Here is a 48,580-nt window from a genome sequence, read left to right on the forward strand (position 1 = left end):
GTCGGCCACCTATCAGGCGGGGCTGGCCGACACGCCGCAGGATTGCCCGATGGATCTGCAAATGGCCGCATGGCAATGGATCGCCGACGTGCTCAACCGCCCGGGCGGAGCCGAAAGCGCGGAACGGCTGGGCGATTATTCGGTCAGCTACTTCCGCGACAGCGGCAATATACCAGCCGCCGCCAGAAGCATTTTCGACCGTTACAGAAATTTCGCCGTATAACCGGAGGCCGCATGAACACGCCGCTTTTATCAGACACCTGCTCCATTGAAACACTGCTGCCGAGCTATTCCGCGGAAACGGGCGAAAGCGCGGGCCAGTGGTCAACGCTGGCTGAAAACGTGCCGTGCCGGCTGCGCCAGCTGTCGGCGGACGAAACGCTGCGCGGCCGCGCGGTTTTCAAACGCGCGTCATATGCGCTTTACATACCTTCCACCGAGCTTGATCCCGCGCTAACCCGCGTAAAATACTCCGGCCGGGTGTTCCGGGTTGACGGCGCGCGCGATATGGGAGGCCGAAAACGCCTCACCGCGCTTTACCTGGAAGAATACCGATGAAATTCACGTTCTCATTTTCCGGCGGCACGGAAAAACTTGAAGAACTGCGGCGCGCGCTCGCCGACGGGCTGGAAAACGCCGTAACGCTTGCCGGCGAGGAAATGAGCGATGAGGTGCGGAAATCGCTTGCGGTGTCAGCGCGGTCCGCCGACGGCAGGCCGCTGGCTTCCGCGCCCGGCGAGCCGCCGCACCGCCGAACCGGAAGGCTGCAGGACAGCGTCGCCTGCGAGATATCCGCCGACGGAGAAAACGGGTTCGTGGCAGCCGTTGGCGACCTTTACGGCGACGCGCCTTACGCAAAAGCGCTGGAATACGGCACGGAAACCGTGCGTCCGAGGCCGTTCCTGCTGCCAGCGCTTTTAACCGGAGCGCGCAAACTGGCGCAGCGCGTAAAAGAACTCGCCCAGGGAGGAAACACATGATTCTTAAAGAACTGTTCGGGAAACTGGCGGCAGACTCCGCGCTGGCGGCACTGCTCGGCGCTACGCCCGGCGACCCCAGAATATATCCGGGCATGGCGCGCCCGGGATGCGCGGCTCCGTTTATCGTGTACCGCTCGCTGTGCCCCGGCGCGCAGGCGGACGAAATTTCGCGCGCCGAAACCGTCGTTTTCGAAATATTTTCGGAACGGTTTTCAAACTGCCTGGATATTTCCCGGCGCATGGCCGCGCTGCTGACCACCGCCGACGAAACCAGCCTTTCGGGCGCAGGCGGGCCGCGCATTTACCGCGGAGCGCTGGCAGGCGGCAGCGATTTTTCAGACGAGCGCAACCGCCACGTCCGCGCGCTCACTTTTCATTTCAGCTTCATTGACAGCACCCTATAAAAGGAGGAAGCACCAATGGGAACTTCAACCAACATAGTTGTGGGAGTACAGGCGTCAAGCACCCTGAAAATAGGCGATTACGGCGCTCTTGAAACCGCCGCGCGCGACGCGGGTTTCATCAAAGGCGGCATCTCGATCGAACACGACCTGACCTCGACCGAAATCAAGGTGGACCAGGCGCTCGGCCCGGTGGATCGCGTGCCGACCGCCGAAAGCATGAAAATCAAGCTCTCGCTCGCGGAAGCGACGCTTGAAAATATGGCGGCGGCTTACGGCTATCCGACCGACGCCGTGGCGAGCGGCACTTTCGCGTTCGGCGATCTCGCCGGACAGACCCACAAAACCCTGTTCATCAATGTAAACGGGCCCGCCGGCTCGACCCGCAAATACACTTTCTGGAAGGTGCTGCCGACCGGAAAAACCACGCAATCGTACAAACGCGACGGAGAAACGCTCGTGGACGTGGAATTCGCCGTCCTGTGCGACACGACCAAAACCGCCGCCTGCCGTTTCGGTCAGGTGACCGACACCGCAGCAGCCTGACAAACAAGGAGCGAAACCGCATGGATACTATTGATATTCTGATGCCTAAAACGGAAAAAATATGCGTGCTTGGCAAAACCCGCACGCTCAGGCCGCTTACCCTGCGCCAGACGGTGGAGCTGGGCCGGCTGTTAAGCGATCTGCACGAAGAACTGAAAGCCCACTTCACCGGAAATACGCCGGATGCGCTGCTGATCATCAAGATAATAGAAGCGGCGGGCGGCAGGCGGGCCGGTGAAATACTGGGCATTTTGCTCGGAGCGGAACTGTCGGACGAAGAAATCGGACAGGCCGGGCAGATTCCCGTGCTGGAGCTTTCGGAACTGGCCGCGGCGCTGGGCCGGGTCAACGATTTTCGCCGGATCAGCGAAAATTTCAGAACGGCGCTGGGAACAACCCGGAAGTAGAGGACGCGCTTTCCGGCGCCGTCGCAAAAATAGCGTCCACGTTTTCCGTTGCGCCGGACTACGTGCTCGACAAAAGCCCCGACTGGATTTTATGGGCCTATAAAAACGCCGCGCGCGCTGACAAAGACAGGCTTGATATGCTGGCCGCGGCTTTATGCGCGCCGGGGCTGTCAACCGCACCCGCCACGCCGTCGGCGCTGGCTCAAGCGGGACTGGGAGGTTTAAATGAGTGAAGCAAGCGCGGGACGATTCGTAGTCGAACTGGCCTCGGTATTCGATCCGGCGGGCCTTGAGGAAGCATTGGGGTATCTGGACAAAACCAAAGCGAAATTCCTGGAAACCGGAGCCGGACTGGGCACCAGCATAACCGCAAGCCTGCTCGGCAGCGGACTTAAGGACGCGCTGGCCGATCTGGCCAACCCCAACATGGTGAACCTGTTCGACGGAGCGCCGCTCTCCGCCTACGGCGTGCGCCAGCGCGCGCAGGCAAACCGCAAAAACGAGCAGTTCGATCTTATTGACGAGGAGGATCTGCGCCGCGAGGAGTTCTTCCTCTCCTACGCGGGGCGGCTCTACACCAGTTTTTTCGGCGAACAGAAAACCCTTCAGGCCGACTGGGACCGCAGCCTGGACGAAAGCTACCGCATCCGCGACACCAACAACCGCAGAATGCTTACCGCCATGCAGCGGGACTGGCTCAATTATTCGATGACGGTCAAAGGCGGCTGGCTTGAAGCGATGGCCACTATGGAGGCCAAGGGCTCCAACTGGACTCAACGCTGGCTTTCCATGATCAGCAACGCCGAAGGACGCGCCGCGCAGGTGATAGAGGATTTCTGCACGAAAAGCTCCGCCAGCTTCCTTAAAGTGGAAAAACTGGTCGTGGGAATTTTCAACAGCATACTGCAGGCCTTTCTCGATATGATGGCGCAGATCGCCGCCAAAACCGCCATACTGGGCATCTTCAAGGTTCTGGGGCTGTTCTCTGGCGACGTGCTCGACACCGCGCTTGGCAAGGTGCTGGGCACCCGCAAGACCGGCGGCCCGATCGGGCAGACGGGCCAATACCTGCTGCACGCCGGAGAATATGTCCTGCCGGCGGAGGTGGTGAGCGCGATAAAGGCGGAGCGCGCGCCGGCGCCGGCGGCGGGAACGACGGCCGCGCTCCAGGGCGGCCAGTCCGCCACGGTATTTAACGTGGCGCCCACCATCAATATCGGCGCGAATGTTTCGCAACCCGACGCGCGGCGCATCTCGCAGGAAATTACGGAAGCCGTCCGCAAAGGCGTTTCCTGGGCGGTGGACCAGGCGCGCGTAACGTACAAGGCCGGAAAAGCCAGAAGCGCCGAAACCGCGCTCTGACCGGCTGCCCGGAAAGGGGGAAACTCTCCTTTCCGGGCATATACAAAACTACGGAGGTATCACTATGGCCATGCCAGCGCCGGTAAAGATTTTTGGCGAAAATTTCCTGCACCCCGCCTGCACCGTGACAGCGAGCACGGGAGCGGAAGCGGACTGCCTGTGCGACGGCAATCCGCGGACGGTGTGGCGGTCGTCGGGCTCGAACGACACCGTCGCCGAGACAATCACCGCCGGATTCGCCACGCAGGCCGGCACGGAGTGCTCGGTAATGTTTGACCGGATCATCCTGCAAAACACAAACGCCGCCCGGATTTCCGCCGTTTACATCACGCCGGACAACACCTGCGTGGCCATACCCGAAGCGGCGCTGGACGGCATAATTGCCGACAGCGTAATTATCGAACTGCCGCAGCCGGTTACCGCCAAAAGCGTGACGCTCACACTGCACGCCACTCAGACCGCCGACGACGAAAAATATCTGGGCGGCCTGAAATTCTGCAAAAGCATCATGTCGCTTTCCAACACGCTGACCGCTTTCAGCCGTTCGGACTATGTAAAACAGGGCGACTATTATCTCGCCAGCGGCTCGCTGGTGCACTGGCGCGAATACCGCAAGGCGGGCGGCACGCTGTGCGTGGAAAACCTTACCCTCGCCGACCGCAACACGCTCAATCAGGCCATAAACGCGCAGGAGTTCCTGACAGTTTCGTTTCTGGACGACGTTTCGCCCGGCGAAGTGTACGAATTTTTCGTCAGTTCCGCGCCCAGCGAGGAATTCGACCGCACGACCATGCGCTACACCTGCGAATTCCAGGTCAAGGAACGCTGATATGCTAACCCTAAGCGCACAGGCCAAAACCGCGCTGCTGGCGCGGACGCCCCAGTATGTAAAACGGGTTTATATTCGCAGGCGCCGCTGGGAAAACGGAGCCTACGGCCTTATGGACCCGCTCGAAATCACCGACCGGCTCGTAGAATGCGGCACCCTGAAGTGGAAGCTCGACACCGAAACCTACGGCGTATGGACGCTGGACAACTGCGCGGTCGTGTTCTCCAATATGGCCAACGAATGGAAAGAGGGCAATCCCGCCGGGCTGTTCCCGGACGGAACGATTCTGTACGCAAGCGCCATAGAAATCCGCTCCGGCATCAAACTGCCCGACGGCGGCGAAGAAATGTTTTGCGTGTTCCGCGGACAGGTGAAGCAAAATCCCGTTTATAACGGGGAAGAAAAAACCGTTTCGCTTACGGTTTACGGCTCTCTGGCTGAACTGAAAGACTTTTCAGCGGAAGACGTTTCCAACAGCGTGGATAACGAACTTATGGGGTCGGATTCCGGCTCGGAATTTTCAACCGCCAACCCTGCGGCAGGAGTTATAACGGCGGTGAAAAAAGGCATCGCCGCAACCGGGCCGGAGCAGGCGGAAACGCTCCTGCCCTCCACCGACTACACCACAGGCGGTCTCAATGAGTATGCGGCAGGCGCGACAGTTACGCTCAAACAGGCGCTCCTGCCCGGACAGGCGCTCTGGATTTCCTACAAATACTGGCATACCGATAAAACAATCGAATGGATCGTGGCGCGGCTTTGCGAAACAGCGGCAATAACCGACACGCTCATCACGCCCGTGGTGTTTGACTGCGATGTGAAAAACACCTTCAGCCAAACCACGGCGGAGGAGTTCGACGAAGGCTCGGACTGCCAGACCGACCACTCCGGCGGCGACGTCACCATGTCCGCCTCGTTCGTGCCCAACGTAACCGGCGCCTGGACCGCAACCGAAACGCCCGGCAACATAGGCGGCTGGAACAATTCTTCCCCCGAAGTCGCGCTGACGGCATTCGGACAGGCCAGCGATCAATGGGCCTGCGCCCGGCAGTCCCAGCCGTTGGCTTACGGCACCTGGCAGGCCGCCGTAAACCTGACAGTCAACAACTTCGGCAACGTGCATTATTATTACCACTTCATAGCGTCCGGCGCAAGCCGCGCGGCAAGCAGCGGCTACTGCCTCAAATGGGCGCTGGCCGAACCCGGCCGGCACAGCTGCACGCTGTATCGCGCCGACTCCGGCGGGCTGACCGCGCTGTGGAGCGGCGTCATCGCCGTAAACCTCAGCGCGGCCTATGCGACGGTGCGCGTCGCAAGAAGCCTGTCAGGTGCATTCATGCTCTGGGTTTACGATCCGTGCGGCGGTTGGCAGACGATCGGACAGATCGCCTCCGACACAACCCACACCGGTTCCGAAAGCCAGTTTGTCGCGTTCAATTACTGGCTATCGGAAGACGCGACCTGCTACATGTCCGTTTCCGGGATTTCCGCAAGCGACCAGACGGCTACCGGCTGCGGTTCTTATCACGTCCGGGCCTATTACACAAGCCCGGTGATAGACGGGACAGATTCCGTTTCCTCCTGGCGGGTAACCGCTTCGGAGTCAAAACCTGACGGCACGGCCACGCTGCTGGAGTATCAGTCAAGCACGGACGACGCCGAGTGGAGCGGCTGGACAGCCGTGCCTTCCACCGGAACGCTTCCCACCACCGACCAGTATCTGCGCCTGCGCTGGAACGCCTATTCCGACAGCACGCAGACGCTGGCGCCAACGCTCGCCCAGTGGAGCGTCTATTACTACACCAGCCGCATAACCATCCCGGTGGTCAACATGACAAATCTCAACTGCTACGAAGCGGTCTGCAGCCTGGCGGAAATGTGCGCTTATGAAACCGGGTTCGATTCGTCGGGCAGGTTTGTGTTCCGGCCAAGGACATCGGCGCTGCCGGCCTGCGAAACGCTGGACGAGAACCGTGTTATTGAAACCATAACCGTCAATGAGGGGATAGACCGGGTTTACAACTCCGTCACCGTGAATTTCGGCGATTATTCCTGCGTGGCGGACTGCGCGTCGCAGGACTGCGCGCGGCCACACTCGCAGGATAAATACGGCACGCGCAAACTGTCCGTTTCATCCGGCAACTTCCTGCCAGACAGCAACACAAACCTCGCCTACGCCGCCGCGCCCACGATATTTAATTTCACCGCCGAAAAACGCCGCCAGGCGACACTCAGGACGGCGTTCATGCCGTGGCTGGAACTGGGCGACAAAATAAGCGTCAGCCTGCCGGAAAACACCGCGCTGGAAAACTGGGTGTGGGGCAACGCGCCGTTTCCGTTCGGCTACAGCCGGCAGGAGTATTATTCGCAGGCTGACGCGCGGGCGCGCTATCTGCTTTACGGGTTCACCGCCCGAATCGCCGGCATGGAATTCGATCTCGAAAATTATTTCATGACGCTTAATTTAACGGAAGCATAAGGAGAATATATGACGCAACCCGACGCCATTGAAAACGGCGATATGCCCGACGCCAACAGGCTCATGCAATGGTTTTACTGGTTCGCCGAGGGCAAAGGCATCAAGGCGGCCGCTTACGCCGAACTTAAAACCGCCGCGGCTGAAAATCCTGCCGAGCCGTTCGACTGCTGGGCAACCGACACAAAACAGCGCCTGTTCTACACCGGCGATTCCGCCGACGGAGACGGCGGCTTCATCACCCTGGGCTAGGAGCCAATATGAAAAACTTTCTTTCGAAACTCGCAGTACTTCTGCTCTGCGGCACGGCCTGCGCCGGACCGTTTTACGGCGTAACGCATTCCACGGCAACCGGCAAAACGACGGAAACAATAGCCGGAACGGTAAAAATCGCCGCGTCCAGCGCGACCGCCGACACGCCCACCATCACACTCAATGGCGACGGCATGAGCGTGTTCAGAAATTCCGTGTCGTTCGATCCGGACGGGCCCGGCCTGTATATTGACTCCACGACACACTATGTGGGCATCGGAACCGAAAACCCCATTTATAAACTGCATCTTAACGGCAGCGGGATTGTTTCCGACGTCTGGTTCGTGAACACGCTGGCCTTGAACTGGACTAACATTACAGGAGGGCAATATCAAACCCCGGATACCATCGTTACCAACACCGCACGCGACATAATACTCAGATCGCCACGCCATGTGCTGCTCCAGAAATCCGGCACGACGGTTTTGCTCAGCTCCGCCGCCGGAGTGAACATAACGGGGAATATGGCCGTATCGTCAAGGCTGAACGCGGCGGCCGCTGTAGTCGCGGGAACGGCGGAGGTGGGAGGCGCGCTTACGGTGTCTGGCACATTTACGGCATCAAGCGATACCGTAATCGCCGGCAACCTGTCAGCGCCGGCCGCCACGGTCTCCACTCTGACGGCAACGGCGGGTGTCTACACGGCGGGAGAACTTAGTGCCGCCGCCGTTAAAACCCCTTTGCTCGCAGTGGCGACAGTTACCGCCGCGAACGGATACGGCGGGATCTATGTGTCGTCACCGATCGGGGTGCTGACCAACCCATCCCCGGATTACGGCATAAAAACAATCAAACGCGGCTGGTTTAATAATTTGCTGATAGGTTACCCGACGGGGACAGCAATGCAGGGATCAGCCGGTCAAGGGTACCTGGATTTTGGAAACTCAATTACCGATCCGGCCTGTTTTTCATCCGGCTCGGGTTCCCAGGCAAAAAACACGGCGACCGCCATGCTGTTTACGGCCTCCGCGACACTGACAAACGATCTCATGCGCTGGGGCGCGGGCAGTAAAACGGATTACAGCGTATTCATGACCGCAAAGTACAACGGCGACATGACGCTGTCGAACGGTCTTGCCGTAGACACCGCCAGCAACACACTGGTGGTGGACAACATCAATCACAGGGTGGGAGTGCTGACCGCGTCGCCCGCTGCCGCACTGGAAGTTAACGGCGACATCCGCGCCGCGCAGTTCCGCAGCGGCGCCGCCGGCAGCTATCTGTCCGGCCCGGATGTGTTCGCCGCCGCCTCCGGCGGAGTGCCGGTAAGGATGCGGGCGGGAGGAGCGTACGGCATTGTGCAGTCGTATCTGGCGGGTTACGGTCTGGCTCTGGGCCATTATAATAACATTGCGGCAATGTTCATCGCCAGCACGTCGCTGGTGGGAATAAACACAACGGCGCCCTCCGAGCGGCTGGAAGTCGGCGGCACAATCTATTCCAACTCGGGCGGCTTCAAGTTCCCCGACGGCTCAGTCCAGACCACAGCCGCCGGATCCGGTTCAGGCGATTCCATAAAATCCGCCACCGAAACTTTCTCCGGCGCAAAAACGTTCGCCGGTTCCGCCGCGTTCACGCCCGGAAAAATCTTCGTCAGCACCTACGGCGCGTTCATCCCGTATTACGTTATACCGCCGACCACATGGGAAGCGGCTTCCACCCAGACATGGACGGTGAATCTTACGACGGGGGTATATGAACTGTCTATCGCAGGAACGGCCACGGCCCAAATGGAATACCGGTGGAACTCCGACTCCACATCCGGCGGCTACTGGGGCGGCTATCTCATTTCCGCGCACACGGGCGGAACTTCGACCTGGGGATACCTCAGCAGCAACTCCGGTTATCTGGCGCCCGCCGACACAAACGGTATGGCGTTCACGCACCGGATAAACATAGGCGGCCCGGCGAACGCAACGCTGATTTCTTATGACGGAACCGTCAATGTCAATACCAATCACTACACCGGCGGCACCCAGTGGACCGGCGGCGGCTACCCTGCGACGCTGACCGTGTTCACGGCGGGCACGTTTAGCGGCCGCATCGCCATGCGCAAGGTGAGCGAATAATGGACAATATCGCCTGCAGAATTATTGAAATCCGGGCCGATCTTGACGCGCTCAGAACCCGCGCCGAAGAATTCAACCGCGATCTTAACGGCAACGGCAAACCCGGCCTGAAAACCGAACTGGCGGATCTGAAAACTTCGATAGCCGTGATTGACACCAAAATCGCGCTGTATTCCGCGATCGGATCGCTCGTCGGAAGCGGGCTGATGGCGGCAATCCTGAAAAAATTCGGAGGCTGAATGACAGAAGACTTTCTGCTGAGTCCGCACTTTTCCTTTTCGGAACTGGCCGCCTCCGCCGGACAACCCCGGCTGGCCGCCAAAAACCGGCTCGAGGCGGCGGCTTTCGCCGACCGCCTCAGGGAAGTCTGTGAAAAACTGCTGGAACCGGTGCGGGAAAGATTCGGTCCGGTCGCGGTAACTTCCGGATACCGGTGCCTCGCGCTCAACACGGCTGTGGCGGGCGCGAAAAACAGCCAGCACACGCGCGGCGAAGCGGCCGATTTCACCGTGCCCGGCGTGCTGCCCGATGAAGTGTTTGACTGGGCGCGCGCCAGCCTGCCATGCTTCGGGCAGCTGATCCGCGAGCCGGGCTGGATACACATTTCACTGGGCCAGCCGTACCGCCCCGCGCACAAATGCCGCGAGGCTTTGATCTTCGACGGAAAAAACTACAGGACAATATCATGAAAATTAAACTACTGACGCTGTTTGCGCTGCTGCTCGCCGCTCCGGCGCACGCGGCAGACGCTGTCGCCGCCGCTGACGCGGATCAAACGGCGTACTCGACAGCCGCTACGATCGGCCCGGCAGGCATTGACCTGTCGAGCGTTTTCTCGAAACTGCGCGGCGGCACGCTTTATACCTTCGTGCCGGAAGGCATGACAATGGGTACGCTGTACGCGCCGGCCGTATCGCTGCGCGACTCGGCGGGACTTGAACTGCTCAATATCAACGCCGGCGCGGCCATAAACACCGAGGACGGCAAAGGCAGTCCGCTGTTATCGCTGGGCTTGCGCGCCGACGGCCTGCTCAAGAAATGCACCGCAGGCGAATGGGCGAAAGCGCATGTCACCACCGCCACACTGCCGCCGATTGAGCTGGCGGCTGCGGGTATGTGGTACGCGCCGCGGCATATCTGGACGTTCGGGGTAAATCTAGCAGTCCGGTTCTCGGAATAAAAAAGGGGGGATTATGGAAACTCTGAAAACATGGCTTGCGGGCGGCGTGCTGACTGGCGCTATGGCGCTGCTCGCGCCGGGCGCAAGACGCGCGGCCGGGGCAACTTTCGGCGCACTTTTAAAGCGGATTTACGCTTGGATTTTCGTCACCATGCCGGCAAAGCTTGACTGCAGCCGGCTGCCGCAGGACCGGCAGGAAAAGGCACGCGCGGAGGTGAAAACCATTATCGCCGCAATGGTCAGGCTGGAGGAAATCCTGCTGCCGGACGAAGGGCTGGGCGCCCGGAAAAAAATGCGCGTCACACTCGGGCTGGTTTCGCTGGGGCTGCCCGGCGCGCTCGCCGCGCTCGTCAGCGACATGGTGGACGATGCGGTAAAAGAGCTGAACGCGCAGGCGGCCTCCGCGCTGACAACTTATGACGCGCCTCAGGCCTGAGCCGGCGGGTCCGACCGGATTGCGGCTCCGGCCCGTTATGCCGTTCGCTTCCGCCAAGTCAGGACGGGGCGAGGACTGAATGAAAATCCGCCCGGCATAATGCCGGGCGGATCGCCGGACGGATACGCACGGAACCGCTCAGAGAAACGGTGTGTCGCGCCAGACAGAGGGCCCGTCATACTCAGCCGAACGGAAATCTTCGCCTCCGTCGTCCGGAGTGGAAAGAAACGTGTCGGGCCCTGAACCCGGCTGCGCTTTCAAGGGCGGGCGTGAAGAGCGTTCCTCAAAAAAATCAGCCAGACCCGCCAGTTCGGACGTGTAAGCGCATTCCGGCACGGAATTGATGAACTTCACGCCGTAGGAACGGGTTATTATTCTGGGATCAAGCACGGCGACCGCGCCGTAATCCGACGATTTCCTGATCAGGCGTCCGAACCCCTGATGAAATTTTATCACCGCGCGCGGCAGCGTATGCGCCGAAAACACGTTAACCCCTTTCGACGCCAGATACTCCTGCCGGCCCGCTTCCACCGGCGAACCGGGCGACGCGAACGGCAGTTTCGTTATTATCACGCAGGCCAGATTGCTGCCCGGCACATCCACACCCTGCCAGAAAGTTTCCGTGGCGAGCAGGACACCGTTGCCGGAACGCCTGAATGAACGCAGCAGATCGTCAGCCAGCATTTCGCCCTGCACAAAAACCTCCCGGCCCGTCACACGGCCGGTAATGAAATTTTTTGCGCGCCGCAGAAATTCCCAGCTGGTGAACAGGACAAACACACCGCCCGGCACCACGCGGATTATCTCAATTATCCGGGCCAGCGACCGGGTTTCAAATGCCTCGGAGTCCGGCCCGGGATCAGGCAGCGAAGAAGCGGAATAAAGCACCGCATTGGCGCGGTAATCAAACGGCGACGGCAGTATAAGCTCCGCGCAGGAATTTATGCCCAGCGCGGACCGCAAAGACTCGAAACTCCCGTCCACCGCAAGCGTGGCCGAGGTTAGCACAACCGGCAAAGCGCGCGAAAACAGCCGTTCGTCCAGTTCGCGCGAAACGTCAAGCAGGGTTTTGCGCAGCTCGATTTCCGGCGCGCCGCGCAGCATGCGGGTTTCCAGCCAGTACACGCTGTCGCGCCCCTGCGGCTTTAAAAACGCGCGAACCGACGAAACCACCTCCAGCAGGCGGTTCTTGTAAGCGGCAAGGATGGTTTCCTCCTCTTCGGTGGCGGCCGTTTCCATCACGGAACCGAGCTGTTCCGCCAGCCGCAGGAGCGGCTCGCTTAAAACGTCTTCCGCCAGATCCGGCCGGGTGACGCGCGCGCTTTTGCTCTCGGCCGACACCGCGGTGATCTTCAGCCCCGCGTTGCGCGCGCACGACAGAAAAAAATTGTCGGCCGCCTTGCCCGCTGACAGCACGGCGGTCTCAAACCCGCGCCGCCAGTCGTCCGGCCTGTTAGTTATGCGCGTTACAAGCCCGCGCCCGCCGCCGGCGGGAGTATACAGTTCGGCAAGCAGTTTCCCGACCCGGAACCACGATACGGAAAAACCCAGAAATTCCGCCGCCGTGTCCTCCACATTATGCGCCTCGTCAAAAATAACCGCGTGATAAGCCGGAACCGGCAGCCCCGCGAAATACAGATGCTGGTTCACCACCAGCACGTCCGCCAGCATGGCCTGATGCAGATCTTTCATATAAAGGCAGCGTTCCCGCAGCGGACAGCGCTTTTTCAGGCACAGATCCGCCTCGCGCCGCACCCGCTCCCACAACGCCGCCGGCACCGGAAAAGGTATGGCGTTGCGCAGCCCCGTGCACGCGGAACCGGCATGACGCTTTAAACTGTCAAGCAGTTTCGCGCCGCCGGCAGAGTCAAACAGCTCCGCTCCGGCCGCCGCCGCGCCGGCCAGCCGGCGCACGCACAGATAATTTTCCGCCCCCATCAGCAGCGCGTAGGAAAAATTTCGCCCGCTCCGGTCAAGGATACGCCGCACAAGCGGCAAGTCCTTTTCAACCAGCTGGGTCTGCAGAGCGCGGGTGTAAGTGGCGACCACAATGTGCTTTTCGGTGTCGCACGCCCAAATCGCGGCCGGCAGCAGATAGGCGAGCGATTTGCCGACCCCGGTCCCGGCCTGCACGACAAGCCGCTGCCCCGATTCCAGCGCGCGGGCCACGCCCGCGCTCATTTCAATCTGGGAAGAACGCGGCTCAAACCCAGCAAGACACTCGCCGGCCGCGCCGTTCTCAGACAGCAGGGCGCGCACCTGTAATTCCAAACCGGGGCCGCCGGGGAAGATGTCTTTCATGTCCTGAAATTGTAGTACATTTGGCCGGCGCTGTCTGCATGGCGGACTATGGACAGTTCTTCATAAACTTGTACAATATTACCGGAACGGTCTGCTGATGCCCCGGTAACAGATACCCGGCTGAATTTCCGGTCAAACACAAGGAGGAAAATCCATGAAATACAAGGCGATCCTTTTATTGCTGGTTTCGGGCCTGCTATGCCAGAACGCAAACGCCATGTGCACCAAATCCAAGGACTATCCCGACCTGACGCTTGACATGATAATCGAGGATATCCGCATAGGCAACATGCAACAGCGCGGAAAAGCGATAACAGTACTGAGCGAAGTGTGTCCCCGTGATGCGATCAAGCCGCTGCTGGTAATTTTGGGAGACTCCGATCCCGACGCGTCGGCCGCCGCCGCGCTCGCGCTGGGCAAAATGGACGAGCACAGCGCTATTGTGCCGCTGGCGGACGCATTGCTTGTAAAGGATATCCGTTCCGCCGCCGCGGCCACCGCGCTGGGAATGCTTAAAGCCAACAAGGCGGTACCGCGATTGACAAAAGTCCTTTTTAAAGGCAAATATCAGGAAAGCCGGGTCAATTCAGCGTGGGCGCTTGGCGAGATCAACGACGAACGGGCCGACAAATTTCTGCTGATCGCCGCGAAAAAAGATGCCGCTCTGCCTGTTCAGGCCGAAGCGCTGCGCGCCTGCGGCAAGCGCAAATACAAGAACGCCATGCCCACGATTTTAGACCGGCTGGGCTCCAAAAAAGAAGAGCTGCGGCTGGCGGCGGTGCAGGCGCTGGGTCTTATGAAGCACCTCGAATCGCGCGAGTTGCTGGAGAATGTCATGCTGGATGACCGCGCTCCGCAGGTGCGCGCTGAAGCGGCCTCCGTTGTGGGAGAGCTGCTGTTCAAGGAATCCATGCCGGCGCTCCAGAGCGCGATGAAAGACAAAAACCCGCAGGTGAGCGAAGCCGCCACTCTGGCGTACAACCGGATAAACGACGCGCTCCAGCATAAACTGAAAGAAGAGAGCAAAAAGAAAAAACGGTAGCGGCTGTCGAACCGGAAACCTGCTCGTCCGGCGGTACACGGACCTGCCGTAACCGGTCTGAAAAATTAAAGGCGGATCAAATGAAAATTAAATTACTCGCGGCACTATGCGCCGCAGCGGTTATTGCAGGCGCGCCCGAACAGGCTGACGCCTGCGGCGTTTTCAACGTAAAAGCGGCGGACGGTTCGGTAATCAGCGCGCGCTCCATGGAGTTCGGGTACGACATCAAATCCGACCTGGCGCTGGTGCCGCGCGGAACAAAGTTCGCAAGCCCCACCCCGTCCGGCGGCAAGGGCCTTGCATGGAAAACGAAGTACGGATTCGCCGGAGTGACTACGGCCGGCGACGTGAATTATATTCTCGACGGCATAAACGAAGCCGGACTGGCTGCAAGCGGGCTGTGGTATGACTCCGTTCAATGGCAGGAAGTGACGAAAAAAAACGACGGCAAGGCGCTTTCGCACCTGATGTTAATCAACTGGACGCTCGGAAAATTCGCCACGGTACAGGAAGTCAGGCAGGCTGTTAAACGGGTAAAGATATTCGGCAGTTATCTGGAAATGATGAAATCGGTTCCGCCAATGCATGTGTTCGTTACCGACGCCAGCGGCGCGGCGATCGTGATCGAAGCGGGCAACGGCACGGTGAACGTTTTTGACAACCCGGTGGGAGTCATGACCAACGCGCCGGATTTCCCGTGGATGCTGTCAAACCTCAGGAATTATACGGGCATGTCAAACCACATGGCCGCGCCGCAGAACTTTATGGGCATGCCCGTCGCCCCGACGGGGCATGGCAGCGGCATGTTCGGCCTGCCCGGCGACCTGACTCCGCCGGCCCGGTTCGTCCGGCTGGCCGTGACGCTGCGGTTCGCCGATCCCGCACCTGACGCAAAAAGCGCGCTTAACCTGGCCCGGCACATTCTGAATTCCGTTGATATCGTGCGCGGCATGGCGGTGGATCTCGGCAGGCAGGGCGAAGTGGTATCGAGCGAAACCACGGAGTGGTCCGTTCTGCGCGATCTGAAAAACAGGGTTCTGTATTTCCGCACTTACGACAATCTGGACCTGCGCAAGGTCGAACTGGGCAGAGTTGATTTTAAAGACGGCCGACTCCGGCGCGTCGCTCTTTACGGACAGGCCGAAACCATAACCGACCTGACCCCCGCCAACTGATATGAAACACCTGCCGCGCATGTCAGGCAATTGCAGGAAAAGGCTTGCGTCAATCGCTTGCGCCGCCGCGCTGCTGTGCGCCGCGGACGCCAGCGCGTGGTGGGGGTACGCCGTAACCGCGGGAGCCTGGCGGCCTGACGCCGGCGATATGGAAACCGAACTGGCGGCCCGGCGCAACGGCAACGCTCCGGCAAACGGCAGCGTTTACCGCGACACGGGCGCGGGCGACCTTACGGTTTTTCTGGAAACGAACCGGGAATTCCGGCTGGGCTTTTCGCTCGGCTACGGACTTATGGCGCAGGCCGGGCTGAACGAAACTTTCACGCAAAACTCAGCCGCCGATTCCGCGCTGAAAATCACCGGCCGGACCGCTTATTTTCCGCTTACCCTATACGGCAAATACAAACCCTGCGACAAGCCCTATTCGCTGTGGCTGGGCGGCGGACTGGACTGGATCATGGCGGACAGCGACGTTATGCAGGTGGACTCGGGCAGCAAAAATATAGTCAAAACATTTTCGTCGCAGATAATCGCTCCGGCGATGTCGGGCGGAGCGGAATGGTTTTTGTCAAAACACATCGCGCTCGGCGTAACCGCGAAATACGTCTTCAGCGCGCGCACTGACGAGATGTCCGCCGAACTCGCCGGCCAGCCCTATACCGGCAATTACAAAATGATCATGCGCGGAGAAAACATCGCGTTCATTCCCGGTGACCAGCCGCTCGCGTCCGGCGAGCGGCTCTACAGCTGTGATTACGGCGGGTTCCGAGCCGCGCTTGAACTGCGCGCCTATTTCGGCGGCCCTGATAAAAACTGACCGGCTCCCTCACGATTTTCAAAAAAAGCCCCCCGGTTTTCCGGCCGGGGGGCTTTTCTTTAAACGAAACCCGATTACATTTTGACAGTGTCCGCCTTTTCCATGGGACCTAGCGGATGCTGCTGCACAAATTCCGACGCTTCGACATAAGCCTGCTCGCGTTCCTTCTGCGTCAGTTTAGTGGCGATCGAAGTCAGATAAAGCTCCAGTTCCTGATCCAGCGCGACGCCCGGCGTATTTTTGGTGACGATAATCCATTTAAGCGCGGCCTGCCGGTTGAGCGCCACGCCTTTTCCGCTGGCAAAAAGCCGGGCGGCCTCCGGATAGGCGTATTTAAAACCTGCGTTCGCCGCCGCCATAATCAGCCGCGCGCCTTTTTCCCGGTCAAGCTTGAGGCCATTGCCGCGCAGATACATAAGGCCCGCTATATATTCAGCCCGCACGTTATGGTTTTCCGCCGCCTCCACCAGCATTTTTTTTGCGAAACCGGGCCGCTTGCGGACCCCGCCCCTGCCCGCGATGAAAATATCGTACAGTTCCAGCATAGCCGTGGGATCTCCGAGCCGGGCCTGCCTTTGAAACCGCCAGGTGGGATCAGCCGCGTCCTGCAGGCGGAACCCCACCAGCTGGATCTGCGATATCGCGTCGCCCCGTCTGGCCGCTTCCGCCAGCAGTTTATAGGCCTGGACGCTGTTGTCCACTTCCGACGGAGTGAAATACAGAATATGCGCCACCAGCCGCAACGCCGGCGGATAACCCTGCCGGGCGGCAGGTTTGACCGTTTCATAAGCGCGTGCATAGTCAAATTTAAGAATTTCCTCAGTAGCCTGCGCAACGATCGCGTGCATTTGCGGGGAACGGGTATAATAATTCACCACCAGCTCCAGCGTCAGCGCCAAAACAACGGCTATCAGACAGCGCACGAAAACCAGTTTAAACAGCCAGTCCGGAAACGACTGGCGGTGAGGGTTCGCGGCCGCCTGGGCAACCGGCGCAGGCAGAGACTGTTCATACTGAACGGGCGTCTGGAAAAAGTGCTGGCCGGGATGAGGCTCCCGCGCGACGGGCTCCTGCGGCAGCGCGGGCTCCTGCTGCTCCTGCCCGGAAACGGGCCGGGGCAGCTCCGGCGGGGCGGCTTCAGGCCTGGCAAAACGGGCCAGCAGGTCAGCCTGATCCGACTGCGGCTGCCCGGCCGCCAGACCATTCTCCCCGAAGCCTGGAACAGATTCCGGCGTTTCAGCCGGTTTGGAATTTGGTTGCTGATTCGTATTATTGTTTTCGAATGTCATCGCGAATAATTATATAATTTTTTTAACCTATGAAAAGGCTTTTGCTGCTGGCCCTTATCACTCTGTGCCCCGCCGCCGGGGCCGAATATGACACTTCCGGCGTTGCGCAATACACGATTTCGCTCGCGAAACGGATGGGACTGCATGACGAGATCATGAAAATGGCGCACCGCAACAAGGTGAGCACCGCCGCTTTCACCGGGTTTTACACGCGCGTCGCCCTCAAAAACATCCAGCTGCTCAATCTGCAGTATTACATGGTGACCAAGGATATTGAAGCCTCGCCGGTCAACGCGTTCGAATACTACCGCCTGCGCACCGAAACGGAACCGGCCAACGCCGACAACTGGGCTTTCCGCGCCATGGCGGAAGAATCGTTCGTGCCGGGCTATGCCGCAATCCGCAGTTACAGCAAAGCGCTGGAACTTGACCGCAACGGCGGCAATTACGGTTATCTGTACTACCGGCGCGGCAGACTTTACGAGTATCTGGGCGAACCGGAAAAAGCGGAGGCGGATTTAACGGCCAGCCTCGGCGAAGTGTCAGGCAACCCGCTGGCTCATCTGGAACGGGCGCGCGCACGCTATGATCTGGCTGATTATGCGGGCTGCGCGCAGGACCTGTCCGCCTTTTTCAGATACGAACCGCAATCCCGGCTGCGCCAGAGTGAAAGCATGGGATTTCTATGCGAAGCGGTGCGCCATCACGGCCATCAGGCGCAGGGCTGCGGCGACCCCGCCGCTTTTCGGGCCGCTTTTGAAAAAAATGAAAATCCGGCAATTTCAACGGCTGTGAAAAGCGCGTCAGGCACGCCGGAAGAAAAGACTATCGGACTGGCCTCGTCAACCAATCCCGTCAAACTGCTCGCGGCGGACCGCATCATAACAGCCGCGGAAACCGCGCCGCAGACGCTGTTTCTGCGCGGCTATGTGAAATTTCTGCTGGCAAAACAGCGGGTGTATTTGTATGCCGACGCGCTCCCGGATCTGGAGCGGTGCGCGGAAACCGCGGGCGCGCCCGTTCTCAAATCGTGGGCGCTGGCGCTCCTGTCGGACATTTACGGCAGGTACGGCGATCTGCGGCAAAGCATTCAGCTGCTGGGGCAAGCGGTGTTCCTCAATCCCGCCGAACCGCGTTTTTATCTGGCGCGCGCCGCGGCGCGGATTATGACGGATCCCGCAAGCGCGGCAAGCGATCTGTCCGTTTTTTTCAAACTCGCAGGGCCGGAACTGGCCGAAACCGGCGCCGCCTCGCGCGTCTGCCGGCAATTCATGGAAAACCGGCTGGAAATGCCCGGCTGCCGAACCGCGCGGGAATTCGCGGAAACGGATCCCGCGCTGGACAAAACACCCGAACCGCCCGTGCGGGATTTCGTGAAATAGCGCCAGCCAAAACCCGCCGCCGCGATTTTTTTATGGTAAAATGGATTATCCTTACAAGGAGGACGAGCAAATGCCCCATAAAATAAGCAGCGATACTTGCGTGAACTGCGGAGCCTGCGAGCCCTGTTGCCCGGTTCAGGCCATCAGCGAAGCGGACGGCAAAAGAATCATCAATGCGGATGCCTGCATTGACTGCGGAGCCTGCGCAGGAACCTGTCCCGTATCCGCGATTTCGGCCTAAGCCGTTTTACGGAACCCGTACCCCCCGGAGCCTCGGCTTCGGGGGGTATTTTATGGTTCCGCTCACCGAAACCCCGGTGTCCGCCGGAAAAACAACGATTTACCGGCAGGCCGGCGGCGCGGGCGGGGACCGGCAAATTCATCCGCGGAACCTTGCGCGGCCGGCGCAAATATGATAGGACAGTATTAACGGATACCGCGCCGCACCGTCGGCGGGGCTAATTTTTTACACGAACCGGGCGCGCGGTTCGGCGGGAGGCGGTATAATGTTCCAGCTTTGCAAATCAGCCCTTACAGGCAAATCGGCGGAAGGATCCACCGAGCGCCTGCTTCAGCTATGCGCGGGTTACTTTCTGGCTTATGTGCTGACCGGTGTAATAGTAAAATATTTCACGGCGAACTACATGAGCGAGGTCGCTTACCTGGTGTACAGCACGATCGGGGGCTCGCTGATCTGCCTGTCGGTGGTGTTCGCCCTGAAATGGTACCACCTCAAATCTTCGCACGACGTGAACGTGTTCGGCCTGGCCGTGCCGGCGGAATACCTCTATATCATACCGTCCGGCGTATGCACGGCGGTGGTCATACCGACCACGACGCTTATGTACACGCTGCCGATCTCGGTGATGGTGGCCATGGTCATAATGCGAGCCAGCATCATAATCATCAGCCGCGCGATTGACGCGCTCCAGATCCGGCAGGGCATACTTAAAAAAACCGTTTACAAAGAGGAGAACACCGCCGTGGTGTTCGCCGTCATAGCCGCGGGCATGCACCTGGTGAACGTGCAGGCGGGCTCGTTCGATTTCATTCATAACAACATCGCGGTCATAACGCTCTCTTCGTATCTGGTCGCGTATTCCATACGGCTTTACATAATGAACTATTATAAAAACACCCGCCCGAAAGGCGTGGAGCAGGACAATAAAGGGTTCTTCGCCATCGAACAGATCACGTCAAGCGTCACGATCTTTCTGGCGGGCTATCTCATCTACCGCAACTGCCTGCCCTGCGGCTCTCCGCAAAGCTTCTTCACCCAGTATCACGCCAGCATCGCCACTCCTCCGCAGGCCTGGGCCTGGGCGATAGTGGCGGGCACGGTGTTTGGCGTGGCGGCATTTTTTTCGGTGTTTCTGTTCATGTTCAAGGGCAGAACCGCCACCTTCGCCGGGCTGGTCAACCGGCTTACCTCGCTGGTGGCGGGCACGGCGGCGACTCTGATCACCTGGGCATTCATGGGCGGCAAGCCGCCAAAAATGCAGGACTGGCTGAGCCTGGCGTTCATTCTCGTGGCGGTTTATTTCATGTCGCTGGCGGAAAAGAAACGCTCGGCGGAACTTAAAGCCGCCAAAGAAATCCCGGCGGAATGCAGCTGACAGCCGCATATACTGCTTTAGCCTTCAAAGCCCCCGGTGTTTGCACCGGGGGCTTTTTGCCTGAAGCGCGCACGCCTAAATTTAATATAATGCACATATGGCAAGATATATCGGATTATTAGGCTTTGCTTTGGCGCTGGCCACGGGGCCGGGCGCAAGCGCCCAGACTACCCAGCCGCTTACACAGGCCGAAGTGCTGTACAACATAAGCAAAGGCACCGACACGGAAAAAATAGAGGCGATCGGAAATATTGACCTGCTCGGCGATCCTGAATACGCCGCCAGACTGCTGGCCGCGGCCGCCACAGACGACCGGTCAATACCGGTACGGACCGCCGCACTGCAACAGCTGAGCCGGTTCGCCAAATACGGCGACGCGGAACGAGCCGCCCTTACTGCGGCGGTGGATTCAGCTCCCGAAGTGCGCGGCGCCGCGATCGGCACACTGGGCTTTATAAAAACCGACGAGGCGCGCGGCGCGATCTCTTCCGCGCTGATGGACAAAGACGAATCTGTCCGGCTGCAAGCCCTGCGCGCGACAGGCCGGCAGAAAGACCCCGCCGCCATTGAAAAGCTGCTTTTCGCCATGCACGGCGCGAATTTCGAAACGCGCCGGGAGTGCGCGCGCGCGCTGGCCCAGATCGGCGATCCCAAAACAACCGGCAATTTTGCCGAGCTGGCGCGGGACGAAAGCCCCGCGATCGGCGCGATAGCCATGCACGCGCTCGGCGCAATAGGCACCGAGCAGGCGCAGGCGATTCTGAGGCGGATAATCGGAACAGAAACGGTGAATTTCACAGTCCGCGCGGCGGCGGCCTCCGCGCTGGGTGCGGTTAATAACGATGACAACATTGATTTCCTTATCGAAACGGCGCGGTCCGGCGAACCTGAAATAGCCGCGGGCGCGGTGCGCGGACTCGGAAAATGCGGGAAAAAAGTGCTGGATCCGCTCTCCGATATCCTGAAAAACGGACAAACAGCCGCGCTGCGCCGGCTGGCGGGCCAGATGCTGGCTGGCATGAAAGACCCGGAATCGGTGCCGGAATTCGCGCGGCTGGCCCGGGATACAGCCGCCGGGCAGGAGCTCAGGCTGGACAGTCTTGACTGGCTTTACGCCGCCGATACGCCGGCGGCGCTCGCGGTTTTGAAAGAACTCTCGCAGGACAAAACTCCGGCCGTTTCCGCAAAAGCGCGGGAACTGCTGGCGAAAAAACAGGAGAAATTATGACCAGAACTTTAACGGCGCTAATGCTTGTTACCGCTCTGCTGGGCGGAGGAACGGTTTTCGCGCAGCCGTCAAAAAAGACGGCGGAGCTTATCACGCGGCTCGGCACGGCCCCGGTAAACGAACAACTGACGATTATCCGCGAACTGCTTAAAACGCAGGATGTGGAATCGGCGGCGGCGATAGCGGCCCAGCTTAAGAGCCCGGCCGCGCCGGTCAGGCTTTCAGCGGCGAAGGCGCTGGCAAAACTGTCCAGCGACGCCATGCGAGCCGAAGCCGCCAAAACGGTATTGCCGCTGCTGACCTCGGAGGACCGGCTGGCCCGCGCCAGCGCGCTGGACGCGGCTGGCTCGCTTAAACTCAAAGACGCGGTCTTAATTCTGCTTGATATCCTGAAAAACGAAAAAGATCCGCTGCGTTCGCGCGCCGCTTCCGCGCTGGGCCAGATAGGCGACCCTGCCGCCATCAAACCGCTGTTGCAGGCAATGAGCAGTCCCGGCGACTGGCAGCTGCAGGCCGCGGCCGCCGCCGCGCTGGGCGAACTGCAATACAAACCGGCCGCGCCGGTTATAATTGATTTGTATAAAAACGCCAATCTGGCCGCCAAAATCACGCTGGCGCGCGCGCTGGGCACACTCAAAAGCACCGAAGCGGTCAGCGCGCTGGGCGCGGGCGCGGCGGATTCTGACCTGCGGGTCAAGCTGACCGCGATAGCCGCGCTCAAGGAAATCGGTTCGCCTGACGCGGGCGTGTTTCTGGTTCCGGCGCTGGGCGACGCGGAACCCTCCATCCGGGCAGCCGCCGCCGACGCACTGGCAAAATGCTCGGCGGAGAACCAGCTGCCAGATCTGGAGAAATATGCCGGAACGGAAAAAGACGAAGCGGTAAAAGCGGCTTTCGGACGCGCCATAACGGCGCTTTCGGGCGGTAAGAAGAAGGAACCCGCGCCGCAGGCGGGTCAATGAACCCGGTTCTCAAGCTCCTTGTCGCTGCGGTGTGCCTGGCTCCCGCCGCGCACGCCGAAATCAACGACGGCAAAGACGAGTATCAGATGCTCGGCGACGAGATAAAAACGGCGGGCCGGTCCGCCAACGGCACTGTCGCCGGAAGCAGCGCCACATCCAGCGACTATCTGGCGATGGAACTGTCGAAAAACATCGCCACGATGGACGCGCAGACGGTTCTGTATAATCTGGACACCGTTTCCGAGCTGACTGACAGTTACGCCGCCAAAAAAGCCTATACCGACGCGCTTGCGCGCCCCGAATCCGCGGTGAAAATCGCCGCGCTCAAACAGCTGGGCCAGTACCGCGACGCGGAAACGGAAAGCCTTGTGATCAAACAGCTTGAAACCGGCGATTACACGGTGCGGCTCGCGGCGGTGCAGGCGCTGTTCGGCATCAACGGCTCAAAAACCAAAACCGCGCTGCAATACGCCGCGGAAACTGACGATAATGCCAAAGTGCGTTCCGCCGCGAAGTCGGCGCTGGAAAAACTGCCACAGTCCAAACCGGCGAAATATTACGGCAGGACTGATTCCTCGGATGAAGAAGCGCAACCGCAACAGCCCGCAGGAAATGCGGAAAAACTGATAATCGCGCCAAACACCACGTTCTCGAATAAAAAAGGACCCGGCTCAAAAAAACGAAAGTGAAACTGTCACGCATTTTACCGGTTTTTCTATTGCTGATTTCGCCTTGCGCCGCCGCCAGGGCCGCGAAATCCCCGCATGCCGCCCGGAAGAAAAACGCCGCGGCAAAAACCAAACCCGCCGGCGCGACCTATCTGGTGCCGGTAAAAATTTCCACCGCCGGCTACAAACACCTGTGGGGCACGGAAACCGACGACCGGCTGATAAGCTATCTCGGGCACGAAACACCTGAATTACGAGCTGAAGCCGCCACGGAACTGGGCCGGCGGCAGTGCATGCCGGCGGTCGGCGCGCTTATTATCAGGTTGACGGACAGCAGTCCGCTTGCAAGCTCTGCGGCGGTCACCGCGCTGGCGGGCTACGCCGACCAGTCTGTTTCGAAAGACCTGCTTGACGAGCTTGATTCGCCGGACGAGCCACTGGTGAAAAAGGTTATTTTCACGCTGGGCCGGCGCGGCGATCCCGCCACCCGGGACCGGCTTTCGCTAATCGTGCGCAAGGGGCCTGACCAGTACCGCGCGGACGCCGCGGCCGCGCTGGGCGTAATGGGGCTGAATCAGGCCGGGGAAAGCCTTTTATTTGTGGTTGATGCGTCGAAAGACAACCCGCCGGAACTGGTGCTTTCATGCATAGATTCGCTGCGCAGGATTTATTATCCCCGCGCGATTCCCGCGCTTATGGAACTCGCGCAGGAAAAACACGGGCCGTTCCGGGCGCCTGCGTTCAACACGCTATGCGCCATGCGCAACCGCGCCGCCTGGCCGCTGTTTGTGCAGCAGCTGAACACGCCGCAACGCGCGGCCGCGCTCGACTGCATCCGCAACCTGCGCGACGACACGCTGGCCGACAAACTGAAACGGCTGCTCAAATCAAAGGATTCCGGCGAATCTTCCGCCGCGGCCCAGCTGCTCGCGGAAATGGACACGCCGGAAATTATTGAATATCTGCTGACGCTCGACGACGACCAATATACGGACGAAGCGATAAAAGCCGCCCGGTCAGAAGTGAAAAAACGGCACCTGATCCCGCACGAGGAACAATGAGCCCGCACAGCAAAAAAACAGCCAGAACCGTTTGCCTGACCGTCTTGCTGGCGGCCGCTGGGGGAGTAGTTTATAAAGAACTGGGCTACGGCAAAAAACCGCCGCAGCCGGCCCTGGAATTGCCGCGCGACATGTTATTCTCTCCCGAGCGTGACACCGGGCCTGACTGCCCCGCCTGCATGGCGCAGTACAAACTGGAAATCGCTTCGCCGCAGCCGGGCGAACGAAAAAACGCCGTGGAAGAACTGGGCGGACTTTGCGAAGCGGACCAGTCGGCTCCGCTCATTGAAAAAACTCTGGGCGACCGCGACGCTTCCGTAAAAAACGCCGCGGCGTTTGCGCTGGGCCGCATTAAAAACGCAGGCTCGGTCGGGCGTCTGTATTCCGTCGCGACGTCCGACCCCGACACCGAAGTCCGAGCGGCGGCGGTATCGGCGCTGGGCCGGATCGGCTCGCCCGAAGCGGCTGAAAAACTGTGCGCCCTGCTCGCCCAGCCGGACACGGAGCTGAAACTGCTCTCGCTTTACGCGCTGGCAACGGTGAAAGAGCCTGCGGCGCTAAAACCCGCGCTGGCCGCGCTGGCCAGTCCGGCTACGGCCGAAGCGGCGGCCTCGGCGCTTGCGTCCATGGATCTGCCCGGCACGGCCGAAGCGGCGGCGCCGCTTTTAAACGCCGCCGATCCTGTCGTCCGGGAAGCGGCGCATGATGTTATTGAATGGCTGATTCTGCAAAAATCAGCCGAAGCGGCCTCGGCAATCCGGCAAAATCTCGCGGCTCTGCCGCAGGACCTGCAAACGCTCGCGCAGCCTTATCTGGCGCAGTTTTAATATCTCCCGGTATTCTTTTGCACTATACAAACTCTCCGGCGTAAGCCGGAGAGTTTGTTCAGACACGCCTCGGGCTGCCCCGCCTGCTGCGATACACACTTAAACTGGCCGCTCGCGTGCCGGAGTTTCGCAAACGAATTTAATGAAAAACCTCCCCGGCAGACGAGGAGGTTTATAAATTCCGCTCACAACCCCCCGGCGCTGGCCGGCACGGCATAATGATTGCCGGCATGGCATAACTCAGGCAGGGGGATGGAGCGTGTAACCCTGCGCAAGCAGGGCAAACGAAGTTTGGACCAAAAGAAACCCCCGGCGTAAGCCGGGGGAGTCTCATTTACAAAAGCAGCGGCCGCAGAGCCGGCTATTTCGCGCCGGACAGCGCGGCTGGTTCGGCGGCGGGCGCGGGATCAGCCAAGCCCGCCTGAATCCGCGCGAACAGCCGGCGTTCAACTTCGCCGCGCGACGCGCAAACTTCGCGCGTGCCGCTTACGTCATTGGACGCCTCGATATAGGTGGTCAGCCTAAGGTCGGTTCCGCCGTCGCGCGCCGCGGCAACAACACTAACCGTATAACGGCCCGAACCGTAGGGCGACATCCAGCCGGACGGATCCCGCTGGCAAATAGCGTTTTCCGCGAATTCATCCACATCTTTGAACAGCACGAATTCCGTATTTAAAAATCCGCTGTTTTTCTGCATGTTCTTGATGGGAATATTGGAATCGGATAAAGCCAGGAGAACCGCCCGCCAGGTCGTGTCCAGTGACGCCTCGAAATGCCGCTGCGCCGGCTGGTTCGGAGGCACAACGACCTCTTTTGACATGCAGCCGCCCGCTACTATTGCGAAACCTGCGGCGCACAATGCTGTTAAAACCCGTTTCATAAGGCCTCCATAAAAAGATATATATACATTATAGTGCTAATCAGCGCTCTTTACCAGTTCCCGTATTGCGCAAGCTGAAATCCAGCCATAGGACCAATCGTTGTGCAGTTTACCAGTTAAACTTTTAGCGGCCTGTTTTCGGGAGCCGCAAGGGGTGGATAACGACACGACAAACCCGTATGGAATATGCTTTCGCAATCCAGAAAAGATACCGGCAGGCATCCGAAGCCATTGAGGAAAAGCTGACGGTTGTTTATGGACCGACGAACAGGGCGCAAGCAGTCAAAAATGACTGATTTTAACAACCGGAGAAAACCGCCTCATGGCAAGATTCCTGGATTGCCTGACAGGGTTCCCCGGTCTCCGGCATATGAAATAATGAACCTCCTCCGGCGTAAGCCGGGGGTTTCTTTTGGTCCAAGCTTCGTTTGCCCTGCTTGCGCAGGGTTACACGCTCCATCCCCCTGCCTGAGTTATGCCATGCCGGCAATCATTATGCCGTGCAGACAAACGCCGGGGGTTTGTGAGCGGAATTTACAAAGCCGGGCGGAAAACTTTCCGCCCGGCTTCATTTAATCAATTCGCTGTTATCTGGTCCTGGCTGCGTAAGCCCATGGAAGGAAATCGCACCATTTCGCGTCTTGAGCAAACGGCAGATTCGGGTACATGACCTCGAGAAATGCGGGGTTGCTCATAAGCTCATAAGTGATTTTCGGCGACAGCGCAGGCAGATGAACGGAAACACCCGTCGCGCCGGCATATTTCCCGGAACCGTACGAAACAGCCATTTTTTTGGCAATATATCCGACTATCTCGTCACCCTGTTCCTTCACCAGTTGCGCGCCGGGCCGGGCCATGTCCAGCCGGGAATTAAACAGTTTGAGGAACTCGCCAAGATCGCCGAATATCGAGGTGTCACGCTGGCCAGTAAGCACGCTGGCAAACCGCAGCACATATTCGTTGGCGTACTTAAACGCCTGCACATCATCCAGCTTGCGCGCGTTCTGCTGCCATACGGAAAGCATTTTGGCGAGTTGCAGGCTGGCGGCCGGCCTGATAACCCCGATCTGAACCTCTTCGCCCGCATAAGATTTCATATAGGTAGAGGCCAGCAGCAGGGCGGCCTGCTCCGCCGTGGAGGATGGTTTATCGGCAAGCGCCGCCAGAAAACTCGCGTAATCATAACCATCTCCGGGCACGGTTTCCTCGCTGGCGACGACATATTTAACATCGGAACCCAATTCATGCATTACTTCCGCCATACCCATCAGACAGGAGTTAAAGGCTATCACATCAACCTGCGCTTCCCGGGCAAAAAACCGCAATTGCGGCAAAGTAAGGTAATTTCCGGTAGTCAGATCAAAACCGACCCCGCGGTCGGAAATGTCCTGCGATTTTTTCTCATCAAAAAACCCGGCCCCGTGCGCCCAGAAAACAAACATATACCGTTTCGCCGGCGCACGCTCCTTGGCCCAGCGCACAAATTTGACCAGATTTTTCCAGTCGCCCTGATCCACGTTGTCGAGCCGCTCCTGCGGCTCGGCGGCAAGAATATCCATGCCTTTCGTTATGACAAAACGTTTGGTGCCAGTGAACCCGTCTTCAAAACCTCCGCAGCCAACCTCCGCCACAACGGCGACATTGCCGGTGGTGCCGGTCTTGGCAAGCTCGGCCGCGTCATCCCAGGCGCCGCCCGGTACTCCGCGCTTGCCGCTCATATAAAGCATTATTGTCCAGTCCCGCACGGGATCCGCCTGCACGGCACGGCCGCCCGCGGCACTGGCAAACCCGGCGGAAAATATCAGCAGCAACGAAATTATTACACGCATATGATCTCCTTGAACTCTGTGTAAATTATATGCCAAAGCGGCATACTGGACAAGGGCCAACAGGCCCGGAACTGACACAGGCCTGCAATTTTGGCGTTTTTGATGTATTATTAATATAGTTGTATCATTCAAGCAAAGGCAAACTATATAGACAGAACGGGCAGCATAAACAGTTTCTGCGAGTGCAGGTTACCCAATGCCCGGGCGGGATACATATTATGAAAAAAAACATTCTGGCCGGCTTTGCCGCGCTGCTTGTAACGGTTTCTCCGCTAAACGCGAAACCGCTTGCAAAAGAGGAATCCGCGGCGATCAGACTGTCGCTCACCTGCTCGACCCTCAACAGCATCGTCGCCGCCGCGCTCCGCCGCGACAACGTGTTCACGATACTTGAGCCCGGCAAACCGGTCCTGTCCGCTTCCGGCAAGGGGCTTCTGCTTTCCAATCTCAGATACGGCAACGCGCACGGATACCGCCCCGTCGTGCAGATAACTCCGTTCAAAACCGCGCTTAACGCCGCCGCCCTGAAGCTGGAAAATTTCAGCATGGACGGGGAGCCGCCCGTCACTCCTGAAAAGGCGAGCGGGGAACAGAAAGCCCGGCTTGCCACGCAGGTTTACGCCATAACAGACAAGCTGACAGCTGCGCTGAACGCGGCCAGGCTGGCAAATCTGGTCGTTTTCACCTATGACCGGCAGGCCTGCATAATATACGCCCGGTTTCAGCCGCAGGTATTATCGCCGTTCGCTTCCGGCGTAGCCCTGCGCCGGTTCGACATGGCTGACGGAACGCTGACCGCCGTCGCGGATAATGGCGGCTCGTCCGCGCCGGACAATCAGCCCTGCGGCCTGCTCGCAGGACAGGGACTGGCCAATAAAATCCTTAAAACCATGAAAATACCCGGCCTGACGTTCGATATCAGCCCCGGCGGAGTCAGCTTTGCCGCCAACGGCCTTGTTCTGTCGGGAAAAGGCAATACCGGCGTGGAATTGCCCAAATGGCTGCGGGGGGGGAAACTCGCCGCGCATTTCACCGCGACCGGCAAAATACAGCTGCCCCGCCCCAATACGGTGCGGCTGACCATAGCTTCCATAACCGTACATAAAATTTACCGCGGAGCGGAGCCGCTGGCCAGCGTGCCGGGCGCGCTGACGGCTTCCGCTCAGGACAGCCTGATAAATCTCGGGCTGCAGGGCGCGGTCAAGGATAAAAACCTCGCCCGCCACGCTTGGGCACGCCAGGAAAACCGCGAAACGCTCGCGCTGGAGCTGAAACCGGAATCTTTTGTGCACGGCGCGGCCGTTACGCTCGACGCGCTTTCTTTGAACAACGGAGTGCTAACGGCCGGATTCTCGGTTAAATAACGGCCATGCGACTCTTTGGAAAACGCCCTGCGCATCTTTGATGCGCAGGGCGTTTTTCCGTGCACTGCAAAAACCGCTTACTGCAGCAGCCTCACCGACTCGCCCATCGGGGCTTTGCCCGCCGACTTGAGCGCCCTGCGCTGGATCTCGGCTATATCCGCTTCCAGCGATTTGAGATAAAAATACTTTTCTATCGCCGCCAGCTCCCTAGCCGGCCGGATAAATGAAGGATACTGTTTCTCGATAACATGATATTCGTAGACAGCGAATTCGGGATGGCCTTCCCTTAAATGCGCCACGGACAGGCCCAGCTGAGCCAACATGCTGTTGCGCCCGCTTTTCACGATATTCTCAAAATCATACCGGGAATACCGCGGCTTGTCCTGCAGCAGATAGGAATACCCGCGGTAAACGGCGGCGTTAATATCGCTCGGGGAAAGCTCCAGCACCACCCCGAAATCATTGGCGGCCTTGCTGAATTTGCCGGCTTTGAAATAATAGTAACCGCGCATGAAAAACGCCTGTTCGTTGTTGGGGCTTATGCTGACGCATTTGGTCAGTTCGTCAATCGCCTGATCCGTATAGCCGGTGCGGGCCAGCAGCATGGCCCGCTGGTAATAGGCGTTGGCCATTTTGGGGTCGAGGCGGACCGCATCGGCATAATCCGACAGGGCGGCGGGAATCTCGTCGCGCGCGCCGAGCATTTCCGCGCGCCGGTAGTAGGCTTCGGCAAAGTGGGGATTGAGACGGATGGCTTCGCCGTAATACTGATAGGCTTTGCTTAAATTCTTCTGCCGCTCGAAATTGAACCCGATATTGAAATTGGCGGAAAAAGACGCCGGATTAAGCAGCAGCGCGCGGTTGAGCGTGGCTTCCGCGTCGGCATAGCGGCCCATGTCGGAATAAACACGGCCCAGATTGCTGTACATTTCCGCGTCATTGGGCGCAAGCCGGACGACCAGTTCATAATCCTCGCGCGCATAATCCAGTTCCTTTTTCGTGTAATAGCCCAGCGCGCGATAGCCAAGCAGTTCCGCCCGGATGGGCTCGCCGCGCGAAACCTTCCATAAATTGAGCGCCTCCGACGAATAGCGGATCATCGCCTCTGCGTTGGCGGAATTGCGGGTAAGTTCGACATAGGTGTCAAACTCCTTATCCACCGGCGACCGGGAGTCCTCGCCGCCGCAGCCTGTCATACACGCCAGCACAGCCAGCCCCGCAACAACAAAATATTTCCGCATAAACCGCTCCCGAAATTCCAGCCGCGCCGGCCGCCAGACGCTCTCCTGCGAAAAACAGCTCCGCCCGCTATATTGTAGTTTTATGCGCTTGACTTGCAAAGGGGAAACAGATTATAATTGATACGGAAGTATCAGTATCAATTGCGGAAATTTCAATATGCGCCAAAACCATAATACGGGCGGCAGGGGAAAACATGCACGGCAAAGGTCATGATATACGGCAGCGCCCGCGGACAAACCCGCAGCTTATGGACTCGTTCTGCCGGCGGCTGGCCGCCGCGGGCCACAAGCTCACTGCGCCGCGAAAAGCGATGCTCGGATATTTCCTCGCGTCAAACCCGCATAAAACTGCGGAGGATATTTATCTGGACCAGCGGCCCAGCGGACTGGGCCGGGCGACGGTGTTCAGAACGCTCAGGATATTTCTCGAGTCCGGGCTGATAGTGAAATGCGCCATCGGCGGCAAATACGGGTTCGAGCTGGCTCCGTCCTCGCCCGAACGGCATCATCATCACATGCTGTGCGTGAAATGCGGCAGGATTATAGAGTTTTCCAGCCCCGCAATGGAAGCGTGCCAGGAAGCCGAAACCAGACGTCACGGGTTCACTCCGCTGGCCCATTCCTTTGAAATACGCGGCCTGTGCAGAAACTGCAACACGGAAAAACAACATGACAGAAAAACCGGTTAAATCGGTTACGGATATGGAGTTCGGAGAAACCGCGGTGGTGCGTGAATTCAGCGCGGGGCACGGCGTCGCCCGCAAGCTGCTGGTGATGGGGATCGTGCCCGGCCGGGCAATACGCAAGATTTCCGGCGGCCGGCACGGGCCGGTTGTTGTGGAATCATCCGGCGTTTCCATTGCGCTGGGCGCATCGCTGGCCGCCAAAATACTTGTCGAACTGGAGCCGGGCTAAATGCAGGTATTGCTTACGGGAAACCCGAACGTGGGGAAAAGCGCGGTGTTCTCGCGGCTGACGGGGCTGGCCACAATCTCGGCAAATTACCCCGGCACCACGGTAACCGTCAAAAACGGCACGGCGCAGCTCGCCGGGCGCAGTTATAGCCTGACGGACGTGCCCGGAACCTACAGCCTTGAGCCGTCCTGCGAGGCGGAGAATGCCGCCTGCCGGCTGATCAAAAGCGACGATGTCAGCCTTTTCATTCATGTGCTCGACGCGACCGCTCTGGAACGCAACCTGTTCTTCACGCTGGAAATTCTTGAGCTGGCCCGCCCGACAATACTGCTGCTCAACAAGTTCGACATAGCGAAACGCCAGGGCATTGACATTGACTGCGCGAAACTGTCCGCCGCGCTGGGCGTGGCGGTGGTGCCGTTCATAGCGGTCACGGGTGAAGGCGTGGGGAAACTGGCGCGTGAAGCCGGGAAAATAATCGCCGGGCACCCGGCACCGGGTCCGCGCCCGGCAATGATGTCCGATACGCAGAAATGGCAGTTTATAGGCGCATTGAGCCGCCGCGTTCAGGTCATCCGGCACAAACACGCCTCGTTCGCGGAAAAACTGCAGGCCTTGTCCATGCGGCCCGCCACGGGCCTGCCGCTGGCGGCCGCAGTACTGCTGCTCGCGCTGGCCGGCGTGCATTATCTCGGCGAAGCGCTGATAGCGTTCGCGCTGGATCCGGTTTATGAAAACTTTTATCTTCCGCTGATCACTTTCGCGCTTTCGCCACTGCAGGACGGGGTTATAAAAACCCTGCTTTCCGGCGGGCCGGATCCCGCGGCGGCAAATTTCGGCCTGCTGGCCGGCGCGGTGCATATCGCCGCCGTGGAAGTGTTCGCCTATGTCCTGTCGTTCTACTGCCTGCTGGGCTTGCTGGAGGATACCGGGTACCTGGCCAGAATCGCGGTGCTGCTTGATAACGCACTGCACAAAGTCGGCCTGCACGGACACGCCAGCATCCCGATAATAATGGGTATGGGCTGCAAGGTGCCGGGTATACTGGCGGCGCGCACTCTGGCGACCCGGCGCGAACGCATTATCGCGCTTTCGATGACGCTGCTGCTCGCGCCCTGCATTTCCCAGACCGCCATGATAATCGGCGTTATCGGCCCGCAAGGCGAGGGGTATGTGCTGGCGGTGTTCGCCGCGCTGGCGGCGGCGGGACTGGCGGCGGGCGCGGTCCTGCACCGGCTGTCGCGCGGCGATTCGCCGGAACTGCTGCTCGAAATTCCGCCCTTCCGCCTGCCGCTGTACGGCCCTTTCATGCTCAAGCTGCGGCTGCGGCTGGCGGAATATATCGTGGAAGCCATGCCGATGATAATGGCGGGCGTGCTGATCATCAATATCGCGGAAATGGCGGGCCTTGTTCATCTGGCGGAAGAACTGTTCCGCTGGCCGGTCGTCCGGCTGCTGGGCCTGCCGCCGGAAACGGTATCGGTGATCGCGCTGGGGTTTCTGAGAAAGGACATTTCCATCGCGCTGCTCGCGCCGTTCGGCATGACCGGCGAACAACTGGCGGTGGCGGCGGTATTTCTTTCCATGTATATGCCGTGCGCTGCGACACTGCTGGTCATGCTGCGCGAAGCAGGATTGAAAGACTGCGCCCGCGTAACGGCTTTCAACCTGCTGGCCGCGCTCGTCACCGCAGGCCTGCTGAACCTGCTGTTCCATTTAATCTGACGAAACGGCACAACCCGGGCTTTCTCTATTGAAAGGAAACGGCGTAAATAATATCATATTGCCATGAGATCATCGCTTCCATGGCTTGCGTTGTTTGTGTTCTGCGGGACAGGGTTTGCCGCCAGCGCGCGCAATATCGTCGAGCTTGGCAACACCTACCTGCATCTGGATTTCTGTTCCGAAAAAAAGGATATCTGCCGCACGGTGCGGGTCATACTGCCGGACAATTACACAACCGAAAACGCGGTCTATCCTTCTTTTTATATGATTGCGGACTCGGGCGGAGCGCGCGGCTGGCAGACCGAACAGGTCACGCGCCAGCTCCTGAAAGCCAGAATCACGCCGCCAATCATACTGGTGGAAATCGAGCCGGCGGAAGTTTCAACCGCGCCCGTCGCCGCCGGCCGCCAGGCGGAGTTCGTCGCGCGCGAACTGGTACCGTATATTGACAGCAATTTCCGCACGCTGCACAGCTCCGACAACCGCATTATCGCCGCCGCCGGCGAAGACTGCAAAACAGCGCTCGCAATCCTGCGCAGCTATGACAGCTTCAGCCGCGGCGCGCTGTTTTCGCCGCTCGTGCCGCAGACGGACGTAAAAAAAACCGGCTTCAACGACCCCAGGCTGAAGCTCTGGCTTGATGCCAGCCCCGCCGACGGATCGGAGCCGGGCCCCAATTTTCTCACCGAACCTGTTGCCCGGCTGACGGCGTTCGCCGCAGCCCTGAACAACAGCCCGTTCCTTTACGGGCACAATTACCTGACCGCGCTGCGCGAAACGGCTTTATTCGCGCCGGGCGAAAAAGCCGCCCGGCTGAAAGACGCGCTCACCTTTCTCTCCGACGGACCGGGGTTTGAGCCGGTGTCGGTTTCCGGGCGCGTTTCCGGCAGAAAGGCGGGGCTCAACCGCGTACCGGAAAACATACTGTTTTCGCTCAAAACCCGTTACAGAAACGGCATCACCGCCGACCGCATTCCCAGGGAAAACGAAATCAGGGTTTCGCCGCCCTATTTCGGATATCGGAACGGGCTGCTGACACTGCGTTACGGCGCGGCGCCCGGCCCGGTAACCGTAACGGGCAGGCTGGGCAAACTGACGGGTTCGGCCAAAGTGTCGGTGGTAAAAAAAGCGGCGGACAGTTTCATGGTGACATTTACCGTAACCGCTCCGAAAGACACTCCTGAAAACGCGAAAATATACCTGTCCGGCAACAGCGCCCTGCTTGGAGGCGGCAAACCGGACGGGATTGCGCTCACACCCGGCAAAACCGGAAGCCGCCATTACCGGTTCAGCCGGCGGTTTCCCGCAGGCACGGCTTTGCGTTTCAATTTCACGCTGGGCGATTGCGATACCGCGGAAAAAGATTCGCGGGGCAATTTCCTGCCGCCCCGGCAACTGCTGGTTACGGCTGACGCGTCAATAAATTTCCGCCCGGCGGCGTGGCTCTCGTCCGACCAGATAAAGAGCAGGAATCTGGCGAAAAAAATCCAGTTGAAGGTTCTGTCGCCGGCGAAAGCGGCAGGCATGATCGCCGGCCCGATCAAATACCGGACGGACCCGGCAAAATATACGCATCTGCAAAAGATATTCCCGAAACCGCCGCCCACCGCCGTTTCAACGCATACCGTTTCAGATACCGCGCCCGCCGCCGATACCAAACCGGATACGCAGGCTGCTGTGGCCGCCGCGCAAAACAAATAACGCCTGACTTTTTTGCCGCGCGACGGAAGTTATCAACAAAACTTTTGAAAATGCATATTTTAAAAATTTTGTAAACGGTTTTTTTTAAAATTTACACAGGTCAAGGCCAGTTTATCCACACCCGCAGCGCAAATGCAATAAAAAAGCGTTTTTTTATGCACAAACAGCACCCGGACAGGATCTTACGTCGAGAAACCTCTTTAAAAACAGTCCGTTCAATTGGAGAATCAACCTGGAACTGCCGGACTTATCAACAACTTCGTCAAGTTATCAACAGATGTTGGCAAATTAATACATTCCGGCATATTCAACTCTGAAAAAACCGCCTTTGAGGTTATCAACACGCTGTCAACGCATACGCTCCGCGCCAGTTTTTGTCTGCGCTTTATTATGTTGCTATAATACCATTGCTATGAAAAACATATTGTTCATTTTTTCAGTGATAACAGTTTTCGCGCTGGCAGGCTGCGGATATAACTCCATCTATAAAAATCCGAAGCAACGGGAAGAGGCATTGCGGGCGGAGCAGGATATGCAGTCCGTGCGCGAAATGGTGCGCACCAAACAGCTGCCAAAAATAGAATTCGAGTCCAACTCGGCGGTGCTGCTCCCGCAGTCTTACAGAACGCTTGATCTGATCTCCGAAATCCTGCTCAATTACTCGAACATGAAACTGACAGTGGAAGGCCACTGCGACGATATCGGCTCCGACGATTATAACGACGCGCTCTCGCTGGCCCGGGCCAAAGCCGTCAAATCCTATCTGGTGGAACTGGGCGTTTATCCCGATTATATCCGGACGAAAGGCTACGGCAAGCGCCGGCCGGTCGTTTACGGAACCGACGACGAGGCGCGCGCGCTTAACCGCCGCGTCGAATTCACGCTTACCACCCGGTCGTGGCAATCGGTATTTTAGCCATTGACGCCGGAGCTTGCTTTTTTTCCGTTATTATGCAATTTTGTAAAGGGTAACAGGACGCACGTTATTACTTCAAGGAGATTCCAGTATGATTGATCTGGTAAAAAATCTTGCTTCGGTCAACCGCAGAACCAAGGGATCCGTGATCCGGGAACTGCTCAAACTGACCAACAAGCCGGAAATAATATCTTTCGCCGGGGGGCTGCCCGACCCCGACGCGTTTCCCACAAAAGAAATCGCGGAAGTCACCCAGCACGTTCTGGCGACCAACGCGAAAAACGCTTTGCAATACGGCCCGACCGAAGGCGTGGCCGAGCTGAAAACCGAAATCATCAAAATGCTCAAGGAGGACGAGGGGATTGACGCGGTGCCCGAGGAAATCCTCATCACCTCCGCGAGCCAGCAGGCGCTCGACATAATCGGCAAGGCTTTTATTGACCTGTCCGACCCGATCATCGTGGGCGTGCCTACCTATCTAGCGGGCCTGCAGGTGTTCAAAGGCAACGGCGCGGAAATGATAGGGCTCCGATCCGACGGGGAAGGCATTCTGCCTGAAGACCTTGAAGAACGCCTTAAAAAACTGCGCTACGAGGAAGAACACTATAAATTCCTTTATCTGGTGCCCGATTTCCAGAACCCGACCGGAACCACGCTGTCGCAGGAACGGCGCAGGAAAATAATCGAACTGTCCGCCAAGTACGATCTGGTGATCATCGAAGATTCGCCCTACCGCCAGATCCGCTTCGAAGGCAAGGCGCCGGACATGCTTTACAAGCTCGACACGACCGGCAACGTGATCAGCCTGTTCACTTTTTCCAAAACCATGGCGCCGGGCCTGCGGGTAGGCTTTATACTGGCGCAGCCGGAGCTGATCCGCCGGTTCGCGCTGCTCAAACAGAGCATTGACCTGTGCACTTCGCCGTTTACCCAGCTGGTAATCGCGGAATTCATGAAGCGGGGCTACCTCAGGCCGCACACCGATTCCGTGGTGGCGAACTACCGCGCCAAACGCAATCTGATGATCAAGGTCCTGAAGGAAACCATGCCCGCCGGAGTCACCTGGACCGAGCCGCAAGGCGGCCTGTTTCTGTGGCTGAGCCTGCCGCCGCACATGGATGCGGTTGCGATGTTCCCCAAAGCGATTGAAAAGAACGTCGCCTATGTTATCGGAGAGGCGTTCCATTGCGACGGAAGCGGCCGCAACACCATGCGCATAAACTTTTCCTACGCCACGCATGAACAGATAGTGGAAGGCATTACCCGCCTTTCCAATGTTATCAAGGAAAATATCTGACGAAACCCTGCCTCTTGAAAAGGCGGCCCTGACAGGGCCGCCTTTTTTAATGCCGCAAGGAACCGTTCCGCTGCCTGCCGCCACGGCGAGAACCCGGCGTGAAAACCGGGGGCGGAAAGGGTCGTCACGGCAACTGGCATCGGTGACTCTGCCCGGCACGCCGGCGGCATTACGGCGCGCCCCCGTTTTCGACGTGGACGGCAAACGGCATGAACCGCACGGCAAGGCGAACGCAACACCGCTGAAGGCGCTCGCGTCAAAGACAGGCGCTTTGGACAAGACGACCATTCATTGAAAACCGGAAGTGTAAAATTCACCGCATCAGGAAAACAACGGCTGCCGGATTTCCTGCGCGGACAGATACATAATAGTCCATTATTGGTATAATTCTTTTATGCGATTTCTTCACACCGCCGATCTGCATCTCACTTCGCCCAGAAAAGCCGAAGGCACGCACCGGCTTGAAGTGCTGCGCACGCTTTGCCACATGGCGCGCGAATATGACGCGCTTGTCATCGCGGGCGACGTTTTCGACAGCGCCGCCGAAGCGCCCGCCCTGCATGAAACGGTGAAAGAAATACTCACCTCGATCAATCCCGTGCCGGTGCTGATAGTGTCCGGCAACCACGATCTTCTGCGCGGGGACAACCCGTTCGACGGACGGTATGATTTCGGGCAGGGCATCAATGTGCGGCTGCTGGCGGCTTCGCCGTTCGAAAAAATCGAAATCGCCGGCGCGGTATTTTACGGGTTCCCGTTCCAGCAGTCAAAAACGACCTCGGAACTGTTCCGGGAACTGCCGCCGCCGGAACTAAGCAAGCCTCGCGTAGCGGTTTTGCACGGCACGCCGTGGGACATTCCCGAACTGTCGGGGTTCGCCGCGGGCGCGGAAAACGCCGAGGAAGGCGGCGACCTGATCATTAAAAACGACGATCTGCGCCAGGCGCGGTTCGTTTACGCCGCGCTGGGCCATATTCATAAACCGGCCGTCTGGCAGGCGGAACGCTGCACTCTTTCATTCCCCGGCGCGCCGGACGCGGTGCGGATAACGGAAACCGAGGGCGGCACGGCCAACGCTGTTGAAATTGACAAGGAAAGCAAAATTACGGTGACCAGGCTGCCGGTGCCCGGCGCGCTCCGGGCGCTGCGCAAACAGTTTTTCGTTTTCCCCGGCGGAGAAGACGAATTTTTCGATAAAGCCGACGCTTTCCTCGCCGCAAACGGCGCCGCTTTCCGCACCGGAATCGTGGTGGAAGGCATTGCGGACCTCAACCGGGTGCAGGAACACTGCCTTACTCTGGGCGACAAATGGCGCGGCCTGCCCGTGCCGCCGCATTTCCGCGTGCGGGCCGAACAGACTCAGGACAGCTCGAGCGACATGATCATATACACTTTCATCCGCAAGATGCAGGAAATGAGCGCGGAGGAAATGTCCGACGACAAACGCGATTTCCTGCGCCGCTCGCTGGTAATAGGCTGGCGCGCGCTCACCAACAAACCGCTCGATCCCGAATCGCTTACGGAACGGCTGATATGAAACTGGAACAGCTGACCCTGAAAAATTTCGGCGCGCTGGGCGACCGGTCATTCGACTTTCACGGCAGGTCAGCCGTGCTGTACGGCCCGAACGAAGCGGGCAAAACCACGCTGATTGACGCGGTCACCGCCGCGATGTTCGGCGCGCCTCGCGGCAACACCACTTTCGGCAAAAAATATTTCGCGCGCTACGGCGGCGCGGCGCAGGCGCAGGTACGGCTGAAAACAAACGAGGGAACTCCGGTTGCGGCGGCGCAGGACGCGCCTCTTCAGCCCGCCGCGGATTTTCCGCCGGAACTGTTCAGGACGCTGCTCACCATCCGCGCAGGCGACGCGCACATAGCGCACGAAGAACGCAATTTCATGGAGGCGTTCACCAACCGGGTGCTGGGCGGCGGAAAAGTGAACCTGGGAAGGGGCATGACGGAAGTCCGGAAAATCTACTCGCCCGACCGCCGGAGCCGCTGGTACACGCTGCTCACCGAAGCGCAGGACACGCTTAACATGCTGCGCGCCAAAATTTACAAAACAGGCGATATTGAAAGCTCGGTCCGGGCCAGAAACGAGCTTTCGGCGCTGATAGCGGAACATGCCGCCGAGCGCGACAGCCTGGCGCAGCGGAAAATCCAGCTTGAGGCGGAGCGGGCGCTTGCCGCGCTCGACGAACTGAAAAAACTTCAGGCCGAGCTGCTGGGCACGGAACGGGAAATTGACAATCTGAGCGGAGTCAACCGCAATATTTACCAGTACTACCGCACGCTTGACGAAGAAGTGAAAGGCCTGCTGGCGAAAAAACGCTCGCACGGCGCGCGGCTGGCCGAACTCGAAAAAAACATCGCCGACCAGCAGGGCGCGAAAGCCGCGCTTGAAGCGCTCGCGCTGAACATGCCCTCGCAGGACTTGCGGGAAGACGCCAGCCGCGCGCTGGCACGGTACCGCCGGAGCCAGGAACTGGCCGCCGCTCTGGCCGGCGGCGGAAACGCCGGGCTGTCGGCGACTGCCGGACTGACGGCTGCCGTCGCCATGATCGGCGGGGGAACCGCGCTCGGCTGGCAGTGGTACGCGGCCTGGGCGGCTGGACTGGCGGCGGGCGCGCTCGCATATTTTCTCGCGCGCAACATGGCGGTTTTTTCGCCGGCGGCTGCTAAAGCGCGCCATGAGCTTGAAGAGGCGAAATCCGCCTATCACGGCGCTCTGGCCCGCCTGGGCGATGGCTGGACGGGCTCCGGGCCCGCGGAAACCGCCGCGAAATTCGAGCGCGCAGAGCACGAATTCCAGCGCACGAGCGGCAAACTGGAAACGGTGCGCGCGCTTCTGTCCGAGCTGGAGCGCAGGCTGGCCTCCGAAAAAGCCCAGCTCGCCGAAACGGAAGCCACTTACAGCCAGTTCTCCGGCAAGCTGGAGCGCGAGCTGGCCGCGCTCGGCGCGGCCAGCGTTGACGCGCTCAACGGCAAGGTGGAAAAACTGGAATACCTTTTCTGCTCGCGCGACGACCTTGCAGGCAGAATAGCGCGCGAAGTGGGAACCGCGGGCAAAGACGTCAAGCCCGCGCTTGAGCTGAGAATTCAGGAACTGCAGCGCGCGCTTCCGCCCGAAGCGGAGGGCGCCGCTCCGCGCTCCGCGCGCGAAATAGAGCTGGATCTCAAACGCACCGACAAGGAGCTGCAGTCGCTCGGCGCGCAGCTTGAACAGGACCGCCGGAATATGGCGGAAAACAACGAAAAACTGTCCCGGCTCGAAGGCGAGGTGGGCATGCCCGCCGCCGAGGTGTTCGTGCGCGAGCGCAAACTGGAAAATGAGATAAACGACATCATCCGCTGGCGTGACGCGGCGGAGGAGGCATACCGGCTCCTGTCGGAAATCTCCAAAGCGAACGAAGACATGGTGCGCAACTGCGTGGAAAACGCCGCGCCCGTTTTTTCCGCCCTGAGCGGCGGAGTGTACACCAGTCTTGAGCTGCGCGGCGGCAACCCCTTTGAGGAAAACGGCATGACCGTGGTGCACGGCGAGCTCGGCGCGCATCCGGTGGAATGGCTCAGCAGCGGCGCGCAGGATATTCTGTGGCTGGCGGTGCGGATTATTTTCGCCTCGTCCGGCTATGCGCGTCCGGCGTTCATGATTCTGGACGAGCCGTTCCACGCGCTTGATCCGGGCCGCACGGCAAACGCTTTGAAAGCGCTTACGGAAGGCGCGCTGGCCGACTGGCAGTTCATCATCCTTACCAAAGATCCCGCCGTGACTTCGCTCGCGCAGGAAGCCGGTTTTTCAAGACTAGACTTAATAACGCCCGTTCAGGAGCTGAAATGACCAATCGTTCAGACAGGAAGGTGCTTTACGCCGCGCTGTGCGTGGCAGTTTCAAGCGCGTTTTTAGTGGGCGGTTACGAATTCGCCCGCAATTCCGCGACAACGCTGTTCATGCAGACGCTGGGCACTGAAAACATGCCCTACGCGCTGGCGGTGGTGCCGGTGGTGATGTTCGGCATGATATATCTGTTCGGGAAAGTGCTGTCGAGAACAGGCCCGCTGCGCGCAATGCTGCTGAGCATGGCTGTAACTGCGGCGGTGATGACCGGGGCCTATTTCGGCGTAAGAAACGGCAGCCCGACAGCAGCCGCGCTTTACTACATTTTCGCGCAGGCTTACATCGTGGTGCTGGTCGAGCAGTTTTGGTCGTTCATAAACAGCACGCTCGACAGCACACAGGCCAAACTTTATAACGGCATAGTGGCCGGGATCGGCGCGCTGGGCCCGATAGCGGCCGCTTATTTCATCCATTCCTATGTAACGCGGATCGGCACGGAACAACTGCTGCTGTGGAGCGCGGCCACACTGCTCCCCTCGGCGCTGATGATTATTCTGGCCTACCGCTACGCGGGCGAACCGGAGCCCACGGAAGAAGAATCGGGCGGAAAGGCCGGCACGCTGCACCTCTCCCTTATCCTGGAAACAAAGCCGCTGCTGATTCTGATGGGCATAATTTTTCTTACCCAGGTGCTTTCAACCGTGCTGGAACTGAAGTTCAACCACATACTGGAAATGACGATTATCGAGAAAAACGCGCGTTCCGCGTTTCTCGGCGGGTTCTGGATGAAAGTGAACATGCTGTCTTTCGTTCTGCAGTTCGTGGCCACGCCGATACTGCTGCGCAAACTTTCGGCCCGGGCTGTAATGGTGGCCATTCCCGTCATTCACCTCACGCTGGCGGCGGGCCTGCTGGTTTCGCCCACGCTGGCGGTCGCTTCGGCCGCGTTCATAGTATTTAAAGGGCTGGACTATTCGCTGTTCCGCGCGGGCAAGGAACTGTTTTATATCCCGCTGTCGTTCGACGCGCGCTACCGCGCCAAGCAGATCGTGGACGCGTTCACCTACCGTTTCTCCAAAGGCATCACGGCAACGGCGCTCAGCATCTGGAAAACGATCGCCGGCAGCGTGCCGCCCGTCGCTTACCCCGTAATCGCGCTGGCGGCGGCGGGCCTGTGGATCCGGCTGGCCGTGCCGCTGACCGAAAAATATGACGGCAATGCCAAAAAATGAGCGCGCGCCATACCCTGTGGTGCGCGGTATGGGAGCTGACGCTCGGCTGTAACCTGAGGTGCATCCATTGCGGCGCCACAGCCGGCAGTCCGCGCGAAAACGAACTGACGACGGAAGAAGCTCTGGCTTTGTGCGACGATCTCAACCGCGCCGGCTGCCGCGGCGTCGCCCTGATGGGGGGCGAACCGTTTTTGCGGCCGGACTGGCTGGCAATCGCGAAACGGATACGGAAAAACGGCATGGAGCTGTCCGTCATCACAAACGGGCTGGCGGGCACGCCGGAAACGGCGGACAGGCTGGCTGAGCTTGCCCCGCGCGCAGTCGCCGTCAGCCTCGACGCGGGCGAACCAGCCCTGCATGACCGCATCCGCGGCAGGGCCGGCGCGTTTGAAAGCGCGTGGGCGTTTATCGGCCTGTGTCTGGCCCGGAAACTGCCGGTCAGCGTCATCACCACGGTGCACAAGCAGAATATCGGCGAACTGGAAAAACTGGAAACGCTGCTGGCCGGTAAAAATATCGCCTGGCAGATCCAGACCGCAGGCGGCGAAGGCAAACGCTTCCGCCGCGAACTGCTTCTGGACGGCGACGAGTTTTATTCCGTGGGGCTCTTCATAGCCAACCTGCGCCGGAAATACAAACCGCACCAGCTGGCGGTGATCGGCGCGCACGATCTGGGCTATCACTCGCATATCATCCCGAACCTTATGCTCGCCAGATGGGAAGGCTGCCAGGCCGGCATACGGGTGCTGGGCATACGGAGCGACGGCGGGGTTAAAGGCTGCCTGGCGATGAACGACGATTATCTGGAAGGCAATATCCGCCGGCGCCCGGTTTCCGAAATCTGGGCGGATCCCGGCGCGTTCGCATACAACCGCCGGTTCGACCCGCGCCGGCTCGGCTCCAACTGCGCGGGCTGCGATTTCGCCAGAACCTGCCGCGGCGGCTGCAACGAAATGTCTTTGATGGCGACTGGCGTAAAACACAACGATCCTTACTGCTTCCTGAAAATAGAAAAGAAATTCCTTGAAGCCGAACTGCGCAATCCGGTGCGCCGCGCGGTTCTCAAACTGCGCCAGAAAGTGAACCGCAAGGTGCAGGACGAGCATCCCCTGTTTAAACTGTTTGGCGGGAAGCGCTGATGAAAATCAACGCGGCGTGCGGGCTGGATTACCGGCCGGGCTATCTCAACATTGACGGGTTCGAAGACGCCGTGGCCGACCGCATTATGCCGCTGTGCCGCATTGACCTGCCCGACGAATGCGCCGATGAGCTGCTCGCCCGGCAGGCGCTGGAACACCTCGGTTTTTTCCGGACGAAGCATTTTCTGGCGGAGAGTTTCCGGCTGCTCAAGCCCGGCGCGACCCTCATTCTGGAAACGCCGGACATTGAAACCTCGTTCGCCCGGTTTGCCGGGCAGGACCGCGCCGGCCGCGAAAAACTGGCGCAATGGATTTTCGGGCTGGAAACCGGCGGGATGGCGCATCCGTTCTGTTTTCCGCGGGAACTGCTGGAAGAAACCGTCGCCGCAGCCGGATTCTCTCCAACCGAGCTGGTGCGTTTTGAAACCCCCGACGGACAGCCCGCGCTCAGGCTGTCCGCCCGCAGAAACGCCGCCGCGCCGGCCCTGCTGTTCATGGCGGAATTGCGGCGGGAACTGCTGGCCGCCGGGCTGTGCCCGTTTACCGAAGAACCGGCCTGCGCAGCGCGGGAAGAACTGTTTGCGGAAATGCAATCCGCGCTTGAAGCCTATTACAGCGGCAAAACAACCGGGCCGCTGGCGGACTGCATGATTTTCTCGCTGGAAAACGCGGAACTGGTCCGCCGGTTTTTCATGACCCTCGCCGCCCGCGAAATACTGCCACGCAAATACGCCGCCTGCGCGGCCGGGCTGGCCGACAAACGGTTCCGCGCCGAACTGCTGCTGCGCATAACCGGCGCGCCGCTTGAGCCGGACCGGCAGGCGGCCGGGCTGGCCTGCGCCCGCTCGCTTGTGCGGGCGGCGGCGGCCGGCCTGCTCACGGGCGGCGATATAAGCGATTATCTGCCTGCGGCTCCCCGGCCCGGTTCGCTGCCGGAATGCGACCTTTCGGCGCTTGATGAAAGAACCTTGCAAAACCGCTCAATGCGGACATGCGCCAAAGCGGTCAAACTGGTCCATACCGGCAATCCCGCCGACGCGCAACACCTGTTAACCAGCGCTCTTGCGCTGTTTCGCCAGAATTTCCGCGCGTGGTGGAATCTGGCGCGGCTGGCAAGACTGACCGGCGACACCCGTCTTGCGGATTCCTGTTTCGACCGCGCGCTCCAATGCCTTGCGCTTAACCCCGGCCTGGACAGAACCGGCTCTACTGCAAAGAACATATTGCTAGACAGAACCGGAAAATGTATAACTTGTTTAGACGGGGTTTTTACCGTCAAATCCAAGGAGGAAACATTAAAATGAAAGTTTCATCAAAACTTGCCCTTGCGGGAATTTTTTGTGCCGGCGCAGTAGCGTTAGTCGCCGGATGCGCCAAAAAGGAAGTCCCTGCGGAAACAATACCGGTTCCCGAACAGGCCGCACCCATCGCAATTGACACCACCACCACACCAGCTCCCGCGGCAGTTTCGGCCGAAACAACTCCGGCCGTACAGTAATTTAACACAGGATCACAATCCGGCGGACAAACGGAACCTTTCAAAAAGCGTTATGTCCGCCGGATTGGAACAATATGACGAAAAAACTGGAAGCAATAGGCGCTAAAACCGGCCTCGCCAGACAGGACGTGCGCCGCCTGTGCGGTTTCGGCGTCCTGAGCATGGCCGGAGCATTGCTGGCCCTGCTCTGCGCGGGCTGTTGCGGAAACAGGAACGTTCCCGCCGGAAACAATGCCGGACCGGATGACCCGCGCGAACCGGTCCTGACGCGCGACAGCCGCGAACAACCCGATCCCCGGCAAGCCGGGCCCGGTCCGGCCGGGGAGCCTGCCCGCCGGACCGACAGGTCGCCCTGGGAAGGCTATCCGGCCGGCACCCGTTACGCAACCGTTTCGCCGAAAGATTTTTAAGCCCGTATTTCAACCCCCGCACATCCCGCTCTCGCTGAATTTTCGCAGACAAAGGAGCGCCCGTTTATGGAAGAACCGATACCGCAGAAAAAACTTTACCGAAGCACACGCGACAGCAGCATATGCGGAGTGCTGGGGGGGCTGGCGGAATATCTGTCGGTTGACCCCGCGCTGATGCGCGCGCTGTTTCTGCTGAGCCTGTTTCTGACGGCGTTTCTCCCGCTCGCGCTGGCGTATTTCGCCGCTGGTTTCATAATGCCGCTTCCGCCGGACGGGTTCAAGCCGCCCGAACTAAAACGCCGTTTTTTCCGCTCGACGGATGACCGCAAACTGCTGGGCATTATCGGCGGACTGGCGGAATATTTCAAGCTGGATCCGACACTTCTTCGTCTGGCCTTTATTTTCGCGCTTTGCCTGACCGCAATCGCGCCCGGGATAATCGGCTATTTCGCGGCTTATTTCGTTGCGCCGGATAACCCTGCGCCGCAGGCCTGACCCGCCGCGTTTTCACCGGTCGGTTTTTCTTGACGGGAAAACCGGACTGTCTGTTTTTATCTTCTAATAGTTACATTTATGTATAATAGCTGAGGATGAAAAGCTATAACCGCGCGGAAATCAAGGAAGAAATAGCCGCCGTAACCGTTTCGCTCGCCATAGTGCTGATGACGGGCACGTTCGGTTATATGATTGTGGAGGACTGGAATTTCCTGGACTCCCTCTACATGACGGTCATCACGCTGGCGACGATAGGATATGGAGAGACGCACCCGCTCTCGCCCGCAGGCCGGATATTCACCATTTTCCTTATTTTCGGCGGACTGGGCTTTGTGGCCTATTCATTCTCGCTTATCACGGCTATTTTCGTGGGCGGGCACCTGACGGATGTTTTCCGGCGGTCCCGGATGGCAAAGCGGATCTCCTCGCTAAAAAACCATTTCGTGATCTGCGGCGCGAACGCCACAGGCATGTGCATCGCCAGCGAACTTAAGGCGGGCGGCGGCAAATATGTGTTTGTGGACGCCAATGCGTCCGCGGCCGAACAACTCCTCGCCGCGGGGCACCCTGTCATCTGCGGCGATCCGACCGACGATGACGTGCTCAAAACCGCCGCCATCACCCGCGCGCGCGGCCTGTTCAGCGCGCTGGAAGGCGACCGCGACAACGCATTCGCCGCGCTGACCGCAAAAACCCTTAACCCGGCGCTGAAAGTGGTTTCCCGCCAGCGGGATGAGGGCGCGGCCCGCAAACTTTTCCAAAGCGGCGCGGACGCGGTCGTAAACACCGCCGGCATAGGCGCTCTGCGGATGGTTTCGGAAATGGTGCGCCCGAAAGCAGTAGCGTTCATGGACCTTATCCTGCGGAAGAATTCCGGCACGTTCATAATAGAGGAAATACCGGTTCCGCGCGGTACCGGCCGCACTTTCGCGCAATTAAACGACATGCCGGGCGTAAAAGTGCTGGCGGTGCGCCGGCCTCGGGATCAGGACTACTCGATCAATCCGCCCCGGGCCAGCTGCTCGTAGTCACCGGCACGGAAAACAAAATAAGGCAGTTCCGAGAATCGCTGCAGACCAAACTGGAGGACCAATGAGAAACTTTTGCTTTCCAATCAATTTAATTCTGGCGGCGCTGCTGGCCGCCGCGGCAGTCACACCGGCGGCGGCGCAGAAAAAACCTGCCGCCTCGGGCTTTCTGTTCATCGAGCAGGGTTATACCCCGCAGGACAGCAAGGAAACCATTGTGGACGAGCCGGTGAAAAAAAAGGTGAAAAGGAAAATCCAGTACACCGGCAATAACGGACAGCCTTATTATCTGGACGAATACAATTACGCGCCACCCGTCAAATCCGAACAGCAGGAAAGCAACGAGGCTTATCAGGACTACCTCGACAGCAACGCAAGTTATGACGACGAAGCGTATGACCCGCAGTATCACAGCCGCGACAGCGCGCCGCGCAAACCGGCCGGTGAATCAGACCGCTATACCCGGGTTTCCGGGCCGCGCAAAACGACCGGCGGGCCGGCGGAGACTGAAGACCCTTATGCCAATCCCCGCCGCAACACCGGCCCGCGCGGTCACAACTCCCGCTATTATCGCGGCTACTATGACGAACGCTCATCCCGGCGCTATGAGCGCGGCGAATGGACGCCAATCCTGCTGGAGCCGGTGAAAGTGTCGGTCTGGTCGGCGCGAACAACCCCGAAAGACATGATTATCTGGCTGCCCCGGCTGGGGCTTGACCTTTCCGGCAACGCCTATGACAGCGACGGCAATTCCTATTCCTACGGAAAAACGCTCAAAGTCTGGACTCTGGAAAACTACATTCATTACGGCATTACCGATAAATTCGAGGCGGCGCTGGTGCCCACCCTGCGCTACTCGCCCGACAATACCGACAGCAGTTTCGCAATAACGGACACGCCGCTTTATGTGCGCTATATGTTCAAGGACAGCCTCAGCGAGCCCGCCTTCACCGGTTTTGCCCGGCTGATCCTGCCAACCGACTCGGCCGATTCAACCACCCATTTCGTGCATGGCTACGGCCTGCAGATCACCGCGCCGTACCGGCCGGTCATGGTGCATGTGAACCTGTCTTACAATTTCGTGTCCGAAATAAACAATGTGGATCCCGGCAATTACCTCGAATACGGCGCGAACTGCGAATACTATCCGCTGGACAGCCGCTTCAACCTCATGCTGGAACTGGGCGGCACTTTTCAGGGCAAAACTGAAATACGCGGCATAACCGTCGCCGACACAAGCTCAAGCGAATTCCATATCTCGCCGGGTTTCGGGATAACCGCCGGCCGGGCGACCCGGCTTCAGTTCTCTTACACCCGCACGCTGTCCGGCGCGAATTCGGCCATAGAAAATATATTCCGCGTATCCATGACTTCGAAATTTCCGAAATTCAGCGAGATTTTCTACTGACATGCAATTAAGCGTCAAGGCGTTGAAAGACCACTATATCATCTGCGGAGCGAGCCATACCGGCCTCTTCATCGCCGAAGAACTGGCCAAAACGGCATACCCGTTCGTCATAATAGAAAACAACCACGATCTGGCGCACGAACTGCTGTACCGCAGTTTCCTGACCATAGACGCCGACGCCACGGAAGACCGCGCCCTTGCCATGGCGGCAATCAAACGGGCGAAAGGGCTGTTCTGCTGCCTGAAAAACGACCGCGACAACGCGTTCGTCGCGCTGACCGCGCGCATACTCAACC

50 protein-coding genes are annotated in these 48,580 nt (G+C 59.2%); 45 read left to right on the plus strand and 5 right to left on the minus strand.

Annotated elements, in window-relative coordinates; translation table 11 throughout:
* The 16 genes from PHW69_02615 to PHW69_02690 form a co-directional block, all read left to right on the plus strand.
* The coding region (locus PHW69_02615; GenBank protein ID MDD4004079.1) for a hypothetical protein at window positions 1-223 on the plus strand (223 nt) is incomplete at its 5' end.
* A gap of 11 nt (window positions 224-234) precedes the next feature.
* On the plus strand, window positions 235-558 hold the full coding sequence (locus tag PHW69_02620) for a hypothetical protein (protein ID MDD4004080.1): 324 nt from the start codon (window positions 235-237) through the stop codon (window positions 556-558).
* A complete protein-coding gene (locus tag PHW69_02625; GenBank protein ID MDD4004081.1) occupies window positions 555-980 on the plus strand; it encodes a hypothetical protein in 426 nt (141 codons plus the stop codon). Before PHW69_02620 ends, PHW69_02625 begins: the two co-directional genes overlap by 4 nt.
* Window positions 977-1,384: a hypothetical protein gene (locus PHW69_02630; protein MDD4004082.1), complete on the plus strand. Its 408-nt coding sequence runs from the start codon at window positions 977-979 to the stop codon at window positions 1,382-1,384. Before PHW69_02625 ends, PHW69_02630 begins: the two co-directional genes overlap by 4 nt.
* A gap of 15 nt (window positions 1,385-1,399) precedes the next feature.
* On the plus strand, window positions 1,400-1,927 hold the full coding sequence (locus PHW69_02635; GenBank protein MDD4004083.1) for a hypothetical protein: 528 nt from the start codon (window positions 1,400-1,402) through the stop codon (window positions 1,925-1,927).
* Between the two features lie 20 nt (window positions 1,928-1,947).
* Entirely contained in the window at window positions 1,948-2,334 is a 387-nt protein-coding gene (locus PHW69_02640) for a hypothetical protein (GenBank protein ID MDD4004084.1), read from the plus strand.
* A 62-nt stretch (window positions 2,335-2,396) separates the two neighbouring features.
* Window positions 2,397-2,567: a hypothetical protein gene (locus PHW69_02645; GenBank protein ID MDD4004085.1), complete on the plus strand. Its 171-nt coding sequence runs from the start codon at window positions 2,397-2,399 to the stop codon at window positions 2,565-2,567.
* Entirely contained in the window at window positions 2,560-3,696 is a 1,137-nt protein-coding gene (locus tag PHW69_02650) for a hypothetical protein (GenBank protein MDD4004086.1), read from the plus strand. The genes PHW69_02645 and PHW69_02650 overlap by 8 nt, the downstream gene beginning before the upstream one ends.
* A 64-nt stretch (window positions 3,697-3,760) precedes the next feature.
* Entirely contained in the window at window positions 3,761-4,525 is a 765-nt protein-coding gene (locus PHW69_02655) for a hypothetical protein (protein ID MDD4004087.1), read from the plus strand.
* 1 nt (window position 4,526) lies between these two features.
* Entirely contained in the window at window positions 4,527-7,004 is a 2,478-nt protein-coding gene (locus tag PHW69_02660) for a hypothetical protein (protein ID MDD4004088.1), read from the plus strand.
* A 9-nt stretch (window positions 7,005-7,013) separates the two neighbouring features.
* Window positions 7,014-7,253 carry a hypothetical protein gene (locus PHW69_02665; GenBank protein MDD4004089.1) on the plus strand — a complete coding sequence of 80 codons (240 nt, stop codon included), beginning with the start codon at window positions 7,014-7,016 and terminating at the stop codon, window positions 7,251-7,253.
* Window positions 7,254-7,261: 8 nt separating this feature from the next.
* On the plus strand, window positions 7,262-9,382 hold the full coding sequence (locus tag PHW69_02670) for a hypothetical protein (protein MDD4004090.1): 2,121 nt from the start codon (window positions 7,262-7,264) through the stop codon (window positions 9,380-9,382).
* The gene (locus PHW69_02675) at window positions 9,382-9,621 is read left to right on the plus strand and encodes a hypothetical protein (protein ID MDD4004091.1); all 240 of its coding nucleotides are present in this window, start codon (window positions 9,382-9,384) and stop codon (window positions 9,619-9,621) included. The genes PHW69_02670 and PHW69_02675 overlap by 1 nt, the downstream gene beginning before the upstream one ends.
* A complete protein-coding gene (locus PHW69_02680; protein MDD4004092.1) occupies window positions 9,622-10,071 on the plus strand; it encodes a D-Ala-D-Ala carboxypeptidase family metallohydrolase in 450 nt (149 codons plus the stop codon).
* On the plus strand, window positions 10,068-10,562 hold the full coding sequence (locus PHW69_02685) for a hypothetical protein (GenBank protein MDD4004093.1): 495 nt from the start codon (window positions 10,068-10,070) through the stop codon (window positions 10,560-10,562). The genes PHW69_02680 and PHW69_02685 overlap by 4 nt, the downstream gene beginning before the upstream one ends.
* Window positions 10,563-10,575: 13 nt before the next feature.
* Window positions 10,576-10,998: a hypothetical protein gene (locus PHW69_02690; GenBank protein MDD4004094.1), complete on the plus strand. Its 423-nt coding sequence runs from the start codon at window positions 10,576-10,578 to the stop codon at window positions 10,996-10,998.
* A gap of 138 nt (window positions 10,999-11,136) precedes the next feature.
* On the opposite strand, the gene PHW69_02695 is transcribed toward PHW69_02690, so the two are convergent.
* Complete coding sequence (locus PHW69_02695; GenBank protein ID MDD4004095.1) at window positions 11,137-13,299, minus strand: ATP-dependent DNA helicase; 2,163 nt, start codon at window positions 13,297-13,299, stop codon at window positions 11,137-11,139.
* Between the two features lie 154 nt (window positions 13,300-13,453).
* On the opposite strand from PHW69_02695, the gene PHW69_02700 reads away from it, so the two are divergent.
* The 3 genes from PHW69_02700 to PHW69_02710 all read left to right on the plus strand — a co-directional run bounded on the left by PHW69_02700 (window position 13,454) and on the right by PHW69_02710 (window position 16,333).
* On the plus strand, window positions 13,454-14,341 hold the full coding sequence (locus PHW69_02700; protein ID MDD4004096.1) for a HEAT repeat domain-containing protein: 888 nt from the start codon (window positions 13,454-13,456) through the stop codon (window positions 14,339-14,341).
* Window positions 14,342-14,421: 80 nt separating this feature from the next.
* Complete coding sequence (locus PHW69_02705) at window positions 14,422-15,516, plus strand: choloylglycine hydrolase family protein (GenBank protein ID MDD4004097.1); 1,095 nt, start codon at window positions 14,422-14,424, stop codon at window positions 15,514-15,516.
* Window position 15,517: 1 nt separating this feature from the next.
* On the plus strand, window positions 15,518-16,333 hold the full coding sequence (locus PHW69_02710; GenBank protein MDD4004098.1) for a hypothetical protein: 816 nt from the start codon (window positions 15,518-15,520) through the stop codon (window positions 16,331-16,333).
* Between the two features lie 74 nt (window positions 16,334-16,407).
* On the opposite strand, the gene PHW69_02715 is transcribed toward PHW69_02710, so the two are convergent.
* On the minus strand, window positions 16,408-17,622 hold the full coding sequence (locus tag PHW69_02715) for a hypothetical protein (GenBank protein MDD4004099.1): 1,215 nt from the start codon (window positions 17,620-17,622) through the stop codon (window positions 16,408-16,410).
* Window positions 17,623-17,651: 29 nt separating this feature from the next.
* Between PHW69_02715 and PHW69_02720 the strand changes: the two genes are divergently transcribed.
* From PHW69_02720 to PHW69_02755, 8 genes are all read left to right on the plus strand, one after another.
* Window positions 17,652-19,004, plus strand: coding sequence for a hypothetical protein (locus PHW69_02720; protein MDD4004100.1), 1,353 nt, complete (start codon window positions 17,652-17,654; stop codon window positions 19,002-19,004).
* Window positions 19,005-19,074: 70 nt separating this feature from the next.
* On the plus strand, window positions 19,075-19,245 hold the full coding sequence (locus PHW69_02725) for a 4Fe-4S binding protein (protein ID MDD4004101.1): 171 nt from the start codon (window positions 19,075-19,077) through the stop codon (window positions 19,243-19,245).
* Window positions 19,246-19,510: 265 nt separating this feature from the next.
* Complete coding sequence (locus PHW69_02730; protein MDD4004102.1) at window positions 19,511-20,620, plus strand: hypothetical protein; 1,110 nt, start codon at window positions 19,511-19,513, stop codon at window positions 20,618-20,620.
* Between the two features lie 97 nt (window positions 20,621-20,717).
* Window positions 20,718-21,848, plus strand: coding sequence for a HEAT repeat domain-containing protein (locus tag PHW69_02735; GenBank protein ID MDD4004103.1), 1,131 nt, complete (start codon window positions 20,718-20,720; stop codon window positions 21,846-21,848).
* On the plus strand, window positions 21,845-22,810 hold the full coding sequence (locus tag PHW69_02740) for a HEAT repeat domain-containing protein (protein ID MDD4004104.1): 966 nt from the start codon (window positions 21,845-21,847) through the stop codon (window positions 22,808-22,810). The genes PHW69_02735 and PHW69_02740 overlap by 4 nt, the downstream gene beginning before the upstream one ends.
* The gene (locus tag PHW69_02745; protein ID MDD4004105.1) at window positions 22,807-23,499 is read left to right on the plus strand and encodes a HEAT repeat domain-containing protein; all 693 of its coding nucleotides are present in this window, start codon (window positions 22,807-22,809) and stop codon (window positions 23,497-23,499) included. The genes PHW69_02740 and PHW69_02745 overlap by 4 nt, the downstream gene beginning before the upstream one ends.
* Entirely contained in the window at window positions 23,496-24,539 is a 1,044-nt protein-coding gene (locus PHW69_02750; protein ID MDD4004106.1) for a HEAT repeat domain-containing protein, read from the plus strand. The genes PHW69_02745 and PHW69_02750 overlap by 4 nt, the downstream gene beginning before the upstream one ends.
* Entirely contained in the window at window positions 24,536-25,366 is an 831-nt protein-coding gene (locus tag PHW69_02755) for a HEAT repeat domain-containing protein (protein ID MDD4004107.1), read from the plus strand. The genes PHW69_02750 and PHW69_02755 overlap by 4 nt, the downstream gene beginning before the upstream one ends.
* A 361-nt stretch (window positions 25,367-25,727) precedes the next feature.
* Here the strand turns inward: PHW69_02755 and PHW69_02760 are convergent, their stop codons facing one another.
* Window positions 25,728-26,246, minus strand: coding sequence for a hypothetical protein (locus PHW69_02760; protein MDD4004108.1), 519 nt, complete (start codon window positions 26,244-26,246; stop codon window positions 25,728-25,730).
* A 587-nt stretch (window positions 26,247-26,833) separates the two neighbouring features.
* Entirely contained in the window at window positions 26,834-28,075 is a 1,242-nt protein-coding gene (locus PHW69_02765) for a clostripain-related cysteine peptidase (GenBank protein ID MDD4004109.1), read from the minus strand.
* Between the two features lie 218 nt (window positions 28,076-28,293).
* Between PHW69_02765 and PHW69_02770 the strand changes: the two genes are divergently transcribed.
* On the plus strand, window positions 28,294-29,439 hold the full coding sequence (locus PHW69_02770) for a hypothetical protein (GenBank protein ID MDD4004110.1): 1,146 nt from the start codon (window positions 28,294-28,296) through the stop codon (window positions 29,437-29,439).
* Window positions 29,440-29,516: 77 nt separating this feature from the next.
* Here the strand turns inward: PHW69_02770 and PHW69_02775 are convergent, their stop codons facing one another.
* Window positions 29,517-30,680: a tetratricopeptide repeat protein gene (locus PHW69_02775; GenBank protein ID MDD4004111.1), complete on the minus strand. Its 1,164-nt coding sequence runs from the start codon at window positions 30,678-30,680 to the stop codon at window positions 29,517-29,519.
* Window positions 30,681-30,874: 194 nt separating this feature from the next.
* Between PHW69_02775 and PHW69_02780 the strand changes: the two genes are divergently transcribed.
* The 17 genes from PHW69_02780 to PHW69_02860 all read left to right on the plus strand — a co-directional run.
* Window positions 30,875-31,369: a Fur family transcriptional regulator gene (locus tag PHW69_02780; protein MDD4004112.1), complete on the plus strand. Its 495-nt coding sequence runs from the start codon at window positions 30,875-30,877 to the stop codon at window positions 31,367-31,369.
* Window positions 31,350-31,595 carry a FeoA domain-containing protein gene (locus PHW69_02785; GenBank protein MDD4004113.1) on the plus strand — a complete coding sequence of 82 codons (246 nt, stop codon included), beginning with the start codon at window positions 31,350-31,352 and terminating at the stop codon, window positions 31,593-31,595. Before PHW69_02780 ends, PHW69_02785 begins: the two co-directional genes overlap by 20 nt.
* Complete coding sequence (locus PHW69_02790) at window positions 31,596-33,320, plus strand: ferrous iron transporter B (GenBank protein MDD4004114.1); 1,725 nt, start codon at window positions 31,596-31,598, stop codon at window positions 33,318-33,320.
* A gap of 63 nt (window positions 33,321-33,383) precedes the next feature.
* Window positions 33,384-35,021 carry an alpha/beta hydrolase-fold protein gene (locus tag PHW69_02795; protein MDD4004115.1) on the plus strand — a complete coding sequence of 546 codons (1,638 nt, stop codon included), beginning with the start codon at window positions 33,384-33,386 and terminating at the stop codon, window positions 35,019-35,021.
* Between the two features lie 412 nt (window positions 35,022-35,433).
* Complete coding sequence (locus PHW69_02800; protein ID MDD4004116.1) at window positions 35,434-35,937, plus strand: OmpA family protein; 504 nt, start codon at window positions 35,434-35,436, stop codon at window positions 35,935-35,937.
* 91 nt (window positions 35,938-36,028) lie between these two features.
* On the plus strand, window positions 36,029-37,234 hold the full coding sequence (locus PHW69_02805) for a PLP-dependent aminotransferase family protein (protein ID MDD4004117.1): 1,206 nt from the start codon (window positions 36,029-36,031) through the stop codon (window positions 37,232-37,234).
* Between the two features lie 49 nt (window positions 37,235-37,283).
* Window positions 37,284-37,529 (plus strand): hypothetical protein, encoded by a 246-nt coding sequence (locus tag PHW69_02810; GenBank protein MDD4004118.1) that lies wholly within the window; start codon window positions 37,284-37,286, stop codon window positions 37,527-37,529.
* Window positions 37,530-37,628: 99 nt separating this feature from the next.
* Window positions 37,629-38,771: a metallophosphoesterase family protein gene (locus PHW69_02815; GenBank protein MDD4004119.1), complete on the plus strand. Its 1,143-nt coding sequence runs from the start codon at window positions 37,629-37,631 to the stop codon at window positions 38,769-38,771.
* On the plus strand, window positions 38,768-41,077 hold the full coding sequence (locus PHW69_02820) for an AAA family ATPase (GenBank protein MDD4004120.1): 2,310 nt from the start codon (window positions 38,768-38,770) through the stop codon (window positions 41,075-41,077). Before PHW69_02815 ends, PHW69_02820 begins: the two co-directional genes overlap by 4 nt.
* Window positions 41,074-42,306: an Npt1/Npt2 family nucleotide transporter gene (locus PHW69_02825; GenBank protein ID MDD4004121.1), complete on the plus strand. Its 1,233-nt coding sequence runs from the start codon at window positions 41,074-41,076 to the stop codon at window positions 42,304-42,306. Before PHW69_02820 ends, PHW69_02825 begins: the two co-directional genes overlap by 4 nt.
* The gene (locus PHW69_02830) at window positions 42,303-43,445 is read left to right on the plus strand and encodes a radical SAM protein (protein ID MDD4004122.1); all 1,143 of its coding nucleotides are present in this window, start codon (window positions 42,303-42,305) and stop codon (window positions 43,443-43,445) included. Before PHW69_02825 ends, PHW69_02830 begins: the two co-directional genes overlap by 4 nt.
* On the plus strand, window positions 43,445-44,749 hold the full coding sequence (locus PHW69_02835) for a hypothetical protein (GenBank protein MDD4004123.1): 1,305 nt from the start codon (window positions 43,445-43,447) through the stop codon (window positions 44,747-44,749). The genes PHW69_02830 and PHW69_02835 overlap by 1 nt, the downstream gene beginning before the upstream one ends.
* Before the next feature lie 268 nt (window positions 44,750-45,017).
* Window positions 45,018-45,353, plus strand: coding sequence for a hypothetical protein (locus PHW69_02840; GenBank protein MDD4004124.1), 336 nt, complete (start codon window positions 45,018-45,020; stop codon window positions 45,351-45,353).
* A 66-nt stretch (window positions 45,354-45,419) separates the two neighbouring features.
* Window positions 45,420-45,848: a PspC domain-containing protein gene (locus PHW69_02845; protein ID MDD4004125.1), complete on the plus strand. Its 429-nt coding sequence runs from the start codon at window positions 45,420-45,422 to the stop codon at window positions 45,846-45,848.
* Window positions 45,849-45,943: 95 nt separating this feature from the next.
* Window positions 45,944-46,876: an NAD-binding protein gene (locus PHW69_02850; GenBank protein MDD4004126.1), complete on the plus strand. Its 933-nt coding sequence runs from the start codon at window positions 45,944-45,946 to the stop codon at window positions 46,874-46,876.
* 64 nt (window positions 46,877-46,940) lie between these two features.
* Entirely contained in the window at window positions 46,941-48,284 is a 1,344-nt protein-coding gene (locus tag PHW69_02855; GenBank protein MDD4004127.1) for a hypothetical protein, read from the plus strand.
* Between the two features lies 1 nt (window position 48,285).
* On the plus strand, window positions 48,286-48,580 hold a 295-nt coding region (locus PHW69_02860), incomplete at its 3' end, for an NAD-binding protein (protein ID MDD4004128.1).

The organism is Elusimicrobiaceae bacterium, from assembly GCA_028700325.1.
Classification (GTDB): domain Bacteria; phylum Elusimicrobiota; class Elusimicrobia; order Elusimicrobiales; family Elusimicrobiaceae; genus JAQVSV01.

Bases quoted from the DNA above. Each gene is read 5' to 3' on its own strand.
- PHW69_02620 (MDD4004080.1), top strand. From the start codon at position 235: ATGAACACGCCGCTTTTATCAGACACCTGCTCCATTGAAACACTGCTG.
- PHW69_02625 (MDD4004081.1), top strand. From the start codon at position 555: ATGAAATTCACGTTCTCATTTTCCGGCGGCACGGAAAAACTTGAAGAA.
- PHW69_02630 (MDD4004082.1), top strand. From the start codon at position 977: ATGATTCTTAAAGAACTGTTCGGGAAACTGGCGGCAGACTCCGCGCTG.
- PHW69_02635 (MDD4004083.1), top strand. From the start codon at position 1,400: ATGGGAACTTCAACCAACATAGTTGTGGGAGTACAGGCGTCAAGCACC.
- PHW69_02640 (MDD4004084.1), top strand. From the start codon at position 1,948: ATGGATACTATTGATATTCTGATGCCTAAAACGGAAAAAATATGCGTG.
- PHW69_02650 (MDD4004086.1), top strand. From the start codon at position 2,560: ATGAGTGAAGCAAGCGCGGGACGATTCGTAGTCGAACTGGCCTCGGTA.
- PHW69_02655 (MDD4004087.1), top strand. From the start codon at position 3,761: ATGGCCATGCCAGCGCCGGTAAAGATTTTTGGCGAAAATTTCCTGCAC.
- PHW69_02660 (MDD4004088.1), top strand. From the start codon at position 4,527: ATGCTAACCCTAAGCGCACAGGCCAAAACCGCGCTGCTGGCGCGGACG.
- PHW69_02665 (MDD4004089.1), top strand. From the start codon at position 7,014: ATGACGCAACCCGACGCCATTGAAAACGGCGATATGCCCGACGCCAAC.
- PHW69_02670 (MDD4004090.1), top strand. From the start codon at position 7,262: ATGAAAAACTTTCTTTCGAAACTCGCAGTACTTCTGCTCTGCGGCACG.
- PHW69_02675 (MDD4004091.1), top strand. From the start codon at position 9,382: ATGGACAATATCGCCTGCAGAATTATTGAAATCCGGGCCGATCTTGAC.
- PHW69_02680 (MDD4004092.1), top strand. From the start codon at position 9,622: ATGACAGAAGACTTTCTGCTGAGTCCGCACTTTTCCTTTTCGGAACTG.
- PHW69_02685 (MDD4004093.1), top strand. From the start codon at position 10,068: ATGAAAATTAAACTACTGACGCTGTTTGCGCTGCTGCTCGCCGCTCCG.
- PHW69_02690 (MDD4004094.1), top strand. From the start codon at position 10,576: ATGGAAACTCTGAAAACATGGCTTGCGGGCGGCGTGCTGACTGGCGCT.
- PHW69_02695 (MDD4004095.1), bottom strand. From the start codon at position 13,299: ATGAAAGACATCTTCCCCGGCGGCCCCGGTTTGGAATTACAGGTGCGC.
- PHW69_02700 (MDD4004096.1), top strand. From the start codon at position 13,454: ATGAAATACAAGGCGATCCTTTTATTGCTGGTTTCGGGCCTGCTATGC.
- PHW69_02705 (MDD4004097.1), top strand. From the start codon at position 14,422: ATGAAAATTAAATTACTCGCGGCACTATGCGCCGCAGCGGTTATTGCA.
- PHW69_02710 (MDD4004098.1), top strand. From the start codon at position 15,518: ATGAAACACCTGCCGCGCATGTCAGGCAATTGCAGGAAAAGGCTTGCG.
- PHW69_02715 (MDD4004099.1), bottom strand. From the start codon at position 17,622: ATGACATTCGAAAACAATAATACGAATCAGCAACCAAATTCCAAACCG.
- PHW69_02720 (MDD4004100.1), top strand. From the start codon at position 17,652: ATGAAAAGGCTTTTGCTGCTGGCCCTTATCACTCTGTGCCCCGCCGCC.
- PHW69_02725 (MDD4004101.1), top strand. From the start codon at position 19,075: ATGCCCCATAAAATAAGCAGCGATACTTGCGTGAACTGCGGAGCCTGC.
- PHW69_02730 (MDD4004102.1), top strand. From the start codon at position 19,511: ATGTTCCAGCTTTGCAAATCAGCCCTTACAGGCAAATCGGCGGAAGGA.
- PHW69_02735 (MDD4004103.1), top strand. From the start codon at position 20,718: ATGGCAAGATATATCGGATTATTAGGCTTTGCTTTGGCGCTGGCCACG.
- PHW69_02740 (MDD4004104.1), top strand. From the start codon at position 21,845: ATGACCAGAACTTTAACGGCGCTAATGCTTGTTACCGCTCTGCTGGGC.
- PHW69_02745 (MDD4004105.1), top strand. From the start codon at position 22,807: ATGAACCCGGTTCTCAAGCTCCTTGTCGCTGCGGTGTGCCTGGCTCCC.
- PHW69_02755 (MDD4004107.1), top strand. From the start codon at position 24,536: ATGAGCCCGCACAGCAAAAAAACAGCCAGAACCGTTTGCCTGACCGTC.
- PHW69_02760 (MDD4004108.1), bottom strand. From the start codon at position 26,246: ATGAAACGGGTTTTAACAGCATTGTGCGCCGCAGGTTTCGCAATAGTA.
- PHW69_02765 (MDD4004109.1), bottom strand. From the start codon at position 28,075: ATGCGTGTAATAATTTCGTTGCTGCTGATATTTTCCGCCGGGTTTGCC.
- PHW69_02770 (MDD4004110.1), top strand. From the start codon at position 28,294: ATGAAAAAAAACATTCTGGCCGGCTTTGCCGCGCTGCTTGTAACGGTT.
- PHW69_02775 (MDD4004111.1), bottom strand. From the start codon at position 30,680: ATGCGGAAATATTTTGTTGTTGCGGGGCTGGCTGTGCTGGCGTGTATG.
- PHW69_02780 (MDD4004112.1), top strand. From the start codon at position 30,875: ATGCACGGCAAAGGTCATGATATACGGCAGCGCCCGCGGACAAACCCG.
- PHW69_02785 (MDD4004113.1), top strand. From the start codon at position 31,350: ATGACAGAAAAACCGGTTAAATCGGTTACGGATATGGAGTTCGGAGAA.
- PHW69_02790 (MDD4004114.1), top strand. From the start codon at position 31,596: ATGCAGGTATTGCTTACGGGAAACCCGAACGTGGGGAAAAGCGCGGTG.
- PHW69_02795 (MDD4004115.1), top strand. From the start codon at position 33,384: ATGAGATCATCGCTTCCATGGCTTGCGTTGTTTGTGTTCTGCGGGACA.
- PHW69_02800 (MDD4004116.1), top strand. From the start codon at position 35,434: ATGAAAAACATATTGTTCATTTTTTCAGTGATAACAGTTTTCGCGCTG.
- PHW69_02805 (MDD4004117.1), top strand. From the start codon at position 36,029: ATGATTGATCTGGTAAAAAATCTTGCTTCGGTCAACCGCAGAACCAAG.
- PHW69_02810 (MDD4004118.1), top strand. From the start codon at position 37,284: ATGCCGCAAGGAACCGTTCCGCTGCCTGCCGCCACGGCGAGAACCCGG.
- PHW69_02815 (MDD4004119.1), top strand. From the start codon at position 37,629: ATGCGATTTCTTCACACCGCCGATCTGCATCTCACTTCGCCCAGAAAA.
- PHW69_02820 (MDD4004120.1), top strand. From the start codon at position 38,768: ATGAAACTGGAACAGCTGACCCTGAAAAATTTCGGCGCGCTGGGCGAC.
- PHW69_02825 (MDD4004121.1), top strand. From the start codon at position 41,074: ATGACCAATCGTTCAGACAGGAAGGTGCTTTACGCCGCGCTGTGCGTG.
- PHW69_02830 (MDD4004122.1), top strand. From the start codon at position 42,303: ATGAGCGCGCGCCATACCCTGTGGTGCGCGGTATGGGAGCTGACGCTC.
- PHW69_02835 (MDD4004123.1), top strand. From the start codon at position 43,445: ATGAAAATCAACGCGGCGTGCGGGCTGGATTACCGGCCGGGCTATCTC.
- PHW69_02840 (MDD4004124.1), top strand. From the start codon at position 45,018: ATGACGAAAAAACTGGAAGCAATAGGCGCTAAAACCGGCCTCGCCAGA.
- PHW69_02845 (MDD4004125.1), top strand. From the start codon at position 45,420: ATGGAAGAACCGATACCGCAGAAAAAACTTTACCGAAGCACACGCGAC.
- PHW69_02850 (MDD4004126.1), top strand. From the start codon at position 45,944: ATGAAAAGCTATAACCGCGCGGAAATCAAGGAAGAAATAGCCGCCGTA.
- PHW69_02855 (MDD4004127.1), top strand. From the start codon at position 46,941: ATGAGAAACTTTTGCTTTCCAATCAATTTAATTCTGGCGGCGCTGCTG.